Source organism: Paraburkholderia sp. BGA-UO-ETr-F21 (genome assembly GCF_059567925.1).
In genome coordinates this window covers 228,177-285,081 of record NZ_JCAQOY010000016.1, presented here as the reverse complement: position 1 = coordinate 285,081, position 56,905 = coordinate 228,177, and the positions used below count along the sequence as shown (strand labels likewise).

Sequence of the window (56,905 nt, the reverse complement as noted above, 5' to 3'; positions counted from 1 at the left end):
GTGTTCGCGCTCGTCAGGCCACCCGGCTGGCCGTTCACGCACGGCGCGTCATGGCCGTCGTCGCACAGGTTCGGCGTGATGAGGTTGAAGTTGGCGGTGGTCGAGACCGACTGCAGGTCGGTCGTGAGCTTGTTCAGATTGACGACGTTCTGCCCGCAGTCCGCCGAGTCGATGATCGAGTGGAAGTACATGAACGGGTTGTGACGCGTCGCGTACTGGTCACCCAGCGGCACGGCGGCGCTCGGCGCTTCGGCAGACTGCGTCAGGTCGGTCGTGTTGAGCGTCGGGTGGCCGCAGGTGGCGGCTTCACGCGTCGGATCGTTGCCCATGTCGCCTTCATAGCCCTTCCACGTGTAGCCCGCGGCCTTCAACTGGTCCGGCAACGTCTTGACGCTCGCCGGGTAGACGCAGCCCGAGCCGATCGCCTGGCCGTCCGATGTCATGCCCGTGAGCTTGTAGTCCTGATAGGTGATGCAGTCGTTATCCGTTTCCGGCGTCGCCGCCTGGCCGCTGATCATCGAGATGTAATTGTCGAGGCTCACATGCCCCGTGCCGTAGTACTGCTGCACCATCGCGCCCTGCGAAGCGAGCGTCTGCGAAAGATACGGCGCCTTGCTGTTCGCACCGAAGGTGGTCGCATAGTTTTCGTTCTCGAGCGTGATGACGAAAACGTGGCGGATCTGCTGCTGGCCGCTCAATTTGAGCGACGAGGACGACGATCCGCACGCGGCGACGATCAGGCCGATCAGGACCGCGCAAGCGACCATGAAGAATGCACGCAAGCCGCTGCGTTGTGACATGGAGTGCCCCTTTGTATTGGCGTTTTTAGTGGGGACAAACTTTATGCAGCGCGTATGACGCAGCCGTGAATCACGCTACATTCTTGCCATATAACGGTCATCTCGCGCGGCACATAAACGCGCCTGACGATACCGGCGACCGGCTTGATCGACGGCCGCTCGCCGGTTCGCTTGTGGACGCACCGGCCGAATCCGCCGGGATTTGAGACAATGAAACCCGCCGGCGAATGTTTTCCCGGTACAACCGGGTGTAGGCTTGGCGTTCTTGCCGCTGTCGGCCCATTGAACAAGCGATGTTTTCAGGTATGGCCAAGACCGCATTTATTCCCAGCGTCCCCGCGACGTCCGAGGACGATTTTGAAATTTCAGCAACGTCGAAGCTCGCCGGATACAAGCGTTTTTTCGGCGTGTTGAAAGTGGTTCGAACCACCGACGCACGCGTGCTCTTTCCGTTCGACGGCGCGCCAGAGCTCGGGCCGTATGCGACCAAGCTGGAAGCGATCGCGGCGGCGCAGGTGTATGGCGAACACATTGTCGCCAGCGACCTGGCGCGCCCGGAGTTGTAGGCGCGAGAGGTCGCCGTTTTTGCGTTGATCGCTGGGGTTTATCGATTGCGTTGCGCGCTTGCGTTAATCGATCGTGATGATCACTTCGGGAGCAGCGAATGACCTGTCCGCGCAGATTCGCTTCATCGGCCGCTGTCATGTGGCGGGCGGCCGCGCTGGTGAGCATTCTCACCGTTGCGCCCTGTCAATCCAGCTTCGCTCAGGACGCCGATGCCCACGCCGGGCAGCAGGCGCTCGCACGCGCCGAGCTCATTCACGCTCAAGTCCGTGTGGTCGCCATCGACACCACCACGAATAGCGTCACGCTGCGCGGCCCGCGCGGCAACCTGGCGGACGTGGACGTCAATCCCGCTCTCGCGGATGTCAGTCGGCTCAGAGTCGGCGACAAGCTCAACGTTGCGTACCAGCAGGCGCTGCTGCTTAGCATCGACAGATTGTCCACCAGGGGTGTGCGCGAACGCGTGGAGACGACGGCTGCGATACCGGCTTCGGCAGGCTATGCTTCGTCGGCGCATAGCGTGAAGGTGGTCGCGACCGTGATGAAGATCGATCGGAAGAACCGCATGGTGACGCTGCGTGGCCCGAAACATCAACAGGAACTCAGGGCCGCAAAGGGGATTCCGCTTGGACAGTTGAAAGTCGGCGATAGCGTGCGCGCGGAGTTTGTTTCGGCGGCAGCGGTGGAATTGGTACGGGAGTAAGGTTGTTTGCGGGCAACCATAGGCACGAAGAAAGACCTGGCGGGTGTTTTTTCCAGCATGCGATCCCAAACAGGATAGGGCATTGTGCGTTCAGCGGTCGTTTCTCCGGGATTTAAACGATGAGAAGATCCAATCTACGCAGCCAATCTCTCTGCGCGATATTGTTCGGCATGCTCGCAAGCAGTGCCATCGCACAAAGCTCAGCGGACGACGCGAACAAGAGCAATAACCCGCTCAACGCGGCGCCCTCGTTCAACATACAGAATTACTTCACGCCAAGCCTGTTCGGGGTCAGCGGTCACACCAACGATTTACTTTTGCGGCCGACAGTTCCGGTCGGCCCGATTGGGCCTATTGGCGTCCCACAGATTTTCCGGGCGACGGTGCCGATCAGCACTCGCCCGGACGCCTCGGGCGGCTACAACACGGGCCTTGGCGACATCAATCTGTTCGACATTTTTTTATTATCGCAGTCGGATATCCAGATAGGTGTCGGGCCGCTGATTACGGCGCCGACCGCCACGGACCCAAGCTTGGGAACAGGGAAATGGCAGGCGGGACTTGCCGCGGTCGCCGTCAGTGCCACGAAGGCGCGTCTGCTCGGCGCGCTTGTACAGTGGCAGCATTCCTTCGCTGGCCAGAGCGGGCGACCCACAACACAATCGCTCACGGCCCAGCCATTCGGTATCTTTAATCTGCCTGACGGATGGTATATCCGGTCAACCGGCATATGGACCTTCGACCTCCAGCGTGGTACGTATTACATTCCGGTCGGCCTCGGTGCGGGCAAAGCATGGAAGAGCGGCTCGACCATCTATAACGCATTTATCGAACCTCAGTATTCGGTGGCCCACTCTGGCGCCGGGGTACCTCAGTTCACCCTATTCGCCGGGCTGAACCTGACATTCGGAAAATAACGAAGCGACTCTGAGAGGTTAAATAGTGAAACTTTCCAAGCTCTTTATTTCCACCTCGACATGCTTATTGATTTCCATGGGAATGTGCTGTCTGACCTCCGCTCCAGCCAGTGCAACAACGGCAGCGACCTCGGTAACGGCAACTCCTGAGGAAGCCAGGACGATTGCAAAGGATGCGTTCATCTATGCATATCCGATGCTTTACAACTACAAGACGATGTACGAGCAGGCGATTGACCCTACTGCCAAGGCCTACGTGGGAGGATTTGGAAAATTCAGAAACTATTCGCAGCCCTATGGTCCTGAGAACAAGGAAATCGTCACTCCAAATAACGACACGCCTTATTCATGGGCATGGCTCGACCTCCGGCGAGAGCCTTGGGTGCTGACTGTTCCTCCGGTGCCTGAGAATCGATATTTTGTCTTTCAATGGATTGACCTGTTCACCTATAACTTCGCCTACGTCGGCTCGCGAACGACGGGCAACCAAGGCGGCCACTACCTGTTTGCGGGACCGAACTGGCACGGCGAGACGCCCAAAGGTATCGACAAGGTCTTCCGCTCGGAGACCGACTTTATTCTGACGCTGGGACGCACAGCATTAAATGGCCCCGGCGACGTGAGCGCCATGCAGGCTATCCAGAAGCAATACCGCCTCACGCCGCTTTCTTCGTTTGAGCATGCCGAGGCACCGCCCTCTGTTCCAAAGGTGGCCTTTCCGAAGTGGGACGAGCCGAAGGCGACATCCATCGACTTCATCTCATACGTGAATTTCCTGCTGCAATATACGCAGCCGCCTGCGCCGTCGGAAGTCGAACTGATGGAGCGGTTTTCAAAGATTGGTATCGCGCCCGGCAGACCCTTTGATGCTTCCGCGCTGCCAGTTGATATCCGGCAAGCTATCGAAGCAGGTGTGGCGGATGGCAAAGCCGCGCTAGCCGATGCGGAAAAGCATACGACGAGCTCCTACGACATCTTTGGCTCCCGGCAGGAGATGAACGGCGACTATATGAAGAGGGCTGTCGCCGCGGCCATGGGCATCTACGGCAACACCAAGGAAGAAGCCGTCTACGTAGGCACGCGCGTCAATGCAGACCGTGAACAGTTGCTAGGTTCCCAGCCGTATGTCATTCACTTTGACAAGAAGGACTTGCCGCCCGCGAAGTTCTTTTGGTCGATGACAATGTACGACCTGCCCGGACGTCATCTCGTGGCGAATTCCATCCATCGTTATTCGATTGGTGACCGCACGAAGGGCCTGAAATACGGTGCCGACGGTTCTCTCGATATCTACGTTCAGCACGACTCGCCCGGCAAGGAGAAGGAATCGAACTGGCTGCCCGCACCCACGGGCGCATACAACGTCATCGCCCGGATTTACGGCCCGGGACAGTCAGTATTTGACGGCACCTGGAAATTCCCCGTCCCACAGAAGCAGTAAGCCTGTGTGGAGGGATCGGAGTGAGACATGAATGGAAAGGCGGCGACGTGGGTCACAGCGGTTTTGCTTGCGTCGCTCGCGAGTCGTCGCGACGCAAGCACCCGCTCCCTCACTCCACCGTGACCGACTTCGCGAGATTTCGCGGCTTATCTACGTCCGTACCCCGCGCACATGCCGTGTGATACGCCAGCAACTGCAGCGGCACCACATGCAGGATCGGCGACAGCAGACCATAGTGTTCCGGCATCCGGATCACATGCAGGCCTTCGTCGTTGACGATCTTCGTATCCGCGTCGGCGAACACATACAACTGACCGCCGCGCGCTCGCACTTCCTGAATATTCGACTTCAGCTTTTCCAGCAGCGCGTCGTTCGGCGCCACCGTGACCACCGGCATGGCTTCGGTCACGAGTGCAAGCGGCCCATGCTTCAGTTCGCCGGCCGGATAAGCCTCGGCGTGAATATACGAGATCTCCTTGAGCTTCAGCGCGCCTTCCAGTGCGATCGGGTAGTGCAGACCGCGCCCGAGGAACAGCGCATGTTCCTTGCGCGAAAACTCTTCCGACCACGCGATGATCTGCGGCTCCAGCGCCAGCACGCTATTCAACGCAGCCGGCAAGTGGCGCAGCTGCTTCAGATATTCAGCTTCCTGCTCTTCGCTCACACGACCGCGCAGTTTGCCCAGCGTGGCCGCCAGCACGAACAGCGCGACCAGTTGCGTTGTAAACGCCTTGGTCGATGCCACGCCGATCTCGCGGCCCGCGTGCGTCAGGAATGACAACCCGGTCTGCCGCACCATGGCGCTCGTACCGACGTTGCAGATCGCCAGCGTGTGTTGATGACCGAGCTCCTGCGCATGCTTGAGCGCCGCCAGCGTGTCCGCCGTCTCACCCGATTGGGAGATCACCACGACCAGCGACTTCGGATTCGGCACCGACTCGCGGTAGCGATATTCGCTGGCAATTTCCACCTGAGTGGGAATCTTTGCGATCGATTCGAGCCAGTACTTCGCCGTCAGCCCCGAGTAGTAGCTCGTGCCGCACGCCAGAATCAGCAGGCTGTCGATTTCCGCGAATACCTTGCCCGCGCCCTCGCCGAATAGCGACGGATCGAACGAATCCGATTGCGGGATCGTGTCGGTGATCGCGCGCGGCTGCTCGAAGATTTCCTTCTGCATGAAGTGGCGATACGGGCCGAGTTCGACCGCGCCGCCATATGCCGCAACTTGACGCACTTCGCGCTGCGCTTCATAGCCGTCGCGATCGGCGATACGCACGCCCTCGAGCGACAGTTCGCAAACGTCGCCTTCTTCGAGGAAGATGAACCGTTCGGTGCTGCCCGCGAGCGCCAGCGCGTCCGAAGCGAGGAAGTTCTCGCCCTGGCCGAGCCCGACCACCAGCGGCGAGCCCTGCCGCGCGCCGACCACCGTATGCGGCTGGTCCTTATGCAACACGGCAATCGCATACGCGCCGTGCAATTGCCCGACTGCTTCACGCACAGCCGCGAACAGATCGCCGCGATACAGGCTGTGAATCAGATGCGCGATAACCTCTGTGTCGGTCTGCGAGACAAACGTGTAACCCTTGCCGCGCAGCATTTCGCGCAGCGTTTCGTAATTCTCGATGATGCCGTTGTGTACCAACGCGAGTGCATCTTTCGAGAAGATCGGGTGCGCGTTGTCCGTGACCGGCGCGCCGTGCGTCGCCCAGCGCGTATGCGCGATACCCGTGATGCCTTCGAGATGGCTCTCGTGCACCTGCTCGTCGAGATCGGCTACGCGCGCCACGCTGCGCGCACGGCGCGGACCGTCGGCGCCGAGCACGGCCACGCCGCACGAATCGTAGCCGCGATATTCGAGACGACGCAGTCCTTCGATCAGGACCGGAACGATATTACGTTGCGCTACCGCGCCGACAATGCCACACATGGCTCATTCCTTTTCAGTGCTAGTGCCGGGTTTCAAGGAGCGCGCCTTGTGCGCGCGTCACGCCGATCAACTCTTTTTCTTGGTCGGGCGCACGTAGCCCGTTTTGCTCGTTTGCGTCTTGTCGTTCAGGACCAGCGCGTCAGCTTCGACGTCCTTCCAGACCGTGGTGCCCGCCGCGATCGTCACGCCGCGCTTCACACGCACCGGGGCGACCAGTTGTGTATCCGACCCGACGAAAACGTCGTCTTCGATAATCGTGCGGAATTTGTTCGCGCCGTCGTAATTGCAGGTGATTGTGCCCGCGCCGATGTTCACACGCGCACCGATATCCGCGTCGCCGATATACGTGAGGTGATTCGCTTTCGAGCCGTGACCGAGCACCGCGTTCTTCACTTCGACGAAGTTGCCGACATGCGACTCGTCGTGCAGCGACGCGCCGGGGCGCAGGCGCGCGTACGGTCCGAGCACGACATTCGCGCCGACTTCGGCGCCTTCGATATGCGTGAACGCGTCGACGCGCGTGCCGGCGCCAATGTTCGCATTGCGGATCACGCAGTTCGGCCCGACGGTGACGTTGTCGGCCAGCGTAACGCGGCCTTCGAACACGCAGTTCACGTCGATCGAGACATCGCGGCCACATTCGAGCGTGCCGCGCACGTCCAGACGCGCCGGATCGGCAAGGGTCACACCCGCGACCAGCAACGCATCCGCCACGTTGTGCTGATGAATCCGCTCGAGTTCGGCAAGCTGCTGCTTGCTGTTCACGCCGAGCGTTTCCCATTCGTCGTCCGGTTGCGTGGTGACGACTTCGAGGCCGGCTTCGATCGCCATCTCGACCGCGTCGGTCAGATAGAACTCGCCTTGCGCATTGTCGTTCTTCAACGCGGCAAGCCAGCCGCCCAGACGCTCGGTCGGCGCGACGATGATGCCGGTGTTGATCTCGGCGATCTTAAGCTGCTCGGGCGTAGCGTCTTTCTGTTCGACGATGCGCGCCACCTTGCCTTGTGCATCACGCACGATGCGGCCGTAGCCGCTCGGGTCCGCGAGCGTGACGGTGAGCACGCCGTAGCCGCCCTGCCCCGCGCGCTCGGTCAATGCCTGCAGCGTGCTGGCGCGCGTGAGCGGCACGTCGCCATACAGCACCAGCGTGGGCGCGGACGGATCGAGCAGCGGCAACGCCTGCTGCACCGCGTGGCCCGTGCCGAGCTGCTGTTCCTGCGCGGCGAACTGCACGTCCGGCGCGGCGACGGCTTTGCGCACGGCTTCGGCGCCATGGCCGATCACCACCACGAGGTGCGTGGGCTTGAGCGTGCGAGCCGTTTCGATGACGTGAGCGAGGAGCGGCCGACCGGCCAGGGGATGCAGCACCTTGGGAAGCGCGGACCGCATGCGCTTGCCGGTGCCTGCCGCCAAAATCACAATGTTCATGGCACGGCAAATAGACGAGTTTGGAGCCGACGATTCTAACACGCACCCTCTAACGAAAAAGGCCGCTGTCGCGGCCTCGTTGCAAGCTGAAATGGGCGGAGACGCCCATTCCACGGGCGTTTTGGTCAAAGATCGTCAAACTGGACGATCGCAATCGATTGCGCTCCACCGAGCGTCGCGCTATTACCGGCATCGGTCGAACACGGCTCTTCGTCGAACGCGATATCGCCTTGCGGATCGGCCTCGCCGGTTGCCCGCAGGCCAGCGAACGGGAACAGCTTGTGGTCCATCAAATGCGAAGGCACGACGTTCGACAACGCATTGAACATATTTTCAATGCGGCCCGGGAAGCGCTTCTCCCAGTCGCGGACCAGCGCCTTCATTTCCGCGCGCTTGAGATTCGGCTGGCTGCCGCAGAGATTGCACGGAATGATCGGGAATTCGCGCAACTCGGCGTACTTCTCCAGATCGGTTTCTTTCACGTAGGCGAGCGGGCGGATCACGATATTCTTGCCGTCGTCCGATTGCAGCTTGGGCGGCATGCCCTTCAGCTTGCCGCCGTAGAACATGTTCAGCAGCAGCGTTTGCAGAATGTCGTCGCGATGATGGCCGAGCGCGATCTTGGTCGCGCCGAGTTCGCCCGCCACGCGGTACAGAATGCCGCGCCGCAGCCGCGAGCACAGCGAGCAGGTGGTCTTGCCTTCCGGCACCAGCCGCTTGACGATGCTGTACGTGTCCTGGTTCTCGATGTGAAACGGAATGTCGAGTTGCTTCAGGTACTCGGGCAGCACGTGCTCGGGGAAGCCCGGCTGCTTCTGGTCGAGATTCACCGCGACGATGTCGAAGTTGATCGGCGCGCGCTCGCGCAGCCGCATCAGGATTTCGAGCATCGCATAGCTGTCCTTGCCGCCGGACAGACACACCATGACCTTGTCGCCGTCCTCGATCATGTTGAAGTCGACGATCGCCTCGCCAACCTGGCGCGCAAGCCGCTTGAACAGCTTGTTGTTCTCGTACGCTTCTTTCTGTTCGCGGCGCGTGAGCGGCGACTTCGTACGCGCGGCGGCCGGCGTGGCGCCGGTTGCGTCAGCGGCTGCGGCGGCCGTGGCGCCGTTCCGGATTTCCGGAGCATTCATGGCTCAATCCTCTTTGATACGGAAGACTTCGACGCCTACCGCGTCGCAGTCGGGATACACATCCGGCTTTTCCGTCGACACGCGCGCGGCCCGCACTTGCGGATGTTCGAGCATGGTCTTCACGAGATCGTCGCAAAGCGTTTCCTGCAAGTGGATATGGCCTTGCTCGACGCGGCGCGAAATGGTGGAGCGCATGAAGTCGTAATCGACCACTTCGTCCAGCTTGTCCTGAACCGGCGTGGACAGCGCGAGCGGCACGTACAGTTCGACGTTGATCACGACGCGCTGTTCGCCGCGCTTTTCGAAGTCGTGCACGCCGATGTTGATGTGCACTTCGTAATTGCGCAGAAAGAGCCGGCGGCAATCGGCGAGCCGGGGATGCGAAAGAGCGGCAAACATGTTCGTTCCAGTCGAAAAAAGCGTGCGGAGCACGCAAAGGGGCGCTTCACAGCGCGGCGGCCGCCCATCTGGCGAATGGCCGCACGCGCTTCAGGCGCCCGTCAAAAACATTACGTCGCGCGGCAGCGGCACGAGGTGCTGCCCGCCGTCGACCACCAGCGTCGTTCCGGTCACGCCCGCTGCATCCGCGAGATACAGTGCGGCGGCGACAATATCCTCGGCCCGCGACGCGCGGCCCAAAGGCGTAGTACGGTGAGCGGCTTCAAAACCGTCCGGCGTCTGATCGCCGGATTGCATCGTCAGGCCGGGCGCGAGCCCGACCACGCGCACTTTCGGCGCCAACGCCTGAGCCAGCGCGACCGTGGCTGTCTGCAACGCCGCCTTGGTCAGCGTGTAGGACAGGTAGTCCGGATTCATGTTGTACAGCTTCTGATCCAGCACGTTGATGACGACGCTGCGCAGGCTTTCGTCCGTGCGCGCCGCCTCCGGCGTCAATTCGTACAACCCGCGCGCCAGCACAAGCGGCGCACCGACGTTCATTGCGGTCAGCTTCAGCAGCAGCTCGTAACCGACGGTTTGCGCCGTGTCTTCCTCGAAGCGCGACGCATTGTTGACGATACACGAGGGCCGGCCCAAGGCGTCGATACAAGCCGGCAAAAGCCGTTCGACTTGCGCCTCGTCGCCCAATTCGGCGTGCAACGCGACCGCCCGGCGGCCCAAGGCGGCGATTTCAGCGACCAGTTCTTCGGCTTGCGCCCGGGAGGCGCCGTAATGGACGGCCACGTCCCAGCCGCGCGCGGCGAAGCCCAGCGCGAGCGAGCGCCCGATACGGCGGGCGGCGCCGGTAATCAGCACGACGCGCGGCGTTTCAGGCGCGCGGGCGGAGACGGTGTCCAGAGAGGCGGTCATTTACAATGCGGGGATGAATCCGAAAGCTCACCAACCCGATAGTTTACCTGCTCCCGGCCCGAGCGCGCTTGCGCAGTCCGAAGCGCTGGTCGCGCAGATCCGTGCGGAGCTCGAAGCCGCCGGCGGCTGGCTGCCGTTCGACCGCTACATGGAACGCGCGCTATACGCGCCGGGACTGGGCTATTACAGCGGCGGCGCCCGCAAATTCGGTCTGCGCGGCGACGACGGCAGCGACTTCGTCACCGCACCGGAACTGTCGCCGCTGTTCGCCGCGACGCTGGCGCGCCCGGTCGCGGAAGCCTTGCAGGCGAGCGGCACGCGCGACGTGATGGAATTCGGCGCCGGCACGGGCAAGCTCGCCGCCGGCCTGCTCGACGCGCTCGACGCTTTGGGTGCGCAATTCGACAGCTACTCAATCGTGGATCTTTCGGGTGAGCTTCGCGAGCGCCAACGCGAGACGATCGAAGCCGCCGCGCCCGCGCTCGCCGCCAAAGTGCGCTGGCTGGACGCTTTGCCGGAGCGGTTCGACGGTGTGGTGATCGGCAACGAGGTGCTGGACGCGATGCCTGTGCGGCTATTCGCCTTTACCGGCGGCGCCTGGCACGAGCGCGGCGTGGCATGGCGCGGCGAAGCGTTCACCTTCGACGACCGGCCTGTGTCCGCCGCGGCGGACCTCGCGCTGCTGTCTGAGATCGACTCAGCCGGCGAAGACTACGTGACGGAAACGCACGAAGCCGCCAGCGCATTCACGCGCACCATCTGCACGATGCTCACGCGCGGCGCGGCCTTCTTCATCGACTACGGTTTTCCGCGTCACGAGTACTACCATGCGCAGCGCGCGCAAGGCACGTTGATGTGCCACTACCGGCACCGGGCGCACGGCGATCCTTTCCTCTATCCGGGGTTGCAGGACATCACGGCGCACGTGGAATTCACCGGTATCGCCGAAGCCGGCGTCGAAACCGGCGCGGACTTGCTGGGGTTTACGTCGCAGGCGCGGTTTCTGCTCAATGCGGGGATTACCGAGGCGTTATCGGAGATCGATCCTGCGGACACCAAACAATATTTGCCCGCGGCGAATGCGGTGCAGAAGCTGTTGTCCGAGGCGGAGATGGGCGAACTGTTCAAGGTGATCGCATTCTCGCGTGGGCTGGACGACACGCTGCAAGCGTTCTCCAGCGGCGACCGGTCGCACACGCTGTGAACGCCGCCTTCAGGAGCTGACCATGATCCGCTGGCTATTGACTACGTTTATCGCCGTGGCGGTGTTGTCGTCCTGCTGGCCCTGGCTCAGGAAAATTGGCATTGGACGCATGCCAGGCGACGTGACCTTGCGGCTCTTTGGGCGGGAGTACCCGTTTCCGTTTATGTCGACATTGGTGCTTTCTATGGTGTTGTCGATTGTTGCCAGGCTTTTGTAGGTGGGTTTTGTGCGTTTTGGCCACGGTGTTGGCCTTTCCTTGCTAACTTCGTGGTCTATTTGCGTTGCCCCTGTGCGGGGCGGCACCTACTTTCTTTGCCGCGGCAAAGAAAGTAGGCAAAGAAAGCCGCTTTGAACCGCTAATTTTTAAGCGGGTCCCTCGCACAGTCCCGGTAGTGGTTCATCTGGAATCTGTGTTCTCGCACATTCCGCGTCGGTGACAAGGCGCTCATTCTTCCGGCGGCGCTGTGCGCGCCGTGGCGGTCTTTCTTCAACCGATCGCTTCGTTCTTTCCTGACGTTTCTGCTGCCTCGTAGTATTTCGTGCGTGGGCGTGCTTGGGAAATTTCGGAAATCGTGCTGGTGCGCAGCTTTTAGCTCGCATGGGTGATCACTCGCGAAGCAAGACGTTTAAACTCAATTCGCCGTCAAGACAGCGACGGCCAGGCTTGGCGGCCTGCTACCAAACACGCGCCCGCTTTGGCGGGGGCGTGTGTCTATCTCAGCGCGTCTTATGGGCGGGCCTTGATGGGGAGGCCTTCGGGCCTGCCGGTTTGGTAACGGCCGCCAACCTTGTCACTGTGCCCGCTCACCACCTTGCAAGCGCGTGTCGGGCGATCCAAGTAAGTTTCAGGGAGATCGCGCCATGATTAAATCCGTCAAGAATTCACGCACTACGCCACGCCCACCCGTTGATGCACTTCAATACGAAAAACTTGCCTTATCTGCTTTCGGAATGATTGACCGGCAGCTAAGTCAACTGGACAAGCTGGCCACGTTTGTGGCTTCGATAGTTAGGAGTCCGGCGGTGACGCGAGAAGAAAGACATCGGCAGCGGAGGCTACTGGAACTGCTGTTGGACACCGTCGAGGACTACCGACGCGAAGTCGAGAATGATTGTGAGTTGTATCAGGTCATCGCACTTGACGCGAAGGGAATTCCGCGGAGCCGCATCACGGCGCGTCATGCAGCGGACCTACTGGCAAAGGCTACGCGGACGGCGGCGAATAGCCGTGCGCGAATCGGAGCAACGAGGGGGACGCATAACAGGCCAATGCAATTCAAAACGGTTTCACGTCGCACAGTGACTGCACACTGACGAAGATCCGCGGCACCGCACTGCGGCCATGAAGAAAGGCGCATGTGTCGTTCGCATTCCGAGGGTACTGCGGTGCGACGCGAAGCGCGCGCCGCGGCGACCGCGAATGTACTGGTCACCGCTAACGTTTCCCTGACGCAACCACGCTAAAAAACCAGAATTCTTGAACAGCACATCGCCGAGGCGGAGCCGACGGCTCCCCGAGCGCACAGAGAAACCAACGCATTTAAAGTAGCCCCTTCCGGCGAGCGCATTGCGCGAGGCGGGAAGAATGAGTGCTTTGTCACTGAGGCGTAATGTGCGAGAACACAGATTCCAGATGCACCACTACCGTCACTGCGCGAGGGACCCGCTTAAGAGTTAGCGGTGTGAAGCCGCTTTCTTTGCTTACTTTCTTTGCGGCATGCAAAGAAAGTAAGTGCCGCCCCGCACAGGGGCAACGCTAATAAACCACAGGCAAAACAAGGAAAGGCCAAAGCCCGAAGAACCCCCAAAAACCCGCCCGGCAGGCCAAAAACCCCTCACCCGACAGCCCCCTCCACAGCCCGAACCCTCTCCAGATGCACCGCATCCTTAATCCCAGCAGGCGCATCGACGAGCCGCTTAGCCACGGCACCAGCATCCACACCACGCGCAGCAATAAGCGCCACTCTCAACCTCTCGGCCTGCGGATAATCCCGCATCTCAAACCCAAGCCGCCCACGCGCATCGGCTTCACAAGCCTGCAAGGCTTCGGCAAATCGCGCGGGCTTGCGAATCGCATCGCACCGCTCGATCAACCTCACCAGCGCGGCCGCGCCCATCTCCATCACGCGATGAATATTGCCATGCTCGCGCGCAACCAGAATCGCCAGGTCGCGGCAATCATTCGGCACGCGCAGCCGCTCGCATAAAGGCTTCAGCAGATCCACGCTGCGCCCCTCGTGGCCGATATGCCGCGGCAGCACGTCTTCGGGCGTGGTCGCCTTGCCAAGGTCGTGCGCGAGAGCGGCGAATCGCACCGGCAGCGTATAGCCTTGCTGCGCCGCATGGTCGACCACCATCATCACATGCACGCCCGTATCCACTTCGGGGTGATAGTCGGCGCGCTGCGGCACGCCGAACAGCGCGTCGATTTCCGGCAGAATCCGCGCCAACGCCCCGCATTCGCGCAGCACCTGGAACATGCGCGACGGCTTCTTTTCCATCAAACCGCGCGACACTTCCTGCCACACGCGTTCGGCCACCAACGCGTCCACTTCGCCGTCGGCCACCATCTTGCGCATGAGCGCCAGTGTCTCCGGTGCGACCGTGAAATCGACAAAGCGCGCCGCAAACCGCGCGATCCGCAAAATTCGCACGGGGTCTTCGAGAAACGCGTCGCTGACGTGGCGAAACAGGCGCGCCTGCAAGTCACCCTGGCCGTTGAACGGGTCGATCACCGGGCCGGTCAACTCGCCGTCCGGGCGCACCTCGCGCGCCATCGCGTTAATGGTCAGGTCGCGGCGCGCCAGGTCCTCCTCGAGCGTGACGTCCGGCGCATAGAAGAACTGGAAGCCGTGATAGCCGGCCGCCGTCTTGCGCTCGGTGCGGGCGAGCGCGTACTCCTCATGTGTCTCGGGATGCAGGAACACAGGAAAATCCTTGCCCACCGGACGGTAGCCTTGCGCCACCATCTGCTCCGGCGTCGCGCCGACCACCACATAATCACGGTCCTGCACCGGTACGCCCAGCAACTCGTCGCGGATCGCGCCGCCTACTGCATAGATGTTCATGGGCATACGTCTTGATAAGCGATCGCATGCGTTTCGCTCAGCGCGGCGTCGATCCACGCTTTCACCGCCGGCAATTCGCTCACGCGCTGCACGTAAGCTTTGGACACTTCCGACAACGCCGGCTGCCAGGTCCTGAAGCGCATCACGACCGGCGCATACATCGCATCGGCAATGCCGAACTCGCCAAATAGAAACGGGCCGCCATAGGTGTCGAGGCAGTCGCGCCAGATCGCCTCGATTCGCGCGATATCGGCCAGCGCGCCCGGCGTGGCGTTCTTGCCGGGGAAGGACGCGCGAATGTTCATCCACATGTTCGAGCGCAATTCGCCGAAACCCGAGTGCATCTCCGCGCTCACGCTGCGCGCATGGCTGCGCGCGACCGCGTCGCGCGGCCATAGCGCATGCTGAGGAAAGCGTTCGGCGAGCGTTTCGGCGATCGCCAGCGAATCCCACGTGGCGGACCCGTCGTCGTTGACCAGGCACGGAATCTTGCCCGGACCCGACGGCGCGAGCGCAAGCACTTTCGCGTTAGTGTCGGGCTGATTCAGATGAATCAGCACTTCCTCGAACGCAATGCCGAAGTGTTTGAACAGCAGCCACGGACGCATCGACCATGACGAATAATTCTTGTCACCAATAATCAGCTTCATGCTTTGTATCTGGAATGAGTGAAGGTAATTCAGCGTCCCGCGCTGGCGCGAAACGCGTCGAAGCGCGAGCGCGTCGACGCGCCGGTCAGATAGATCGGCGCGATCGTTTCGATACTGGCCGGCTCGATGCCAAGTTCAGGCGCGAGCGGTCCGCTCAACACGTTGTCGACTTTCATCGAATCGAGATTGTCGCGCGAGATCACCGGCTCGCCGGGTGCCATTTCGAAAGTCAGCGCCTGCAGGCGCGCGAACGCTTCCGGCAAGCGGATGATGCGTGCATGCTTGCCGAGCACGTCGCCGCAATATTTGACGAGATCTTCGAGCGTATAGACGGTCGGGCCGCCGAGTTCGTAAGTGCGGCCGCTGGCGGCATCCAGATCGAGCACGTTGACGATCGCCTTTGCCACATCGCCGACATACACCGGCTGGAATTTGGCGTCCGGCATCGCGAGCGGAATCACTGGAAACATGCGCTGCAGGAACGCGAATTTGTTGAGGAATTGATCTTCGGGGCCGAATACCACCGACGGCCGGAAAATCGTCCACGCCAGATTGGCTGCATGCACGGCCTTCTCACCGTCGCCCTTCGAACGCGCGTACATACTCGGGCCATTCGAGTCGGCGCCGAGCGCGCTGATATGAATCAGGCGGTGCACGCCCTTGCCTTCGCATGCCGCCACGATCTTGGTCGGCAAGTCCACGTGCATGCGTGCGAATTCCGGGCCGTACGGCGTGCCGCGTTTGCCGTGCAGCGTGGCTACGAGGTTGATCACGCAATCGGCGCCCTCGACAAAGCGCGCGAGTTGAACCGGATCGAACACGTCCGCTTCGATCACGTCGATGGGCAACAGGGTGAGATGGCGGGCGTTGTAGCGCCGCCGGGTGGCGATCCGCACGTCTTTGCCCGCTTCGACGAGGGCGTTGACGAGATGGCTGCCGATAAAACCGGAACCGCCGATGATCGCAATGGCTTTGTGTCGCATTTTCGACTCCCTGGTGGAAGCCGCGGCAACGGCTGGCGTGGCGCGCCGCCGCTCGAAACGAGGCGGCGGCGGCACGGCGCTTACGGTGCGATATAACCCAGACGCGCCTTCAGCGATTGCGGACGGCCTTCGAACAATGCCGCGTAATAGACCGTGTTGGACAACACATTCTTAACGTAGTCGCGCGTTTCCTGGAACGGAATCGCCTCGGCGAAGATCGCGCCTTCCACCGGATGCTGCAAGGATTGCCGCCAGCTGCGCGGACGGCCCGGGCCTGCGTTATAGCCCGCGGTGGCCAGCACGGCGGACCCGTCGAACTGATTGTAGATCATCGACAGATAGTTCGTGCCGAGCAGGATGTTGGTGTTGATGTCGTTCATCTGCTCACGCGAGATCGGACCCAGGCCGATTTTCTTCGCGACCAGCTGCGCGGTGCCCGGCATCAACTGCATCAACCCGCTCGCGCCGACTTCCGAGCGCGCGTTCATGATGAAGCGCGACTCCTGGCGAATCAGGCCGTAGGCCCATTCCACGTCCAGTCCGTTCGACTGCGAATCACGCTCGACGATATCCTTGAACGGCGACAGATAGCGCAGCGAGAAATCGTGCTCGCTCTTCGTGCGGTCCGCCGTGTTGACGGTGCGGTCATACAGCTGGATACGGCGTGCGTATTCGGCGGTGGCGAGCAGTTGCCGGTCGCTCATGGTGCGCAGCGGCCAGTTCCATTCGCGATTGCCTTCGAGCCGCAGATTCAGTGCATAGAATCGTTGCGCCAGATCGAAGCCGGGCGTGTTGCCGGCTTGCTGGACCTCGGCGTCGCTCACCGCGGTTTTTGGCGGGACCGTGATCTTCTGGCCCAGTTCTTCCGCCGCCAGTTGGCCGTAGAAGTTGTAGCCCTGCGAAATCGACTCGAACTCCTGATTGGCCGTGGTCGTGTCGCCCGCCTGCTTGAGCGCTCGCGCATGCCAATACACCCACGACGGCTGGTTGCGCAGCGCCGCCGGCATCTGTTCGATCGACCAGCGCACCATCGTCCAGTCGCCTGCGAGCAAGGCGGTGCGGGTGCGCCATTCATACGCGGGGTTCGAGAGCGGCGCATTCACCGACAGGCGATACCAGTCCACCGCGCCCGGCATCTGCTTGGCGGCAGCCTGATAAGCAATCGTGCCCCAGCCGATCGCGCGTTCGGGCGAACTCAGCGACGGCGCCACCGAGGCGAACGTGGCCGCGGCCATGGCCGGATCATTGCGCGCCATGCGTGTGATAGCCAGCAACGCCAGTTGATGCGACTGCGTATCCGGCCCGACGCCGCGCGCCAGCAGCAACGGCGGCGTGTTGGCGGCCTGATTGAACAGCACCGGGTCAGGCGGCTGGTTGCTGAGCGCGTCGACGAGCTTCGCGCCGGTGTTGGTGTAGTTCTGTTCGTAGGCGAGGCGGATCTGTTGCCACACGTCGGCGGAACTGAACTGCTGGTTGATGGCCAGCGCGTTGATCAGATCCACGCAGCCGTCGCCGTACCATTTCGGATCGACCAGCAGCGCGCGGGCCGCATCGGCGACATTTTCGCCGCGCGAGGCGCGCGATTCGAGCGCGTAGCACTTCACCTGGGTATCGTCGTTCAGGACGAAGCGGGCGTATTGCTGATCGAAGTTGCGCCAGTCGTGACGCGCGCCGAGCACCGTGAGGTAGTCGTTGCGCAGGCGGTCTGCGATCGCCTGGCCGTCGTACTTCTGCAGGAAGCTCAGCACCGGCGCGTCAGGCGCGTCGATGCGCGCGTGCCCACTCGAATCGAACAACTGCGGCTTGATCTGGAAGTACTCCAGATACGCAGGCGCCGGATAGTCCGGAATCATGCTGGCAAGCTGCGCTGCACGCGCCGCGTCGTTACTACGGGCGGCCTCGCGTAGCTGAACGAAGATCTGGTCGTCGTTCGTGAGTTGCGAAAGGGGAAGGGGCTTGACGGCGGAGGCCGTGCTGCACGCGACGAGTGCCGCAGCGGCAAGCGCCAGACCGGCCGCGCGATATACTCGGTAAAGGCGTTTTGACATCGTTGTTTCTGGAGCGCGAATTGAACTCAAGCATAGCATGCAACCCTGCCGCCGAATCGAAAAAGGCGCTGCGTAAAATGCTATTGGAAGCAAGGCTGCAAGCGGCTTCCGAGCCGGCGCGCAATACCGCGCTCGCACGGCGCCTGCTCGATGCGTTGAAGCAGTATGGCGTGAATAGCGTGGGATTCTACTGGCCGCTCGCCGGCGAGTTCGACGCGCGCGCGGCGATCTCGATCTGGCTTGCGGCAGGCGCGCAACGCGAAGCCAGTTTGCCGGTGATCAAGGCGCGCGGCGAGCCGCTGGAATTTCACGCATGGACGCCCGACATGCCGATGAAGATCGGCCATCACAAGATCGCCGAGCCGTCATCGGGGCGTATCGTGACACCCGAACTGCTGTTCGTGCCGTGCGTGGGTTTCGACGCCCACGGCTACCGGCTCGGTTATGGCGGCGGCTATTACGATCGCACGCTGGCTACGTGGCCCGGCGCGAAAAAGCCGATCACCGTGGGCATCGCCTACGAAGCATGCCGCACGCCCGCATTGCAGCGCGAAACCCACGACATTCCGCTCGATCTGATCGTCACCGAGGCAGCGCTCTACCCGCACCCGGCGGGTTAGGCGCTCGGCGGGTGCCGCGCCGGGCGGCTACGCCACCCGGACGCACACCGGGCCGCGTTATAAAGACGCGGCCGCCCGCGCTGCCGTGTCGTAGAGACCGGACGCGTTGCGCATCAGTTGCGCCGCCTCGCCGATCTGCTCGTTGGTCAGGCCGCTCTCCTTCAGCGTGGAGATCAGGCAACTCTCACGCACCTCGCGATATTTCAGACAGAGCTCACGGCCGGCTTCGGTTGCCGAGAAGAACACTTCCTTGCCGGTCTTTTCGCTTTTTACATACCCTCTAGCTACGAGCTTCTTCAATGCGTAAGTGGCGACGTGCGTGTCTTCGATGTTCAGCACGAAGCAGATGTCCGCCAGCTTCTTGCGGCGCTCGCGATGGCTGACGTGATGCAGCAGCGAGACCTCGATAGCGGTCATGTCCTTGTCTCCCGCCGCCGACATGCAGCGCACCATCCATCGATTGAAGGCGTTGCCTGCCATGATGAGCGCGTACTCGAGTTCCGACAGCTCCGCGCTGGTCTCAGACACGAGATGTTCCGAGGAAACGATCTTGGTGGGATGGCGCGACATGGCAAAGATTCTCGAGAGGCAGATTGGGAAGGTGTCGGGAGTGTACGACGAGCGCTCGATCCCAGGGAGCCTGGCAAAAACGCTTATTGAGAAATTGTTGATATTTTATTGATAATGTACGCTTCAATCGTCGCCTGCCCGATGCCGATAACCGGTCAAAGGGTGTGCTGTGCCCGAATCCTCCGACTCGACCTGGGCCGTTAACTCATGAGCCAACCAAGAATCTTTCCGCTCGGCGATACCGCGCTAGTCTGCGAGGCGCCGCCGCCTGCCACGCTGGAATGCCAGCGTCGCGTGTGGGCGGCGGCCGCTGCCGCACGCGAATGGCCGCATGTGCTGGAGGTGGTGCCCGGCATGAATAACCTCACGCTGGTTTTCGATCCACTCGAGGCCGACCGCGACGCGCTGGTAAGCCACCTGCAGACGGCCTGGAATGCGGTGAGCGACGCGCCCGCGGCGGGCCGTGAAGTCGAGATTCCGGTGCAGTACGGCGGCGAGTTCGGTCCTGATCTGAAAACGGTCGCCGATCACACGGGTTTGAGCGTGCGCGAGGTCGTCGAACGTCATTCGAATGGCGACTACGTGGTGTTCTTCCTCGGCTTCCAGCCGGGCTTCGCCTATATGGGTGGGCTCGAAGCCGCGCTGCACACGCCGCGCCGCGCGTCGCCGCGGCTCGAAGTACCGGCTGGGTCGGTTGGTATCGGCGGCGAACAGACCGGCATCTATCCGGCCACGTCGCCCGGCGGCTGGCAGTTGATCGGCCGCACCGAGCTGCCGCTGTTCGACCCGGCGCGCCGGCCGCCCACGCTGCTGCAACCGGGCGACCGGGTGCGCTTCACCATCGCGGGGATACAGGCATGATCGATGTGATTCGCGCGGGTCTGTTGACCACGATTCAGGATCTCGGCCGTCATGGCTACCGGCATCTGGGCGTCGCGATGGGCGGAGCGCTCGACCGTCTGTCGCTCGAAGTCGGCAACCGGCTGGTCGGCAACCGGCCCGATGCGGCCGGTCTGGAAATCACCTTCGGGCCGACCGTGCTGCGCTTTCTGCGCGCCACGCGGGTGGCGATCACCGGCACCGAGTTCGGCGCGACGCTCGACGGCAAACCGGTCTACTCGTGGTGGAGCCTGCCGGTGCAGGCCGGCCAGGAACTGGTGTTGAACGCGGCGAAGCGCGGCATGCGCGGCTATGTGTGCGTGGCGGGCGGCGTCGACGTGTTGCCCATGCTCGGCTCGCGCAGCACCGATCTCGCGGGCCATTTCGGCGGACTCGGCGGCCGGGCGTTACGCGACGGCGATCGCCTGCCGGTGGGTGCGCCGCCTCAGCGCGGCCATCTCGGCTTTACGCCCGAGGCGCCGGAGTTCGGCGTGAAGGCGCCCGCGTGGTGCAAGTTCGTGCTGGTTCACGAACCCCTGCGGCGTGGGCGTCACCCGTCCGGCGTGCCGTGGGCCGTGCCGATCCGCGTGCTGCGCGGACCGGAGTACGAGCACTTCACCGAGGAAGCCCACGAATCCTTCTGGTCCGATGAATGGCTCGTCACGCCGAACAGCAACCGCATGGGCTACCGCCTTGCCGGCGCCGAGCTCAAACGCACGCAGAAAACCGATCTGCTTTCGCACGCCGTGCTGCCGGGCACGATTCAGGTGCCGCCGAACGGCCAGCCGATCGTGCTGTTGAGCGATGCACAAACCACGGGCGGCTATCCGAAGATCGGCGCCGTGATTCAGGCCGACCTCTGGAAGCTCGCGCAGGTTCGCCTGAACGCATCCGTACGCTTCATTCCGACGACGCCTTACGAGGCGCGCCAGGCTTTGCTGGAAGAGCGCACGTACTTGCGGCAGATCGACGCAGCGATCGCCATGCATGAAGAACGCTGCGCGCGCCAGTCGGCCGTTGCGGCGCTGTAATACTGAGTAGGGGAACTCCATGGAAATCGATTTGAACGCCGACCTCGGCGAAGGCAGCGGGTCCGACGAGGCGCTGCTGGACCTCGTCAGCTCGGCGAATATCGCGTGCGGCTGGCACGCGGGCGGCGCCAATGCGATGCACGACTGCGTGCGCTGGGCGGTGCAGAAAGGCGTGTCGATCGGCGCGCATCCAAGCTTCAACGATCCGGAAAATTTCGGTCGCAAGGAAATGGATCTGCCGGCCAACGAGATTTACGCGGGCGTGTTGTACCAGCTCGGCGCACTCTCGGCGATCGCCCAGGCGGAGGGCGGGCGCATTGCGCACGTCAAGCCGCACGGCGCGCTGTACAACCAGGCCGCGCGCGATGACAGGATCGCCGACGCGATCGTCTCGGCGGTGCACGATTTCGATCCGTCGGTGGCGGTGTTCGCGCTGGCCAACAGCGGACTCGTGACGGCCGCGCGCAACGCGGGCCTCACCGCGATCGAGGAAGTCTTCGCCGATCGCGGCTATCGCGCGGACGGTTCGCTGGTGCCGCGCAAAGAACCCGGCGCGCTGCTCGACGACGAAGACGAAGTGCTGGCGCGCACGCTCACCATGATTCGCGAGCAACGCGTGCAGGCCGTGGACGGCCAATGGGTGCCGCTGAACGCGCAGACCATTTGCCTGCACGGGGACGGTCCGCATGCGCTGGCGTTCGCGCGGCGCATTCGTGGCGCGCTGCGGGACGCCGGCATCGAAGTCCATGCGGCAGTCGCCGCCCGCGCCTGAGCGTCGGCCGAAACGCGAGCCGGACAGCGCGATTCAAACCTTCTGCACCTTTCCCACGCCCCGCTTCATGCGGGGCGTTTGCCAGGTACAGGACGCATAGCAGTACCCGTAGTCAGCAGGTGTAGTTCGAAGCAGAGGCGGCCATCAAGAGCCGTCGCAACAAGACGGCGCCCGGACCACCGGACGCCGGCCCACGTTAGCCGTCACAAGCGGCAAGGTTGAAACCCTGTTTGGAGATCCAGATGCAGACAACAGTCAGTCTATGGCCGCTCATTGGCGTGGCCGTCATCATCGTCGGCTTTTTATTGCGGTTCAATCCGATGCTGATCGTGGCGGTCGCCGCGATTATCACGGGCCTCGCCGCGCACTTCCCGCCTGAAAAGATTCTTGCCGAGATCGGCACCGGTTTTATCAAGACCCGCAATATCCCGTTGATCATTCTGCTGCCGCTGGCCGTGATCGGTCTGCTCGAACGGCACGGACTGCGTGAACGCGCGCAAGCGTGGATCGGCGGCATCAAGGCCGCGACCGCCGGGCGTCTTCTGATCGTTTATCTGCTGGTGCGCGAGCTGACCGCGGCGGTCGGCCTGACCGGACTCGGCGGCCATCCGCAAATGGTGCGTCCGCTGATCGCGCCGATGGCCGAAGGCGCGACCGAAACCCGCTTCGGCAAGATCAGCGACGCCGTGCGCTTCAAATTGCGCGCGTTCTCCGCGGCGACCGACAACGTGGGGCTCTTCTTCGGCGAGGACATTTTCGTGGCGTTCGGCGCGATCGTGCTGATGACTACCTTCCTGAAGGAAGCGGGAATCATCGTCGAGCCGATTCACGTGGCCGTGTGGGGCATTCCGACCGCTATCTGCGCATTCATCATTCACGGCTTCCGCCTGTATCTGCTCGACCGCAAACTCGAACGCGAACTGCGCGGCAACGCCACGGCCAGCCAGGCTGCCGTTTCGCCGAAACAATCCGCCGCAGGAGACCAGGCATGACACTCTCGATCACCTATCTGTTCTGGCTGTTGGGCGTGGTGCTGCTTGTCGTCGGCGGCATGATCGTCACGGACAAGGATCACCCACGCCGTTTCACGGCCGGCGGTTTCTGGATTCTCTACGCGCTGATCTTCCTGATCGGCGACAAGCTGCCGCCGGCCGTGGTCGGTGTGCTCGTCATCGTGATGGCGCTGATTGCCGGGTTCGGCGGCGTGACCGCGGCCAAGCCGAAAGTGCTGTCGCTCGAAGCGCGTATGGCCAGCGCCGCGCGTCTTCGCAACAAGCTGTTCGTGCCCGCGCTGACGATTCCGGTCGTCACCGTGATCATCACGCTCTCGGCGAGCCATCTGGTGTTCGGCGGCTTGCCGCTGATCGAGAAGGCCAACGTCACGCTGATCGGTTTCGGGATCGGCTGCGTGATCGCGCTCGCGATTGCCTGCGTAATGACGCGCGACACCGTCGGCCAGTCGATGAAGGAAACGCGCCGGCTGGTCGATGCGTTGTCGTGGGCCGCGGTGCTGCCGCAGATGCTCGGCATGCTCGGCCTCGTGTTCTCGGACGCCGGGGTCGGCAAGGCCGTCGCACACGTGACCACGGCCTACATCAGCCTCGACTATCGCTTCATTGCGGTGGCCGTGTACTGCATCGGCATGGCGCTCTTCACCATGGTGATGGGCAACGGCTTCGCCGCATTCCCGGTGATGACGGGCGGCGTCGGCGTGCCGATTCTGGTGGGCGTGTTCCACGGCAATCCGGCGGTGATGGTCGCGATCGGCATGTTCTCGGGCTACTGCGGCACGCTGATGACGCCGATGGCCGCGAACTTCAACATGGTGCCGGCCGCACTGCTGGAATTGCCCGATAAGAACGCAGTGATCAAAGTGCAGATCCCGACCGCGCTGACCTTGCTCATCGTGAATATCTTCCTGCTGAATTTCCTGATGTTCTTGTAGGACTTTTTCTTCAGCAATCAATAAACACTGACGCATCGCAGGATTTTTCTGCGATGTGTCAGTGAAATGGTCACACTGCACGACATGGATGCAACCGAATTAGGAAGCGTCCGATCGTCGGGAAACGAGCGGCAACTCTACGATGCTGGATGGTCTCCCATCCACATGCGCCGGCTCACGCAGCACGCACTGCCGTCGCTCTCCCGCAGGTTTCCATGGAACATCAATCGCAGCCTGAGCGCACGCACGCCGCTCTGCCACCCACCGCCTATCTCACCGCATTGATCGACGCCGCGCTCGAAGCGCACCAGGCCGGCAGGCTCGAAACGGCCGAATCGTTTTATCGCGAGGCGCTCACGCTCGATGGCGCCCATACGGGAGCCTTGCACTACTTCGGCGTGCTGCACTATCAACGCGGCAACCACGACACCGCCGCCGGCCTGATGAGCCGCGCGCTCAAACTCGACCGGCACGATGCCGCCTGCTGGAGCAACCGCGGACTCGTGGCCGCCGCGCTCGGCCATCTCGACGAAGCGATGATCTGCTACGACCAGGCACTGCAACTCCAGCCAGATTTCGCCGACGCGCACAACAACTTCGGCGTCGCGCTGCAAGCGCAAGGCGCCTTCCTCGAAGCGATCGAGCACTACCGGTTGGCGCTGGCCTCGAACCCCGCGCTGCTCGACGCGCATCTGAACCTCGGCACGGCGCTGAACAAGCTCGCCCGTTTCGACGAAGCGCTCGCGTGCTATCGGCACGTCCTGTCGCTCGAACCGACCTCCGCGGAGGCGCACTTCAGCGCGGGAAACACGTACCAGGCGCAAGGCGACCACGGCGCGGCGATCGCCAGCTTCGAGCAAGCCTTGGCGCTGCGTACGAATTACGCGGAGGCGCACGTGAATCTGGGCAGCCTGATCGGCAAGCTCGGCGACTATGCCGGCGCCGAATCGCATTACCGGCGCGCGGTCGCACTCAAACCGATTCCGACTCACCTGGTGTGTCTGGGCGGCTCGATCGGCGCTCAAGGGCGCCTCGACGAAGAGGAAGGTTTCTATCGGCGAGCACTCGCCCAGGATCCGCATTACGCTGACGCGCATCAGAATCTCGCGTGGCTGTTGCTCAAGCGCGGCGACTACAAGGAAGGCTGGGCTGAATTCGCGCTGCGCTGGCGCAAGAACGACTACGACGCGATCGCGGTGCCGGGCGTGACCGAATGGCGGGGCGAGCCGCTCGAAGGGCGTCGCCTGCTGCTGGTCGGCGAGCAAGGTTTCGGCGACCACTTCCAGTTCCTGCGCTTTGCAAGCGTGCTCGCGCAGCGCGGCGCATTCGTCGACCTCTGCGTGCGCGAGGCTCTGCTGCCTTTGGTCGGGCGTATGGCGGGCATACACCGCGCGTACAGCGGCAAGCCCGACGGTGAGTACGATTTCTGGGTGCCGATGATGAGCGTGCCGTCCTGTCTTGACCTGGATCTCTCAACCCTTCCCGCGGACGTGCCCTACCTGTTCGCCGACAAGGCGAAGACGAAAGCGTGGCGCAAACGGCTCGGTACGGCTAATGAATCGAAGCGAAAGGTGGGCCTTGTCTGGGCCGGCAGTCCCACATTCGGCAACGACCGCTATCGGTCGACGACGCTCGCCGACCTGAGCCCGTTCAGCGAGGCGGAGAACGTCGCCTGGTACGCGCTGCAAAAGGGCCCGGCGCATGCGCAGTTGGCCGACGCACCGCCGGCTTTCCGTGCCAACGATTTCACCGCCGCGCTGAACAGCTTCGAAGACACGGCCGCGCTGATCATGAATCTCGATCTGGTGATTGCCGTGGACACCGGCGTCGCGCATCTGGCCGGCGCGTTGGGCAAACCGGTGTGGTTACTGCTGCCCGCCAATTCCGATTGGCGCTGGTTGGAAGCGCGCAGCGACTCGCCCTGGTATCCGGGGATGAGGTTGTTCCGGCAAGCGGTATTGGGGGATTGGATGCCGGTGGTTGAAGAAGTGACGCAAGCTCTAAAGAAGGAGGCTCAGTGAGCAAATTTCAAAGTTGGACAGATTTTGGCGCGGTGACGCCCGGTCCGGTAAGCCACGAAAATGTGCCACATTTGCTGCACATCAACAACTCATCGCCGACAGGAAACGAGACCATGGCTGTCATATCGAAAATTCGCCGCCAGGGGGGGCGCCCTGGCGATGACGATTCCACCTGCGCTTCTCAAGCTTCTTCACGTCGGTGCGGGCGACCAGATGACTCTCGACGTCGCAGACGGACAATTAATTGCGCGGCCGCTTGCTTCAGCGCATAGGCGCTACTCGCTAGCCGAAATACTCGAGGGCTCTGAAAGCATTGCCGAATTGAATGCGGACACAGCGTGGGCGCGCGATGGCGGGTCGGTCGGACGCGTGCTTGGCTAATGGCAAAACGCGATGCACCACGACGCGGCGACGTGTACTGGATCGATCCCAATCCTGTAGCAGGCCGCGAAAGGAAAGACAGGCACCGTTTCGTCGTTATCACACCTGGCGAGATCAATGCTTGGGCGTGTGCATGACCGTGCCCATCACAAGCGCGGGGAGTTTCACCCGCAACGTCGGACTTGCGGTTCCGATCTCCGGGCACGACACGAGCGGCGTCGCAGTCTGCAATCAGGTTCGACATCGACGCGCGTGTGAGCGCGGGCTCAGCTCGCTACATCGAGACGCTCGACAAGGTCACCGCAGACGAAATCGTCGCGCGGGTCATTAGCGCCATCGACCCCGCTCCATAACAACGTCCGGCGACGCCTCACCCCGCCTCCACCACGAACCCGCGCTGCCGCAAAAGCTCCAGCACGCCTTTGCGGCCACCCAGATGCAGCGCGCCGATCGCCACGAACACTGGCTTGTTCGGCGCGGCGATCAGCAGCATTCGCGACACGAAGCGCCGGTTGCGGTCGTAGACGATCTTGTTGTCGATCGAATCGGAGATGCGCTTGTCGCGCGCCAGCTTTTCGGATTTCGCTGCCTGCCAGGCGGCGATTGCATCCGCATCGCCCACACGCCATAGGCGATGCAAGGTCCGCACGTCCTCGACGTTTTCCGCCGGTGTCTGCACCAGATCCTGCGCCAGCATCTCGCGCTGCTGCGCGAGCGTCAGCCCCGTGAATGCGCGCATCTGCTGCGGCAACGTCTCGAGACCGACGATCTTGCCGCGCGTGCGGATATACACGTTCTGTAACTGCGCTTCCGAACCGTACTCGGTCTGCAGACCGGCGCTCAAAGAATCGTAGGTTTCGACCAGCAACGAAGCGAGCCAGGGCCGCATTTTCTTGATGGCATCCAGTGCCGCCGGGTTAGCGCGCAGCCGAAGCGCCAGCTTGTGCCACAAAGGCTCGGGCAGCAGACCGGGCAGACAGTCGCGCCGGCAGACGCCGTACTTCGCGACGTCATCTTGCGAAACAAGCAGTTCGTCGGGTGAGAGTTCGAGCGCCAGCGTCGGCGAGGCAGCCAGTGCGCCGAGGATCGGTGCCCGGAAGGGCTGATTGGCGGGGTAGTCAGCCGGATCGCCGACGTGCAGCGTGCCCAGCACATACAGGGTGATCGTGCCGCGAGTCGCGACATAGAACGGCATGCGCGCCGGCTGCGCGCGCACCGGGCCGCTCGCCGTAGTGCCCGGCGAGGCGGGCGGCGGATTGAAACCCGGCAAGCTGGCGCGTGGCGGCGCCGGCATGTTGGGCACCGGCAGTGCCGGGCGCCCCGCCTGCGCCGGCGTATTGGCGGCGGCACCGGCGGCATGCGCGACGCCGATCGCTGTCGTGCCCGGATGAAAGACAGAACAAACGCCGATGAGCGCGGCACCGGTCAGTGCACGCGCCCTCCAGCGCCGCGAGAAAGCAGCACCAAGGTCGCCATCACGCAAGCGGCGCGTAAGACGACGCGCCGCCACCCCATCAGGCATCCATGTCCCCCACCTCCTCGGCGCGGTGACACGACACCTGGCGGCCATCCACTTCACGCAGCTTCGGTTCTTCACTGCGGCAGCGGTCGATCGCGTACGGGCAGCGCTGATGGAACGTGCAACCCGACGGCGGATTCAGCGGCGACGGCATTTCGCCTTGCAGCTTGATCTTGATCGAGCGATCCGCTTCGAAGATCGAAGGCGTGGCCGACATCAATGCACGCGTGTACGGATGACGCGGCTTCGAGAAAATGCGCTTCTTGTCGCCGAGCTCCGCCACGCCGCCGAAGTACATCACCATCACATCGTCGGCGATATGCTCCACCACCGAGAGGTTGTGCGAGATGAACACGTAGCTGGTCTTGAACTGCTGCTGCAGGTCCATGAACAGATTCAGAATCTGCGCCTGGATCGACACGTCGAGCGCCGACACGGGTTCGTCGGCAACGACGATCTGCGGGTCGAGAATCATCGCACGCGCAATCGCCACACGCTGCCGCTGGCCGCCGGAGAACATATGCGGATAGCGCTTCGCATGTTCCGGACGCAGGCCGACGGTGCGCATCATCTGCGCGATGCGTTCGGCGCGCTCGGTCGGGCTCAGTTGCGTGTTGATCGCGAGCGGCTCGCCCAACGTCTGCTCGACGGTCTTGCGCGGATTCAACGAGGCAAACGGGTTCTGGAACACCATCTGCACGCGCCGCCGCAGCGCGGCGATCTTCGCGTGATCGGCGCCGGCCACGTCTTCACCGTCGATCAGCAAGCGGCCCGCGCTGGGCGCTTCGATCATGGTGAGTTGACGCGCGAGCGTCGATTTGCCGCAGCCGGATTCACCGACCACGGCCAGGGTCTTGCCGCGCTCCAGCGCAAACGAGACGCCGTTGAGCGCCTTCACCGTGCCGGTGGCGAACAGACCGCGCTTAACCGAGTAGTAACGCGCCAATTGCTCCGCGACCAGTACGTGGTCGCCCGCATGGTCCGACTGGCGCCGCGTTTCGAGTACTGCGTTCATCGTGCGCCTCCATGGGTGTGAACATTGGCGTCGCCGCTCAGGTTCAGGGGTTTGATGCAGCGCACGCGCGCCACCTCAGCGTGACCTTCCATCGGCGCGAGCGCGGGCCGCGCCTTGGTGCAGTCGTCGACCACGTACTTGCAGCGTGGTGCGAACAGACAGCCCTTCGGACGGTCGTCGCGACCCGGCACCATGCCCGGCAGGGCCGCCAGCCGCACCGCGCCGACATTGTGCTCGGGAATCGCCGCCAGCAACGCTTCCGTATATGGATGATGCGGCGCGGCGAAGATGTCCGGCACCCGGTTGGTCTCGATCACTTCGCCAGCGTACATGACCGCGACGCGTTGCGCGACCTCGGACACCACCGCCAGATCGTGCGAAATCAGCACGAGCGCCATGCCGCGTTCCTTCTGCAGCTTGATCAGCAGTTCCATGATCTGCGCCTGGATCGTCACGTCGAGCGCGGTGGTCGGCTCGTCGGCGATCAGCAGCTTCGGGTTGCAGGCAATCGCCATCGCGATCATCACGCGCTGGTTCATGCCGCCCGACATCTGGTGCGGAAACGAACTGATACGGCTTTTCGCATCCGGAATGCCGACCTGGTCGAGCAGTTCCAAAGCGCGCTTGTCCAGCGCGCTGCCGCGCAAGCCTTCGTGCAGCTTCAGCACTTCCTTGATCTGATAGCCGACCGTGTAGCTCGGATTCAGGCTGGTCAGCGCGTCCTGGAACACCATCGCGATATCTTTGCCGATGATCTTGCGGCGTTCCTTCGCCGAGGCCTTCAGCAGGTTCTTGCCGTTGAAGGTGATTTCGTCGGCCGTCACTTTGCCGGGCGCGTCGATCAGGCCCATCAGCGCCATCATCGTCACGCTCTTGCCCGAGCCCGATTCGCCGACCACGCCGACCACTTCGCCCGGCGCGACATCGAGGTTGATCCGGTCGACGGCGGGCAGTCCGTTGAAGTCCACCGCCAGATTGCGGATGGTCAATAGGCTAGACATGTCAGCGCGCGCACGGCCGCCCGAAGCGTGCTGACTTGCCCCCTCGGGGGGCAGCGAATGAAGTGAGTGTGGGGGCTGTTTCATTACGCCATCCTTTTCAGTTTGGGATCGAGTGCGTCGCGCAGCCCGTCGCCGAGCAGATTGATCGCGAGCACCGAGATCAGGATGGACAGACCCGGCATCGTAACGATCCACCATGCGCTGTCGATGTAGTCACGCGCCGAGGCCAGCATCGCGCCCCACTCCGCCGAAGGCGGTTGCACGCCGAGGCCGAGAAAGCCGAGCGCCGCGGCGTCGAGAATCGCCGACGAAAAGCCCAACGTAGCCTGCACGATCAGCGGTGCGGTGCAGTTCGGCAGCACTTGCGAGAACATCAGACGCAAGGTGCTGGCGCCCGCCACGCGCGAAGCCGTCACGTACTCTTTCTGCAACTCGCCCTGCGCCGACGCGCGCGTCAAACGCACGTAGCCGGGCAACGCGACGATCGCGATGGCGAGCATGGTATTGACGAGGCCCGGGCCGATGATTGCGACCACCGCAACAGCGAGCAGCAGCGACGGCAGCGCGAGCAGCACGTCCATGATGCGCATGATCGGCGTGTCGGCCCACTTTTCGAAGAATGCCGCGATCAAACCGAGCACGACGCCCGGAATCAGCGCGAGCACGACCGAAACGAAGCCGATCCAGAACGACAGCCGCGCGCCGTACATCAGACGCGAAAGGATGTCGCGGCCCGCTTCGTCGGTGCCGAGAATGAACTTCCAGTTGCCGCCTTCGAGCCATGCGGGCGGAATCTTCACGAAGTCGCGGTATTGCTCGATCGGGCTGTGCGGCGCGATCAACGGCGCGAAGATCGCGACGAAGATCAACAGCAGCACGATGACACCGGCGCCGACCGCGCCACGGTTACGCGAGAAATTCGCCCAGAATTCACGGGCGGCGATAGCGCGGCCACTCGGGGGAGTGACCGCTTGGGGGACTGTGTTTTGAATGTCTGCCATGATCGTGATTACCTCGTATGGCGGATGCGCGGATTCAACACGCCGTACAACAGATCGACGACGAGGTTCACGACAATGACCAGCGTGGCGATCATCAGAATACCGCCCTGCACCACCGGATAGTCGCGCCGGCCGATCGCGTCGATCAGCCACTTGCCGATACCCGGCCACGAAAACAGCGTCTCGGTGAGCACCGCGCCCGCGAGCAGCGTGCCGACCTGCAGACCGATCACGGTCACGACCGGAATCAGCGCATTGCGCAACGCATGCACCACGATCACGCGCCCAGGCGACAAGCCCTTCGCGCGCGCGGTGCGGATGTAGTCCTCGCGCAGCACTTCGAGCATCGACGAACGCGTCATACGCGCGACCACCGCCAGCGGAATCGTGCCGAGCACGATGGCCGGCAGGATCAGATGGCTCAGTGCGGATTTGAACGCGCCTTCGTCGGTGGACATCATGGCGTCGATCAGCATGAAGCCGGTCACGTGCGGAATGTCGTATTCGACCGCGATGCGGCCGGACACCGGCGTCCAGCCGAGCTTGACGGAGAACACCATGATGAGGATCAAGCCCCACCAGAAGATCGGCATCGAGTAGCCGGTGAGCGCCGTGCCCATCACGCCGTGATCGACCACCGTGCCGCGCCGCAAGGCCGCGAACACGCCCGCCGGCAAGCCGACGATCAAGGCGAACAGCATCGCGCAGATCGACAGTTCGACGGTAGCGGGAAAGCGTGCGAGGAATTCGCCCATCACGCTGGTGTTGGTGATGATCGAGGTGCCGAGGTCGCCGTGCAGCGCGCGTCCGATGTAGTGGACGTACTGCATGGGCAAGGATTCGTCGAGCCCGAGCCGGTGCATCGCCGCGGCGTGCATGGCGGGATCGACGCCGCGCTCGCCCATCATCACTTCGATGGGGTCGCCCGGTATCAGGTGAATCAGCGCGAACGCGAGGATCGTGATGCCGATGAAAGTCGGAATCACCATGCCGATGCGGCGCAAAACAAAGCGGAACATGGTTTTGTCCCTATGGTCTTGATGAAGAAAAAACGCAACCGGCGACGAGGGCTTGTGACCCCGGTCGCCGGACCATTTCGACCAGTTTTCTAACCGTGCGAAAAGCGTACTGCGTGAATTTTACGACTTGCCTGATGTATTACTTGACGCTGACGCCATCGAAACGCGCGTAGCCGAGCGGTTCGATACGCATGTCCACGACCTTCTTGCTGACAGGCTGGTACACCGTGGAGTGAGCGATCGGCGAGAACGGCAGTTGCTGCGCGAAGATCTGCTGCGCCTGCATATAAGCCGTGGTGCGCGCGCCCTGATCGGACGTGACGCGGCCCTTCTGGATCAGGTCGTCAAACGGCTTGTAGCACCACTTCGAGAAGTTGTTGCCGTTCACCGCTTCGCAGCCGAGCAGCGTGCCGAGCCAGTTGTCCGGATCGCCGTTGTCGCCGGTCCAGCCGATCAGCATCGTGTCGTCTTCACCTGCGTGAGCGCGCTTGATGTACTCGCCCCACTCATACGTGACGATCTTGGCCTTCACGCCGATCTTGGCCCAGTCGGCCTGGATCATTTCCGCCATCAGGCGGGCGTTCGGGTTGTACGCGCGCTGCACCGGCATCGCCCACAGGGTGATGTCGAAGCCGTTCGGGTAGCCGGCCTTCGCCAGCAAGGCCTTGGCCTTGTCCGCGTCGTAGGCTGCGCCCTTCAGGTTCTTGTCGTACGACCATTGGGTCGGCGGCATCGGGTTCGTGGCAGCCTGGCCCGCGCCCTGGTACACCGACTCGATGATCGCCTTCTTGTTGATCGCCATGTCGAGCGCCTGACGCACTTCGACCTTGTCGACCGGCTTGTGCGACACGTTGTACGCGAGGTAGCCGAGGTTGAAGCCCGGTTGCGACGGCATCGCGATGTTCGCTTCAGCCTTCAGCGGTGCGATGTCGGCCGGACGCGGATAGCTCATCACCTGGCATTCGTCGCGCTTGATCTTCTGCACGCGCACGCCGGCGTCCGGCGTGATCGAGAAGATCAGCTTCGAGATTTTCACCGTGTTCGGCTTCCAGTAATCCGGATTGCCGTCGAAACGGATCGTCGCGTCTTTCGTGTAGCTGCGGAAAATGAACGGACCCGTGCCGACCGGGAACTGGTTGATGTCGGCGGCCTTGCCGGCCTTCAACAACTGGTCGCCGTACTCACCCGACAGGATCGACGCGTATTCCATCGCCAGATTCTGGATGAACGGTGCGTTGACTTCCTTCAGCGTGAACTTGACCGTGTACGGATCGACCTTTTCGACGCCGGTGATCAGCTTGTCGAGGCCCATGTCCGTGAAATACGGGAACTGAACCGGGTAAGCCTTATGGAAGGCCGAGTTCGGGTCCAGCATGCGCTGGAACGTGAACACGACGTCGTCCGCATTGAATTCGCGCGTCGGCTTGAAGAACGACGTGGTCTGGAACTTCACGCCATGACGCAGGTGGAACGTGTACGTCTTGCCGTCCGCCGACACTTCCCACTTTTCGGCGAGGCCCGGTTCGACCTTGGTGCCGCCGCGTTCGAATTCGACGAGACGGTTGTAAACGGTGAATGTATTAGCCGTGAAATCGGTGCCCGTGGTGTATTGGGCCGGATCGAAACCCGCAGGACTGCCTTCTGAGCAGTAAACCAGGGTTTTATTCGGAATCTCGGCGCGCGCGACACTTGCGCCCACCATCGATGCCGCTGCAGCTGCGACGAGCGTCGTAACACGCGCGGCGCGCAACAGATTGTTTTGCTTCATGTTTCCTCCAGGTTCGTGGCCGGCTCCCGCCGGCGTAGCGCGATATTACTTGAGCTTGGCTCACAGCAACAAGCGGAGGCAATTCCCTCTGTTGACGATCGGAAACCAATCGGGCATAAGCATGGCCGCACGCCGGCATTACCGGGAACGTGCGGCCGCAGAGGGGTGCCGAAGCAAAAAAACGGCCCGCCGGCGTTATTTCAGACCGACATTCATGAATTGCGTCGGGCCGAACGGGTCTATCTTGAAGCCGGTGACGTTCTTGCTGATCGGCTGATAGACCGTGGAGTGGGCGATCGGCGTAAATGGGACCTGATCTTTGAATATCTCCTGCGCTTCCGTATAAGCTTTGGTGCGCTCAGGCAGGTCGGTGGTGCCGCGGCCTTTCTTGATCAGATCGTCGTAAGGCTTGTAGCACCATTTGGAGAAGTTACTGCCGTTCACCGCGTCGCAACCCAGCAATACGCCGAGCCAGTTATCCGGGTCGCCATAATCGCCGGTCCAGCCGATCAGCATCGCTTCATGTTCGCCGGCATGGCCACGGCGAATGTATTCGCCCCATTCATAAGTGGCGATCTTCACCTTGACGCCGATCTTCGCCCAATCGGATTGCAGCATTTCCGCCATGAGCCGCGCGTTCGGGTTATACGGCCGTTGAACCGGCATGGCCCATAACGTCAGGTCGAAGCCGTCTGGATAACCCGCCTGTTTCAACAGCGCTTTGGCTTTTTCCGTGTCGAACGGGGCGTCCTTCAGATTCTTGTCGTAGCCCCACTGGGTCGGCGGCATGGGGTTCGTCGCCGCCTGGCCCGCGCCCTGATAGACCGATTCGATAATCGCTTTCTTATTGATCGACATATCGAGCGCACGGCGCACCAGCACATTGTCGAGCGGTTTCTTGGTGGTGTTGTAGGCGATATAACCGAGGTTGAAACCCACCTGGTTCGGCATGGCCAGCGACGCATCGGCTTTTACCGCCGGAATATCAGCGGGACGCGGATACGCCATGACCTGGCATTCCCCGCGCTTGAGTTTTTGCAGACGCACGGCCGGATCGACGGTAATCGCGAATATCAGTTTGCTGACTTTGACGATACCCGGCTTCCAGTAATCGGGATTACCGTCGAAGCGAATCGTATCGTCTTTCGTATAGCTGCGGAAAATGAATGGGCCGGTGCCGACCGGATATTGATTGATATCCGACGCTTTACCCGCTTTCAATAACTGATCGCCGTATTCCGCCGAGAGGATCGATGCGAACGGCATCGCGATCTGTTGTAAAAACGGCGCATCGACTTCTTTCAGCGTGAACTTGACCGTGTACGGATCGACCTTTTCGATCTTCGCAATGTTCTTGGCGAGGCCGAGATCGGTGAAATACGGAAACGGCACCGAATACGCCTTGCGGAACGGCTGCTCCGGATCGAGCATCCGCTGATAAGTGAAGACGACGTCGTCCGCGTTGAATTCGCGCGTCGGCTTGAAAAACGAGGTGGTCTGGAATTTCACACCGTGGCGCAAATGAAACGTATACGTCAGTCCGTCGGGCGACACATCCCACTTTTCGGCCAGACTCGGTTCGATATCCGTGCTGCCGTGCGCGAACTCGATCAGCCGGTTGTAGACCGTGTACGAGCCCGCGCTGAATTCGACGCTGGTGGTGTACTGCGCACTGTCGAAGCCCGCCGGACTGCCTTCGGAGCAGAACACGAGGGTCTTGTCGGGCAGCGTGGCCGCATTGGCTGCGGCGGGGGACAGGCCCGCAGTCAGCACCGCGCAGGCGCTCAGCGCTGGAAGACAGGTTTGGCGAACTGCAAACAGCAACTTAGATACCGTCATTACGTTCTCCGCACAGCAGCCACGTCAGCTGCGCATTGATCATAGACAGCACAAAATTCGGGTTCAATGCGGGCTTACGCGCCGCAAGGTTGGCGCGGGTGCCTACGTTTGTTGCACGGCAGCAACTGTCGCAACCGGTGTACGAGCGTCGGTTTCGTCATGACGACTGCGCTCGCACGGCGGAGCCTCAAATTCGCATGAACGCCCGGGCCGCCATTCGCAGCGCAAAAAAAAACCGCGCGGCTAAAAACAGCCGCGCGGTTTCGTCTTAACGACGCGATGCGAATCTTACGCGTTCAACCGTTCGCAGATCGCTTTGGTCGCAGCTGCGCCATTCAACGTGTAGAAGTGCAGGCCCGGCACCTTGGCATCGATCAGACGCCCGCACAGGTCCGTCACCACATCCAGCCCGAATGCGCGAATCGACTCGCGGTCGTCGCCGAAGCTTTCCAGCCGGCGCGCGATCCAGCGCGGCACTTCTGCGCCGCACATCTCCGAGAAACGCATCAGCTGCGAGAAGTTCGTGATCGGCATGATGCCCGGCACGATAGGCACGTCCACGCCGAGCTTGCGCGCGTCGTCGACGAAACGGAAGTAGGCGTCCGCGTTGAAGAAATACTGCGTGATCGCCGAATTGGCGCCGGCCTTCACCTTGCGGGCGAAGTTTTCCAGATCCTGACGCGGCGAGCGCGACTGCGGGTGGTATTCCGGGTAGCCGGCCACTTCGATCCAGAACCAGTCGCCAAACTCGGCGCGGATAAAGCTCACCAGTTCCGACGCGTAACGCAACTCGCCGACTTCGCCCATGCCGGACGGCAGATCGCCGCGCAGCGCGACGATATGGCGGATGCCATGCGCGCGGTACTCGTTGAGAATAGCGCGCAGGCTCTCTTTCGACGAGCCGATGCACGACACGTGCGGCGCCGCTTCGAGCCCTTCCTTCGCCATATCGACGACGGTATCGAGCGTGCCCTGTTGCGTCGAGCCGCCGGCGCCGAACGTGACGGACACGAACTTCGGCTTGAGCGTGGCGAGTTGGGCGCGCGTGGCGCGCAGCTTGTCGACGCCTTCCTGCGTTTTCGGCGGGAAGAATTCGAATGAAAGTTCGATCGGGTTCATGATTCAGTGGGTCAACCGAGACTGCGGTTGCCGAAAATGAGCGCGGACAGCAGCCACGAAACGATGCTGTACAGAATCGAGCCGAAGAACGCCGACCAGAATCCCGACACTTCAAAGCCCTTCAGCAGCGAAGCGCACAGCCAGAAGCACAGCGCGTTGACCACCAGAATGAAGAGTCCGAGCGTGAGAATCGTCACGGGCAGCGTCAGCAGGATCAGCACCGGCCGCAAAATCGTATTGATCAACCCGAGCACCACCGCGACGATCAGTGCGGTGCCGAAACTGCGGATATGAATCGACGGAACGAGGTAGGTGATGATCAGGAGCGCAAGCGCGTTGATCAGCCAGGTCAGCAGCAAGGTCATGTAGAGCTCCTTTGGCAGGATGTCCAATAACGGGGAAAACGCGCGAAAAAGGCGGCTTGGCGAACAAAGCGGCGCATGATGCGCCGCCCTGTCTTCCAACTGTCATGCTGTCAAACCGCCTGCGGCGTTCTTAATAGCGATAGTGGTTCGGCTTGAACGGACCGTTCTTGTCGACGCCGATGTAGCCGGCCTGCTCGTCCGACAGCACGGTCAGGTTCGCGCCGATGCGCGCCAGATGCAGGCGTGCGACCTTCTCGTCCAGATGCTTCGGCAACACGTACACCTTGTTTTCGTACTTCTTGCCTTGCGTGAACAACTCGATCTGCGCGAGCGTCTGGTTCGTGAACGAGTTCGACATCACGAACGACGGGTGGCCCGTCGCGCAACCCAGGTTCACGAGGCGGCCTTCAGCCAGCAGAATGACGCGCTTGCCGTCCGGGAAAATGATGTGGTCGACTTGCGGCTTGATGTTGTCCCACTGGTACTGACGGGTCGACGCAACGTCGATTTCCGAGTCGAAGTGACCAATGTTGCAGACGATCGCGTTGTGACGCATCGCCTTCATGTGGTCGTGGCCGATCACGTGGTAGTTGCCGGTCGCCGTCACGAAGATGTCGGCCTTGTCGGCCGCGTATTCCATCGTCACGACGCGGTAGCCTTCCATCGCGGCCTGCAGCGCGCAGATCGGATCGATTTCGGTGACCCACACGGTCGCGCCCAGACCACGCAGCGATTGCGCGCAGCCCTTGCCCACGTCGCCATAACCGGCCACCACGGCGATCTTGCCCGCGATCATCACGTCGGTCGCGCGCTTGATGCCGTCGACCAGCGACTCACGGCAGCCGTACAGGTTGTCGAACTTCGACTTGGTGACCGAGTCGTTGACGTTGATCGCCGGGAACGGCAGGCGGCCTTCTTTTTCCATCTGATACAGACGGTGCACGCCGGTCGTGGTTTCTTCGGTCACGCCCTGAATGTGCGCGAGGCGCGTGGAGTACCACGTCGGGTCGGCGTCCAGATGACGTTCGATCGACTTGTACAGCGCGACTTCTTCCTCGTTGGTCGGCTTCGAGATCACCGAGCGGTCTTTCTCGGCCTTCGAGCCGAGGATCAGCAGCAACGTGGCGTCGCCGCCGTCGTCGAGGATCATGTTGGCGAATTCGCCGTTCGGCCATTCGAAAATGCGGTGCGAGAATTCCCAGTATTCGTCGAGCGATTCGCCCTTGAATGCGAACACCGGCGTGCCGGCCTTGGCGATTGCCGCGGCGGCGTGGTCCTGCGTCGAGAAGATGTTGCACGAGGCCCAGCGCACGTCCGCGCCGAGCGCCGTCAGCGTCTCGATCAGCACGCCGGTCTGGATCGTCATGTGCAGCGAACCTGCGACGCGCGCGCCCTTCAGCGGCTGCTGCGCCTTGTACTCTTCACGCGTCTGCACGAGGCCGGGCATTTCCGTCTCGGCAATGTTCAGTTCCTTGCGGCCCCAGTCGGCAAGCGACATGTCGGCAACAACGAAATCCTGGGAAGTTTGGGAATCGATAACTGCGGCGTTCATCACGCCCTCCTTTCTAAGAAATTGACTAGAAATTTGACGTGAGCGCGGTTCGATGCGGTGGACCGGAAAGCGCTGTGCGCAACCGACCTCCGATTGAAGCCTTCGAGCCTGGCGGGCGGCCGGCGAATATGCTGATTCGCGGTACCCGTCGCAACGCTCCTCGAAGACGAACGGCGATTGTAGCAAATCGAGATGGCTTCGGGGCGCGGATCGGGTTTCGACTTTGCCGCCGCGCGCGCGGGGAGAACGGGCGCGGCGCGCTCGGGTTCGGCCGCCACCACGGCTTATGAAGCGCTCCCCGGCGCGATCGGTTCCGCCTGTGCGGGAGCGTGAAGCATCACTTTTGCCGCGCGCAATTGCGCGATGCCGGCACGCGCCGTGTCGAGAAACTGCCGGGAGAGATGAAAGGCATCGGCGGTATCGTCGGGATTGGCGGTTTGCAGACCCAGCGCAATGCGAAAGTAGCGCTCCGCGTGAATGCCGGCGTGGTAATGCATGCGCACGCGCTTGGCATCATCCAGACGCGGGTTGCCGAAAATATCGCGCAGCGCCCAGGAAAACGCGCCATCTTCGCCACCAATGCGGCGAAACCCTTCGTCCATCGGAAAGCCGCCGAGCGCGAGGTACGCCGAGCGGCGAATGAACAGGCTGCTCGGCACCGTATTGCTGAGCGTTGCCGCATGTGCGGCGAAGTCGGGGTGAGCGGTAAGCACACGCGGAAAATCCGTGTACTCCACGTCGAGACGCACGGACATTTCGTTGGGGTGTTGCGCGAGGAACGTGCTCGCGGCGCCGACCGCGCCGGGCAGGTATTCGTCGTCGGCGTCGAGGAAAGCGAGCAGATCGTGCGACGCATGCATCGCGCCCCAGTTGCGCGCTCGTGCCGCGCCGCCGTTGTAGGGCATCTGCAGCAGGCACACGCGCGCGTCGAGGCTGCCGCATTGGGCGACGAGGTCCGCGGATGCATCGGTCGAGCCGTCGTCCACCACGATGATCTGTGCGGCCTCGGGCTGAATCCGGCAACTGTGCAAAGCGCGAACAAGCGTCGCCGCGCCGTTGTAGCAGGGAATGATGATCGAAACGGGAGTCATGAATGAACGGGCGCGATGAGCGTGTCTACGGTCAAGAACCGTCGATGTTATTCCGCTTGCCACCGAGCGCATCTTGAAATGGCTGAGGTGCCTTGCGCCCCGTCAGAAGCGCAACTCCAGCACCGGCTATGTCATGAGCGCGCGGCCAGGAAAGTCGGTGATGACTGCGCTAAGGCTTGCCGCGACATAAATACGATGACTTACAATCACTCCGATCATTCCAATTTGGAATTCTGGAGTTTGAGATCGTGGAACTACGAGCGCTGCGGTATTTCGTCGAAGTGGTTCGCCAGCAGAGTTTCACCGTCGCCGCCGAGCAGATGTTCGTCACGCAGCCGACCATCAGCAAAATGGTCAAGTCGCTGGAGGACGAAATCGGCTCCCCGCTGTTGTTGCGCGACGGGCGGCAGATGGTGCTGACCGATGCCGGCCGGATCGTCTACCAGCGCGGTCAGGACGTGCTGGCGGCGCACGCGCAGTTGCAGGCTGAACTGAACGACCTCGACACGCTCGGCCGCGGCCAACTCACCATCGGCATTCCGCCGATGGGCGGCTCCCTCTTCACGCCGGCCATCGCCGCATTCCGCCAGCGTTATCCGAAAATCGAGCTCAAGCTGTTCGAGCAAGGTTCGCGCGCCATTGAAGCGGCGCTCATCAACGGCGAACTGGAGTTGGGCGGCGTGCTGCAACCCGTCGACCCGGAAAATATCGACGTGCTGCCGGTGACGCGCCAGCTCCTGTGGCTTGTCGCGCGCGCGGGTTCACGCTGGGACGACCTGCACGAGGTGCCGCTCGCCCAACTCGCCGGCGAGCCGTTCGTGTTCTACGGCGAAAGTCTCGCGCTCAATGACGTGGTGTTGAACGCGTGCCGTTCGGCTGGTTTTGCGCCGACCATTGTCGGGCGCAGCGGACATTGGGATTTCATGGCGGCGCTCGTGCTGGCCGGTGTCGGCATCGCCCTGTTGCCAGCGCCGTATTGCCGGCGGCTCGACCCTGCGAAGTTCACCTGCCGGCCGGTGGTCGAGCCTGAGATTCCGTGGGAAATGGCGATCGGCTGGCGACGCAATGGCTACCTGTCGCACGCCGCGCGCGCATGGCTCGAAGTCGCCCGCGAGGCGTTGCCCGGCCAGGCAGGCGACGATTTCATGCTGGCACCGGGCATTGGCGTGGCCGGCATCACGACGCCGTTTCCCGTACCGCCCGCCGAATGAAGACATACCGCCGCCGCGCAGAGCCGGTGGCATGTCTTGCATCACTCGCCGCAATCGCGACTACTGCTGCGCGACAAACTCGATGCGGCGGTTGGCAAAGCGACCGCTCGCCGTGGCCTTGCTCGCGACCGGATGCGTCTCGCCGTGGCCTTGCGCGATCAGCGAATCAACCGGCCATGACCGTTGGTTTGCCGCAGCGTCGACGGTGAAGCTGAGCTGGCTCTCTTTGGTCGGCGCGGGCGACTAAACTCACGCGGCATTCGTCGCCATTCGAATTCCGTCCGCGGACGTCATCTTCAGCTCCGCCCAGGACTCGCGGCGGGCCGCCGCGATCAGCTCGGCCGCGCGCTCGCCGATCATCACCGTCGGCGAATTGGTGTTGCCGCCGATCAGCGTCGGCATCACCGAAGCATCGACGATCCGCAGCCCCGTCACGCCCCGCACCCGCAATTGCGGATCGACCACCGACCGGGCGTCGCCGCCCATCCGGCACGTCGCCACCGGGTGGTAGATCGTGTCGGCATGCTCGGCGATGACGCGGCGCAATTCCGCTTCCGACTGGCCAGGACGCGTATACAACTCAGTGCCGCCGTGCAGCGCGAGCGAGGGCGCATCGAGGATGCGCCGCGCCATCTGCGCGCCTTCCACCAGCAGGTCCAGGTCGCGCGAATCGCTGAAAAAGCGCGGATCGATCACGGGCGCAGTGCGCGCATCGGCACTCCCCAGCGTCACGCTGCCGCGGCTATGCGGCCGCAAGACGCACACGTGCAGCGAATAACCATGGCCCCAATGCATATGGCGGTTGTGGTCGTCGACAATGGCCGCGCAGAAATGCAACTGCAGGTCAGGCCGGTCGAGCGTCGGGCTGCTCTTCAGAAAACCGCCCGCCTCGGCGACATTGCTCGACAGCATGCCGCGCCCGTGGCGCATGAAGGTCACGAACTGCGGCAGCATCCGCGCAATGCCGCGAATCGAAAAACCGGTCGGCTCGATCGACGCAACCCGTTTGTTGATCGTGAAATCGACGTGGTCGATCAGGTTCTGCCCAACCTCCGGCGCGTCGTGCAGCACGGCAATGCCGAGCGACTGCAAGTGCGCCGCCGGCCCGATGCCCGAGCACATCAGCAGTTGCGGCGAATTGAACGCGCCCGCCGCGAGCACCACCTCCGCGCGCGCCGCAAGCGTTTCGGTGCGGCCACCGCGCACGATCTCGACACCGCTCGCGCGCTTGCCGTCGAAGACCACGCGCAGCACCGTCGCGTCGGCGATCGTGTGCAGATTGGGGCGCGCGCGATCGTAGACGTAGGCTCGCGCCACGCTGCAACGGCGCCCGTCGCGCTGCGTCACCTGGTAGAAGCCAATGCCTTCCTGCTCGGCACCGTTGAAGTCGCTATTCGGCTTGTAGCCGGCTTCCATCGCCGCCTGCACGAAGCGCCGCGAAAACGGATTCTGGTAGCGCAAATCGGAGACGGTGAGCGGGCCGCTATCGCCGTGCCACGCATCGGCGCCGCGCTCATTGCCTTCGGCGCGGCGGAAATACGGCAGCACCTCTGCCCACGACCAGCCCTCGCAACCCAGCTTCGCCCATTCGTCGTAATCGAGCGGATGGCCGCGCGTGTAGATCATCGCGTTGATCGCACTCGATCCGCCGAAACCGCGCCCACGCGGCTGATACCCTTGCCGTCCGCCGAGCCCCGGCTGCGGCGTGGTCAGATAGCCGTAGTTGGTCTTGAGCTTGTGAGGCACCACGGCCGCTACGCCGACCGGCATATTGACGAACAGATTGCGGTCCGTGTGCGGGCCGGCTTCGATCAGGGCGATCGTCGCGTCCGGGCAGCTATCCGCGAGACGGCTCGCCAGCGAGCAACCGCCCGAGCCTGCACCGACGATGATGTAGTCGTATTGCATCCGCTCCTCCATGTGGGCCGCGTTGCTCGCGAACCCTGTCTCCGTCGATCGGAGTAAGCGCTGAACGGCCGACCCGATTTCACGCTTTTAGCGCGCTACACTGGTCCCAATCAAAGCGCTTTCTCCGATTGCCTGCAGGCGACTGCAGAACACTTGTCTACCTGTGTTTTACCGGCATTGTAGGGAGCGTTCGGATGCCGCGGCGGGTTCACGCCAGAGCGATTCCTCTAAACGGAAGGGCCGCCGCGACCCTATGATGAAAGACGCGCAGGCGCCCGCCAGGCGGCCGCGCGGGGCATTCAAACACGGCGCTGCACGCGCCGTCCTCGCAGTGCGCGGCACGACGCGCAACGATTAAACAGCGCACCGTCGATCGACGCCGGCGAGCATGCGTTGAACGGAGACAGCAGATGCAACCGCACAGCTTCGGCCAGACCCACGAGGTGACCAATCAGGCTCCGCCGCTGGCGGACTACAACCTCTTTTCCAGCGACGCCGCGTTATCCGCCGCCCTCGAACGCGACGGCGCCGCGTGGCATCGCGGCGCGTTGCTGCGGCACGGCGCGGCGCTCACCACGCCCGACACGCTGGCGCTCGCCGACCTCGCCAACCGCCATACGCCCGAATTGCTCACGCATAGCCCGCGCGGCGAGCGCATCGACGCGCTGGAGTTTCATCCGTCGTGGCATGCGCTTCTTGGGCTTCTGCGCCGCGAGGGTTTGCATGCCCTGCCCTTTTCCGATCCGCAACGCGGCGCGATGGTGGCGCGCTGCGCCGGCTACTTCCTGCACGCGCAAATCGAATCCGGCTCGCTCTGCCCGCTGACCATGACCTTCGCGAGCATCCCCGTGTTGCAACGCGAACCCGCGTTATTCGCCACGCTGCGCGACAAGCTCTATGCGCGCGAGCACGATCCGCGCGACGTGCCGCTCAAACACAAGAGTTCCGCGATGATCGGCATGGGCATGACCGAGAAGCAAGGCGGCTCGGACGTGCGCAGCAATCAGACGCGCGCCTATGCCACGGCCGGCAGCGGCCGCGGCGCCGCCTACCGGCTGGTCGGCCACAAGTGGTTTTTTTCCGCGCCGCAGTGCGACGCTCATCTCGTGCTCGCCCGCACCGACGATCACGAAGGCATCTCGTGCTTCTTCGTGCCGCGCTTCGCGCCGGACGGCAGAAAAAACGGCGTGCAGATCCAGCGCCTGAAAGACAAGCTCGGCAATCGCTCGAACGCGAGCAGCGAAGTCGAATTTCTCGACGCGTTCGGCATCATGATCGGCGATGAAGGGCGCGGCGTGCCGACCATCATCGAAATGGCGAATTACACGCGGCTCGACTGCGTGATCGGCAGCGCGGCCCTGATGCGCGCGGCGCTCGTGCAGGCCATCCACCATGCGCGTCATCGCAGCGCGTTCGGCCGGCATCTCGCGGACCAGCCGTTGATGCGCAACGTGCTGGCCGATCTGGCCTTGGAATCGGAAGCGGCGACGCTGCTGTTCATGCGCCTCGCGCGCGCTTTCGAAGACTCCACCGACGCCGCCTCCACCTCGCTCGCCGAGCGCGCGTGGCGGCGCATCGTCACGCCCGCCGCGAAGTACTGGGTCTGCAAGCGCGCGCTGGAATTCACCGGCGAAGCGATGGAAGTCTGGGGCGGCAACGGCTACGTCGAAACCGGTCCGATGGCGCGCTTCTATCGTGAAGCGCCCGTGAATTCGATCTGGGAAGGCTCCGGCAACGTGATGTGCCTCGACGTGCTGCGCGCCATGGAGCGCGAACCGGAAGCGGCGCAGGCCTTGTTCGCCGCCTGGCAGGCACAAGCTCAGGCGCACCCGGCCTTGAGCGCCGCGCTCGGCAAGCTCGCCGCCGCGCTCAACGGACCGGCCGAACATCGCGAGGCGTCGGCGCGGCGGATCGCGCAGCAGGTCGTGCTGATCGCGCAGGCTACGTTGCTGCTCGAGCATGCGCCCGGCGAAGTCGCCGAGGCGTTCATTGCCACACGTCTTGCCGACGGCTGCGGCGAGAGCGGCCGTGTGTACGGCACGCTGCCGGCCACGTTCGATCACGCGGCGATCGTCGAACGCGCTTTTCCTGTCTGACATTCAGCACGCTTGAGTGACACCGCGCAGCAGCGCAAACGCATCCAATAAAAGCGCGACTCCACGCGCAACGCAATCCATCAGGGAGTGGACACACATGAAGAACGATCTGCCGGAAGTCGCCGCGCTCGAAGCGCTGCTTCGCGATCAGCGCCATGCTTATTTGCACGCGCCGTACCCGTCGTGGGAAACCCGTGCGGCGCATCTGAAAGCGCTGCGCAAAGTCATGCTCGACCATCGCGATGCGCTCGCCGACGCCATGAAACTCGACTTCGGCAATCGCGCGAAGCAGGAAGTGCTGCTCGCCGAATTCCTGCTGGTCAAAGAGGAAATCGACGCCGCCCTGCGGCATGGCAAGCGCTGGATGAAATCGCAGCGCCGCAGCACCAACAAATGGCTGCTGCCGGCGCGCGCGAAAGTGGTGCCGCAGCCGCTCGGCGTGGTCGGCATCATCGTGCCGTGGAACTACCCTGTGCTGCTCGCCGTCGGGCCGCTGATCAGCGCGTTGACCGCGGGCAATCGCGCGATCATCAAAATGTCCGAACTGACGCCGCGCACCTCGGCGCTGTTCGAGCAGTTGATCGGCCAGACATTCGCACGCGATCACGTCGCGGTGGTGAACGGCGACGCCGCGCTCGCCGCCGCGTTCAGCGCGCAGCCTTTCGACCATTTGCTGTTCACCGGCTCGACCAAGGTAGGCCACGAGGTGATGCGCGCCGCCGCCGAGCATCTGACGCCGGTCACGCTCGAACTGGGCGGCAAGTCGCCGGCCATCATCGGTGCGCATGCGCGCTTCGACAACGCGGTGGACAACCTGATCGCCGGCAAGACGCTCAACGCGGGGCAAACCTGCGTCGCGCCGGACTACGTGCTGGTGCCGCGCGGCAAGGAGCAGGCCTTCGTCGAACGGGCGCGCGCGCGGATGGCCCGCATGTACCCTAACTTCGCCAGCAACCTGGATTACACGACGATCATTTCGGTGCGTCACTTCGCGCGCCTCGAGCGTCTCGCCGACGAAGCCCAGGCTGCCGGCGCGCAACTGCATGCGCTCACCGACAGCTCGCCCGATGCGGCGAGCCGCCGCTATCCGCTGATCGCTGTCACGAATGCGCCGGACGCGTGCGCGCTGATGCAGGAGGAAATCTTCGGGCCGCTGTTGCCGATCGTCCCTTATGACACGCTCGACGACGCGATCGCATGGATCAACGCCCGTCCCCGTCCGCTCGCGCTGTATCTCTACGCCGACGACGCCGCCACAATCGACCGCGTGACGCACGAAACGATCGCCGGGGGCATGGCGATCAACGAGACGCTGATGCATCTGGCGTGCGAAAGCCTGCCGTTCGGCGGCGTCGGAGCGAGCGGGATGGGTGCGTATCACGGCTACGAGGGCTTCGTGACGTTCTCGAAGATGAAGCCGGTGCTGACGCAGGCGCGCCTGAACGCGCGCGGGTGGATTTCGCCGCCGTACGGCAAACGGGTGAATGCGCTGCTGAAACTGATGATGCGCTTCTGACGCTCAACGGCTCAACGCGCCGCGGTGCCGCCGTCCACTTCGGTGGCCACCACGTCGATGACATCGCGTGCATCGGCATTCGCGGCGTGCGCCGGTTCGTTCTCCGCACCGCTTTCCAGCCGATGCAGCCACGCGAGCAACTCCGCCACGGCCTGATAGAGCTGCGGCGGAATCCGCGCGTCGAGGTCCACCTGCATCAGCAGGGACACCATTTCGGGCGCCTCGTGCACATACAGGCCGGCTTCCTTGGCCCGCTGCACGATCATCTCGGCCAGCATCCCGTAGCCTTTGGCGATCACCCGCGGCGCGGGATCGCCCCCTTGCGAGTCGTAGACAAGTGCGGCCGCACTGCGGCGGTGTTTGCGGCTCATGCCATGTCCCAATCGAAATCGTCGGGCGACGCGGCTTCGGTGCGGGCGGAGCGTGCTGCGCGGCGTACAGTCGTGGCTCGGTCGGCGCTCGCCGCAGCCGGACTCGCCGCCGAAGCCGACTTCACATAGGCCGACGCCGCCGCCTGAGCGGCCGCTGCCGCACCGGCCGCGTTGGCGCCGGTGACCGGCGCACCGCCGCCGATCTCGCGGATCGTCAAGCCATTCAATTCGATGCCCGCCGCCGCGAGCCGCTGGCGGAAACTCTCGCCCTGCGTGGCGAGACGCGCCGCCCCGCCGGGGCTGGCCTGCACCCGCGCGATGAGCCGCGTGCCGGTCAGCGTCAGCTCCGCATCGACGGTGCCGAGCGTCGGCAGCGACAGCGTCAGGCGCGTGCGCCACGGCTGGTCGTCCTCACTCGCGGCGCCGCCGCCGCTGCGATCCCATTCGTCGCCGTCCTGTTCGATGGTCCAGTCGAGCCGCGCGCCCGGCCATGCTTCGCCGGTCCAGCGAAACTGGCCGGTCGCGAGCAGATCGAGTTGCTGACGCACCAGGGGCACGGTCGCGGGATGAACCGCGACCGCCATCGACTGCGAATTCTGCGACGAGCTGCCGTCGGCCGGTTGCGCCGCCGCGCTATGCAGGCCGGCGCGCGCGGGCTGGCCGTTCAGGTCGGACAGGGAACTGGCCAGCACCTCGCCAGCCATGAATCGTGCGGCCTGCGCGGTCTGGATCGACGGCATCGCGCGGCCGGCGGCGCCGGCGTCCGGCGCGCCGTTCGGTGGGCCGTTTGGCGAGCCGTTCGGTGAGACATTCGGCGCCGCGCCCATGCCCTGCCGCGCGGAAGGATTGGCGGCGGACGCCTCGCCGGCGTCATTCGCCCAGTCGAGCGGCAATTGCGCGGCGGCGGCCACCAGCTTGTTTTGCGCCTCCCCGGCCAGCGAAGTCGGCGGACGCTGGCCAGCCAGCCATTGCGCGAGATGGGCTTCGTAGAAGAGACCGCTATCGCCGACCGTCTGTTCGAGCGCGGCTGCGAGCGCCGCGACAGGCACCTGGGTTGCCGCCACACTCGCGGTCGCCGCGGTGGCCGCGTTTGCAGCGCCATTCGGATTGGCGGTGGTCCCGGCGGAAGCCGTTGCCGCAGCGGGCGAGTTGAACAGCGGTAACGCGCCGACTTCGACATCGAGTGCAGGTGCAGCCGGCCAGATCGGCGCTTGCCCGAGCACGGCGGGCGTCGCCTCGCCGCCCGAGCGCAGGATCGCGTTGAGCGTCAGCGCGACGGCGGACAGCGCGGTTTGCGCCGAAGCCTGCGGGGCCGGCGTGGCAATAGGCGTCGAGGTGGTGGGCGTGGTATCGACGCCCGCCGCGCCGGTCTGCGACGCGGCCGCGCTGCCCGGAGCAATGTTGAGCAGGCTGTCGACGCGGTTCGCGAGCAGCGAAGCGACGGCCGTGTCGATTCCGTTCATGCCGATTCCTTGGTCACATTGGCGGCGGCGCGCTCAAATAGAGTCAGTCAGCCAGATGAGTAGAGACGGAGGCGGCGCGCGCGGCGAAACTCAGCGCGCCCCGTACAACTCCTTGAGCACGTGAGTCGGCCGTCCGGCGAACAGCGCCGACAGACTGGCCATGCGCGGATTCGCCAGATCGCGGATCGCAGCGTCGTCGGCGAGAATCTGGCGGATCAGCGCGTATTTACGCAGGCGCTCCCCCTCGTCGAGCTTCACGCCGGTTTCGGCGTCCCGCAACGACTCCACCAGATGGCGGTATTCCTCCTGCAAGTGGACCAGATCGTTCCACAGTGCGCGCCGGGCAGCCATCAACATGCGGCAGGAAATCGCTGCAATCGCCTCGTATCGGGCGAAGTATTCTGCGTTCGATGTCATCTCATGCTTTCCGCGGCCGGCTGAGCTGCCATCCGCGCGATCTCCGGGGCAATCCCGATCCATGCCTCTTCGAGTGTCGCCAGAAGGCCATCCACCTCGACCAGCATCGCCTCGCTTTGTTTTATGTTGGCTTCGAGCAGCCGGCGCGACATATAGCTATATAGCGCATTCAACCGCTCCGCAATCTCGCCGCCCGCCTCAAGGTTGAGCGACTGCTGCAGCCCGCTTTCGACGATCTGGATCGCCTTGCCGATCGCCTCTCCACGACCCGGCACATTGCCTTGCTGCAGATGCATGCGCGCCTGCGCGATGGCCTGCCGCGCGCCCTGATACAACATCACGATCAGACGATGCGGACTCGCGCCCATCACCCCTGTCTCGACGCCGACGCGTGCGTACGCATTGGCTCCAGAGTGTCCTGGGGAAAACATCGGCGCTCCTCCTGTCTTGCACTGCGGTTGGGTCGTGGCTCCCTATCCGGGCACGTTGCCGCACCCCGATCGCTGCCTGTATCTGGTTATCGGATAGGCAGCCGGAAAGCTTTAGGCCGGTGTAAGGAGGATTAAGGGGCCGAATGGCGCGGCCCGCGAGGGCCACACGGCATGCACGCATTCGGGCGGGCGGACGAACCTTGCCGCCCGAGGCGCGCTCATACCGACATCTGCATGATGTCGTTATAGGCGGACACCAGCTTGTTGCGCACCTGCAGGCCGAACTGGAAGCCCACGTTGGCCTTTTGCATATCGACCATCACGTCGTTGAGCGACACGTTGGACGCGCCGAGTTCGAACGCCTTCGATTCGCCGATCGCCTTGGTCTGATCGCCGCTGATCTTGTCCAGCGAGGCTTTCAGCGCCGAGGCAAAACCGGTGGGCGTCGCCGCGCCGGAGGTGTCGGCGACGGCATTGCTGCCGCCGGCCGCTTGCGCCGCCATCGACTGCATCTGTTGCAGCGCCGACGAGAGCGCGTTCACGGGGAAAGTCATGTTTTCTCCAGGGAATGACGACCGGCATGCCAGAACCGTACCGATCTGGACGAAAGCATAGCGCCGCAGCCATACGGGAAAGCCCCGAAACTAGGGGGGAAACCCGGCTCTATTCAAGCAATCGGGTTGAGCCGCGCCACGGATAATTTCAATGGTGAAAGTCTCTGTCCGCACGCCCGCCGACCCTCGGCGCGGTAAGCGGCAGAACGCAAAAGGCATCCCGGAGAAACCCGACGCATGGATTCGTCAGCCAACTCTTTGATCAACCCCGACGCCCGCATGGGCCTCGCCGGCGCGCAGCCTGGCGCCGGTGCGGCCGGCGCCGGCCAGGCCGGCGGCGCCGCGGACCTGGGCGGCCTTTCGGGCAACCTCGGCGGCAACTTTGGTCAACGTCTGTCAGGCCTCGCGCAAATGCGCGGCAACCCGCGCGCGCCGTTGATTTTCGCCGTCGCGCTGCTGGTCGCCGTGGTGGCGGGCCTGTTCCTGTGGTCGCGGGCACCGGACTACAAGGTGCTCTACAGCAATCTGTCGGACCGCGACGGCGGCGCGATCATCACGGCGCTGCAAGCGGCCAACATTCCCTATAAGTTCTCCGACGCCGGCGGCGCGATCCTCGTGCCGGCCGAACAGGTGCATGAGATGCGTCTGCGGCTCGCGTCGCAAGGTCTGCCCAAGAGCGGTTCGGTCGGCTTCGAGCTGATGGACAACCAGAAATTCGGCATCAGCCAGTTTGCCGAGCAGATCAACTATCAGCGCGCCCTGGAAGGCGAGCTGGAGCGCACGATCGAATCGATTTCGTCGGTGAAGTCGGCTCGTGTGCATCTGGCGATCCCGAAACCCTCCGTCTTCGTGCGCGACAAGGAAGCGCCGTCCGCCTCCGTGCTGGTCAACCTCTACCCGGGCCGCGCGCTCGACGACGGCCAGGTGCTGGCGATCACCCATATGGTGTCCTCGGCGGTGCCGGATATGCCGGTCAAGGGCGTGACGATTCTCGACCAGGACGGCAACCTGTTGACGCAGCCTTCCACCGGCAGCGGACTCGACGCCTCGCAACTGAAGTACCGCCAGCAGATCGAGCGCAGCACCCAGCAGCGTATCGACGCGATCCTCTCGCCGTTGTTCGGCTCGGGCAACGCGCATTCGCAGGTCAGCGCCGACATCGACTTCTCGCATAGCGAGCAGACCTCGGAAAACTACGGCCCGAACGGCAACCCGCAGCAGGCGGCGATCCGCAGCCAGCAGTCGAGCAGCGCCACCGAAATGTCGCAAGGCGCCGCCTCGGGCGTGCCGGGCGCGCTGTCGAACCAGCCGCCGCAGCCGGCGTCCGCGCCGATCAACGCGCCGAACGGCGCGAGCGGCGTGACGACCACGCCGGTCAGCGACCGCAAGGACTCGACCACCAACTACGAACTCGACAAGACAGTGCGGCACCTCGAGCGGCCGATGGGCGGCATCAAGCGTCTCTCGGTGGCGGTCGTGGTGAACTACATGCGGGTGGTCGACGCCAAGGGTCACGCCACGATGCAGCCGGTCACCGCCGACAAGCTCGCGCAGGTCAACCAGCTGGTCAAGGACGCAATGGGTTTCGACTCGGCGCGCGGTGACTCGGTGAACGTGGTCAACAGCCCGTTCAGCACCGACATCGACCCGAATGCCGACCTGCCGTGGTGGCGCACGCCGGACATGATCGCGCTCGCCAAGCAGATCGCCACCTACCTCGGCATCGGCGCGGTCGCCCTGTTCCTCTACTTCGTGATGGTCAAGCCGGCGCTGCGCCGCGCTTTCCCGCCGCCGGAACCGGTCGTCGCCGGGGCGCTGCCGTCGCCGGACGAGCCGGTCCTGCTAGATGGCATCCCCGCCGCCGAGCGCGCGGGCGCAAACGGAAGCTCGGTCGCCGAACTGGAAACCGACAGCGAACTGCTCGCGCTCGAAAGCTCCAAGCACAAATATGAGCGGAACCTGGAATTCGCGCGCAGCATCGCCCGCCAGGATCCGAAGATCGTTGCAACCGTCGTGAAAAATTGGGTGTCCGATGAGCGCTGAAGGCGTAATGAAGAGCGCGCTCCTGCTGATGTCGATCGGCGAGGAAGAAGCCGCGCAGGTGTTCAAGTTCCTCGGGCCGCGCGAAGTCCAGAAGATCGGCGTCGCGATGGCCGCACTGAAGAGCGTGACCCGCGAGCAGGTCGACGAAGTCCTGCAGGAGTTCGTACGCGAGGCCGAGCAGCACACCGGCATGTCGCTGGATTCGAACGAGTACATCCGTTCGGTGCTGACCAAGGCGCTCGGCGACGACAAGGCCGGCGCGATCATCGACCGGATTTTGCAGGGCAGCGATACCAGCGGTATCGAAGGCCTGAAGTGGATGGATTCCGCGGCGGTCGCCGAACTCATCAAGAACGAGCATCCGCAGATCATCGCGACCATCCTCGTTCACCTGGATCGCGATCAGGCGTCGGAAATCGTCGCCTGCTTCACGGAGCGGCTGCGCAACGACGTGCTGCTGCGGATCGCGACGCTCGACGGCATCCAGCCGGCCGCGCTGCGCGAACTCGACGACGTGCTGACGGGCCTGCTGTCCGGCAGCGACAACCTCAAGCGCAGCCCGATGGGCGGGATCCGCACGGCGGCCGAGATTCTCAACTTCATGTCGAGCAACCATGAAGAAGGCGTCATCGAGAACGTTCGCCAGTACGACGCGGAACTTGCGCAGAAGATCATTGATCAGATGTTTGTGTTCGAGAACCTGCTCGATCTGGAAGACCGCGCAATTCAGCTGCTGCTGAAGGAAGTCGAGTCCGAGGCGTTGATCATCTCGCTGAAGGGCGCGCCGCCCGCGCTGCGCCAGAAGTTCCTGTCGAACATGTCGCAGCGTGCTGCCGAACTGCACGCCGAAGACCTCGACGCGCGCGGTCCGGTGCGCGTCTCCGAAGTCGAGACGCAGCAGCGCCGCATCCTGCAGATCGTGCGCAACCTGGCCGAAGGCGGCCAGATCGTTCTAGGCGGCAAGGCCGAAGATGCATATGTCTGATCAGAACTCCTCGGCGAAGGAAAGCCTCTCGGCCTACCAGCGCTGGGAGATGGCCTCGTTCGATCCGGTGCCGCCGGCACCGCCCGAACCCGAAGTCGACGACGGCGCGTTCGAGGCCGAACTCGAACGTCTGCGCGACGCCGCGCATGCACAGGGCATCGCCTCCGGCCACGTGGCCGGTCAGGCGCTCGGCTACCAGGCCGGCTACGAGCAAGGTCATGCGCAGGGCTTCGAGCAGGGCCAGAGCGAAGCGCGCGAAGAAGCGGCGCGGCTCGCCGCGCTGGCTGAAACTTTCAAGTCGGCGTTAGACGGCGCCCAGGGCGCGATCTCCGAAACGCTGGTCGCACTGGCGCTCGACATCGCGCAGCAGGTGGTGCGTCAGCACGTGCAGCACGACCCGACCGCGCTGATCGCCGCCGCGCGTGAGGTGCTGGCGAGCGAGCCCACGCTGGTCGGCGCGCCGGCCCTGATCGTGAGTCCCGCCGATCTGCCGGTGGTCGAAGCCTATCTGATGGAAGAACTGCAAACGCGCGGCTGGACCGTGCGCACCGATCCGGCCGTGGAGCGCGGCGGCTGCCGCGCGCAGGCCGGAACCGGCGAAGTGGACGCCGGCATCGATACGCGCTGGGAGCGCGTGGCCGCCGCACTCGGCAAGGTGAGCACATGGTGAAGCCGACGCTCGAAGAGATTCGCGCCAGCGATCTGACGCCGCTCGAACGCGAACTGGCGCTAGCGTCGTTCGGCGCCGAGGCGCTGGCAGATGTGCCGGCCGCGGTCACACCCGCCGCGGCGGCGGTCGCCGCCATTGAAGCCGCCCTGCGCGATCCGGCGCATGCCCATCCGGCGACGGGCGCCGCCGCGAGCCACGACGCCGCCCCATCGAGCCCCGCTCCCGCCGCTGTCCCCTTCCCCCCGTACGACCCCGCGCTCGACAGCAATCCGCACATGCAGGTCTGGCGCGGCCGCCTCGACGCGCTGCGCGCACGCAATGCGATCGCGAAGCCGATGCGCGCCTGCGGACGTCTCACGCGCGCCGCCGGCCTGGTGCTGGAAGCCGTCGGCCTGCGCCTCTCGGTGGGCGCGGAAGTGATGATCGAACTGCCGCAAGGCAGTTCACTGCCGATGGCCGAAGCCGAAGTGGTCGGCTTCTCCGGCGACAAACTGTTTCTGATGCCGACCACCGAAGTGATCGGCCTGCTGCCCGGCGCGCGCGTCTATCCGCTGGAAAGCGCGCCGATCGCCGATCCGATGGCGGGCGCGAAACGTCTGCCCGTCGGCTGGGAATTGCTCGGCCGCGTGCTGGATGCGTCCGGCCGTCCGCTCGACGGACTCGGCCCGCTTGGCGCGCATGCCGACGCGCCGTTGTCCGCACCGGTCATCAATCCGCTGAATCGCGAACCGATCCACAAGGTGCTCGACGTCGGCGTGCGCGCGATCAACGCGCTGTTGACCGTCGGGCGTGGCCAGCGCATGGGCCTGTTCGCCGGTTCGGGCGTCGGTAAATCGGTGCTGCTCGGCACGATGGCGCGCTACACCAGCGCCGAAGTGATCGTGATCGGCCTGATCGGCGAACGCGGCCGCGAAGTGAAGGAATTCATCGAGCAGATTCTCGGCGAGGAAGGTTTGGCGCGCTCCGTGGTGATCGCCGCGCCCGCCGACGTCTCGCCGCTTCTGCGGATGCAGGCCGCGTCGTATTCGACCTCGCTCGCCGAGTATTTCCGCGACCAGGGCAAGCATGTGCTGCTGCTCATGGATTCGCTGACCCGCTACGCAATGGCGCAGCGCGAGATCGCGCTGGCCGTGGGCGAGCCGCCCGCCACCAAGGGCTATCCGCCTTCGGTGTTCGCCAAGCTGCCGGCGCTCGTCGAGCGCACGGGCAACGGCCCGGCGGGCGGCGGTTCGATCACCGCGTTCTACACCGTGCTGACCGAGGGCGACGACCAGCAGGACCCGATCGCCGACTCCGCGCGAGCGATTCTGGACGGCCACATCGTGCTGTCGCGCTCGCTGGCTGAAGCCGGCCACTATCCGGCCATCGACATCGAAGCGTCGATTAGCCGGGCAATGACCGCGCTGATCGACGATAACCATCTGGACAAGACGCGTATGTTCAAGCAGATGCTGTCGCGCTATCAGCGCAACCGCGATCTGATCAACGTTGGTGCGTATTCGAGCGGGCGCGACGCGCTGCTCGACCGCGCCATCGCGCTGTATCCGCGGATGGAAGCATTTTTGCAGCAAGGTTTTCGCGAGTGCGCGAACTTTGAACCGAGTCTCGAGATGCTGGACGCGCTGTTTGCCCAAGGAGGCTGACGATGGCGAAACACTTTCCGATCAAGACCCTCATCGGCCTGGCCCAGGACGATGTCGACGCCGCCGCGCAACGTCTGGGCCGCGCGCAGCGCGAGCGCAACGATGTGCAGGCGCAACTCGACGCCCTTGTGCAGTATCGCGACGAATATCACGCGCGCTTCACGGCGACCGCCCAGACAGGCATGCCCGCGGGCAACATGCGCAACTTCCAGGCGTTCATCGACACGCTCGACGCCGCCATCGAACAGCAGCGCAATCTGCTGGCGACGGCCACCGCGCGTGTCGAGGCCGCGAAGCCCGACTGGCAGCGCCAGAAGCAGAAGCTCGGCTCATATGAAGTGCTGCAGGCGCGCGGCGAAGCAGCCGAAGCCAGAACCACGGCGCGGCGCGACCAGCGCGACGCCGACGAACACGCCGCCCGGATTCTGCGGATGCGCGCCGAAGGTGCATGAGCGCCGCCTTGACTGACTGAACACCCCGTTTGACGGATTGACAGGATTCCCTATGTCGCTTCTTTCACAGATCGGCTCGCTGCTCGGCTCCGCCAGCAGCACGTCCACCAGCGCGGCCATTGCCGCTGCGGCGAACGCCAAACCGTTCTCGCAAACCCTGCAGCAGAGCATCGACCAGCAAAACAGTGCTGCCGCGCAGAGCGCGAGCCAGCAGCAACAGCAGCAGGCTGCGGCTGCGGCGTCTTCTGGATCGTCGTCTTCGTCGAGCGTGCACGATGCTCCGCCGCCGGCTGATTCGAGCGCGCAGAGCACGGACGATACGAGCAGCAGCAAGGACGCCGGCAAGCCGGCGAACTCCGCGTCGTCGTCGGCATCGGCGGGCAACACGCAACAGGCTTCGAGCGACAAGCCCGCCGCCACGCCGCCGAAGGCCGGCAACACGGCGACCCAGACCGACGCGGGCACCGCCGCGGCAGCCGCCGCAGCACAGGCGCAGGCGCAGGCACAAGCTAACGCGGACAACGCCGCCACGCCGGCCACCGCCGACCCCGCCACGGCCTTGGCCGACGCCGCGACCGCGTTGCCCGGCACGACCACGGACGCCACGACGGGCGGCACCTCAGGCAAGAAAACTACCGCTACGGATCCAAAGTCGTTGCAAGACGCATTGCAGGCGGCGCTGGCGGCTTTGGCGAATGGCCAGGGCGTTCCCGCGCAAGCTTTGGCGAGCGGCGCCGCCGCCAATGCCGCGACGTCGGCGAACGGCCTCGCGGCTGGCACGAACGCGGGACTTAACGGAACCTCGAACGGAGCCTCGGACGGCAAGACCTTGGCCAGTGGCCTGTTCGGCGACGGCAAGGGATCGAGCGCGTCGAAGGCCGCTTTGACAACGGCGGCGACGACCGTGGCGGACCCGTCCGCAGCGGCAAAGGCGGCGAGCGACGCATTGACGGCAACGGCCGGCGGCACGCAGGGCGACGGTCCCGCATCCTTCAAGAGCGCGGCGGACGCAGCGACAGCTGCGCTGGCCGCCACGCAGGCGGCGGCCAGCGCGGCAAGCGCGACCGCTGCCGTCCAGACCACCGGCAATGCCGGCGCGGCGCAAGCGGCAAACGCACTATCACCTCAGGTCGGCACGACCGACTGGGAGGACGCATTGAGTCAGAAGGTGGTGTTCCTGTCGAACGCGCATTCACAGAGTGCCGAACTGACGCTGAACCCGAAGGACCTTGGTCCGTTGCAGGTTGTCTTGCAGGTTGCCGACAACCACGCTCATGCGTTGTTTGTTTCGCAGCATCAATCCGTGCGCGAAGCGGTCGAAGCGGCGTTGCCGAAACTACGCGAGGCGATGGAATCGAACGGGATCGGCTTGGGTAGCGCGAGCGTCAGCGACGGCTTTGCGCGCCAGAGCGGCCAACAGCAGAGCGCCGACTCTGGCCGCTCTGGCGGCCGCTCGGGCG

The 56,905-nt window shown here is 63.7% G+C and carries 52 protein-coding genes and 1 riboswitch (2 of these 53 only partly in view); of the genes, 24 read left to right on the top strand and 28 right to left on the bottom strand.

Features of this window, described 5'->3' with window-relative positions; translation table 11 throughout:
- Positions 1–800: the 5' portion of an alkaline phosphatase family protein gene (locus tag AC57B1_RS12285; RefSeq protein ID WP_286162015.1), read on the bottom strand. Its footprint begins 430 nt before the window's first position; the window shows 800 of its 1,230 coding nt (coding positions 1–800); the start codon lies at positions 798–800; the stop codon falls past the left edge of the window.
- A 305-nt stretch (positions 801–1,105) separates the two neighbouring features.
- On the opposite strand from AC57B1_RS12285, the gene AC57B1_RS12280 reads away from it, so the two are divergent.
- The 4 genes from AC57B1_RS12280 (at position 1,106) to AC57B1_RS12265 (ending at position 4,425) form a co-directional block, all read left to right on the top strand.
- Positions 1,106–1,366 (top strand): DUF6723 family protein, encoded by a 261-nt coding sequence (locus AC57B1_RS12280; protein WP_091798249.1) that lies wholly within the window; start codon positions 1,106–1,108, stop codon positions 1,364–1,366.
- A gap of 98 nt (positions 1,367–1,464) precedes the next feature.
- On the top strand, positions 1,465–2,067 hold the full coding sequence (locus AC57B1_RS12275; protein ID WP_408344249.1) for a hypothetical protein: 603 nt from the start codon (positions 1,465–1,467) through the stop codon (positions 2,065–2,067).
- A 119-nt stretch (positions 2,068–2,186) separates the two neighbouring features.
- Positions 2,187–2,984, top strand: a complete 798-nt coding sequence (locus tag AC57B1_RS12270) for a hypothetical protein (RefSeq protein ID WP_496417618.1) — start codon at positions 2,187–2,189, stop codon at positions 2,982–2,984.
- Between the two features lie 25 nt (positions 2,985–3,009).
- On the top strand, positions 3,010–4,425 hold the full coding sequence (locus AC57B1_RS12265) for a DUF1254 domain-containing protein (RefSeq protein ID WP_496417617.1): 1,416 nt from the start codon (positions 3,010–3,012) through the stop codon (positions 4,423–4,425).
- A gap of 109 nt (positions 4,426–4,534) precedes the next feature.
- On the opposite strand, the gene glmS is transcribed toward AC57B1_RS12265, so the two are convergent.
- From glmS to AC57B1_RS12240, 5 genes are all read right to left on the bottom strand, one after another.
- Complete coding sequence (gene glmS / locus AC57B1_RS12260; protein WP_408299906.1) at positions 4,535–6,352, bottom strand: glutamine--fructose-6-phosphate transaminase (isomerizing); 1,818 nt, start codon at positions 6,350–6,352, stop codon at positions 4,535–4,537.
- Positions 6,353–6,418: 66 nt separating this feature from the next.
- On the bottom strand, positions 6,419–7,780 hold the full coding sequence (gene glmU, locus AC57B1_RS12255) for a bifunctional UDP-N-acetylglucosamine diphosphorylase/glucosamine-1-phosphate N-acetyltransferase GlmU (protein WP_496417616.1): 1,362 nt from the start codon (positions 7,778–7,780) through the stop codon (positions 6,419–6,421).
- A 125-nt stretch (positions 7,781–7,905) separates the two neighbouring features.
- Positions 7,906–8,916 (bottom strand): tRNA 2-thiocytidine(32) synthetase TtcA, encoded by a 1,011-nt coding sequence (gene ttcA / locus AC57B1_RS12250; protein ID WP_496417615.1) that lies wholly within the window; start codon positions 8,914–8,916, stop codon positions 7,906–7,908.
- A 3-nt stretch (positions 8,917–8,919) separates the two neighbouring features.
- Positions 8,920–9,315 (bottom strand): dihydroneopterin aldolase, encoded by a 396-nt coding sequence (locus AC57B1_RS12245; RefSeq protein WP_091798215.1) that lies wholly within the window; start codon positions 9,313–9,315, stop codon positions 8,920–8,922.
- A gap of 90 nt (positions 9,316–9,405) precedes the next feature.
- Positions 9,406–10,224, bottom strand: coding sequence for an SDR family oxidoreductase (locus AC57B1_RS12240; RefSeq protein WP_408344233.1), 819 nt, complete (start codon positions 10,222–10,224; stop codon positions 9,406–9,408).
- Positions 10,225–10,237: 13 nt separating this feature from the next.
- Between AC57B1_RS12240 and AC57B1_RS12235 the strand changes: the two genes are divergently transcribed.
- The 3 genes from AC57B1_RS12235 to AC57B1_RS12225 all read left to right on the top strand — a co-directional run bounded on the left by AC57B1_RS12235 (position 10,238) and on the right by AC57B1_RS12225 (position 12,742).
- On the top strand, positions 10,238–11,428 hold the full coding sequence (locus tag AC57B1_RS12235) for a class I SAM-dependent methyltransferase (protein WP_496417614.1): 1,191 nt from the start codon (positions 10,238–10,240) through the stop codon (positions 11,426–11,428).
- 22 nt (positions 11,429–11,450) lie between these two features.
- Positions 11,451–11,645, top strand: a complete 195-nt coding sequence (locus tag AC57B1_RS12230) for a DUF2905 domain-containing protein (RefSeq protein WP_091798205.1) — start codon at positions 11,451–11,453, stop codon at positions 11,643–11,645.
- Positions 11,646–12,289: 644 nt separating this feature from the next.
- On the top strand, positions 12,290–12,742 hold the full coding sequence (locus AC57B1_RS12225) for a hypothetical protein (RefSeq protein ID WP_496417613.1): 453 nt from the start codon (positions 12,290–12,292) through the stop codon (positions 12,740–12,742).
- A 521-nt stretch (positions 12,743–13,263) separates the two neighbouring features.
- Here AC57B1_RS12225 and AC57B1_RS12220 read toward each other — a convergent pair.
- The 4 genes from AC57B1_RS12220 to AC57B1_RS12205 all read right to left on the bottom strand — a co-directional run bounded on the left by AC57B1_RS12220 (position 13,264) and on the right by AC57B1_RS12205 (position 18,177).
- A complete protein-coding gene (locus AC57B1_RS12220; RefSeq protein WP_496417612.1) occupies positions 13,264–14,496 on the bottom strand; it encodes a multifunctional CCA addition/repair protein in 1,233 nt (410 codons plus the stop codon).
- Positions 14,493–15,146: a glutathione S-transferase family protein gene (locus AC57B1_RS12215; RefSeq protein WP_408344221.1), complete on the bottom strand. Its 654-nt coding sequence runs from the start codon at positions 15,144–15,146 to the stop codon at positions 14,493–14,495. The genes AC57B1_RS12220 and AC57B1_RS12215 overlap by 4 nt, the downstream gene beginning before the upstream one ends.
- Before the next feature lie 29 nt (positions 15,147–15,175).
- A complete protein-coding gene (locus tag AC57B1_RS12210) occupies positions 15,176–16,129 on the bottom strand; it encodes a complex I NDUFA9 subunit family protein (RefSeq protein WP_408344218.1) in 954 nt (317 codons plus the stop codon).
- 80 nt (positions 16,130–16,209) lie between these two features.
- Complete coding sequence (locus tag AC57B1_RS12205) at positions 16,210–18,177, bottom strand: lytic transglycosylase domain-containing protein (protein ID WP_496417611.1); 1,968 nt, start codon at positions 18,175–18,177, stop codon at positions 16,210–16,212.
- 77 nt (positions 18,178–18,254) lie between these two features.
- Between AC57B1_RS12205 and AC57B1_RS12200 the strand changes: the two genes are divergently transcribed.
- On the top strand, positions 18,255–18,797 hold the full coding sequence (locus AC57B1_RS12200) for a 5-formyltetrahydrofolate cyclo-ligase (RefSeq protein ID WP_408181513.1): 543 nt from the start codon (positions 18,255–18,257) through the stop codon (positions 18,795–18,797).
- 57 nt (positions 18,798–18,854) lie between these two features.
- Here AC57B1_RS12200 and AC57B1_RS12195 read toward each other — a convergent pair whose 3' ends face one another.
- Positions 18,855–19,367 carry a winged helix DNA-binding protein gene (locus AC57B1_RS12195; protein WP_007179899.1) on the bottom strand — a complete coding sequence of 171 codons (513 nt, stop codon included), beginning with the start codon at positions 19,365–19,367 and terminating at the stop codon, positions 18,855–18,857.
- A gap of 207 nt (positions 19,368–19,574) precedes the next feature.
- Between AC57B1_RS12195 and pxpB the strand changes: the two genes are divergently transcribed.
- From pxpB to AC57B1_RS12160, 7 genes are all read left to right on the top strand, one after another.
- Entirely contained in the window at positions 19,575–20,228 is a 654-nt protein-coding gene (gene pxpB, locus AC57B1_RS12190; RefSeq protein ID WP_091798187.1) for a 5-oxoprolinase subunit PxpB, read from the top strand.
- Complete coding sequence (locus AC57B1_RS12185) at positions 20,225–21,277, top strand: 5-oxoprolinase subunit C family protein (protein ID WP_408181518.1); 1,053 nt, start codon at positions 20,225–20,227, stop codon at positions 21,275–21,277. The genes pxpB and AC57B1_RS12185 overlap by 4 nt, the downstream gene beginning before the upstream one ends.
- A gap of 19 nt (positions 21,278–21,296) precedes the next feature.
- Positions 21,297–22,049, top strand: coding sequence for a 5-oxoprolinase subunit PxpA (pxpA, locus tag AC57B1_RS12180; protein WP_091798181.1), 753 nt, complete (start codon positions 21,297–21,299; stop codon positions 22,047–22,049).
- A 242-nt stretch (positions 22,050–22,291) separates the two neighbouring features.
- A complete protein-coding gene (locus AC57B1_RS12175; protein WP_408181522.1) occupies positions 22,292–23,041 on the top strand; it encodes a DUF969 domain-containing protein in 750 nt (249 codons plus the stop codon).
- Positions 23,038–23,994, top strand: a complete 957-nt coding sequence (locus tag AC57B1_RS12170) for a DUF979 domain-containing protein (protein WP_408299890.1) — start codon at positions 23,038–23,040, stop codon at positions 23,992–23,994. Before AC57B1_RS12175 ends, AC57B1_RS12170 begins: the two co-directional genes overlap by 4 nt.
- 215 nt (positions 23,995–24,209) lie before the next feature.
- Entirely contained in the window at positions 24,210–26,015 is a 1,806-nt protein-coding gene (locus tag AC57B1_RS12165) for a tetratricopeptide repeat protein (protein WP_496417610.1), read from the top strand.
- Between the two features lie 380 nt (positions 26,016–26,395).
- A complete protein-coding gene (locus AC57B1_RS12160; RefSeq protein WP_408344204.1) occupies positions 26,396–26,533 on the top strand; it encodes a type II toxin-antitoxin system PemK/MazF family toxin in 138 nt (45 codons plus the stop codon).
- Positions 26,534–26,766: 233 nt separating this feature from the next.
- On the opposite strand, the gene AC57B1_RS12155 is transcribed toward AC57B1_RS12160, so the two are convergent.
- From AC57B1_RS12155 to AC57B1_RS12105, 11 genes are all read right to left on the bottom strand, one after another.
- A complete protein-coding gene (locus tag AC57B1_RS12155) occupies positions 26,767–27,918 on the bottom strand; it encodes a TraB/GumN family protein (RefSeq protein ID WP_408299882.1) in 1,152 nt (383 codons plus the stop codon).
- Entirely contained in the window at positions 27,911–28,930 is a 1,020-nt protein-coding gene (locus AC57B1_RS12150; RefSeq protein WP_408181534.1) for a peptide ABC transporter ATP-binding protein, read from the bottom strand. Before AC57B1_RS12150 ends, AC57B1_RS12155 begins: the two co-directional genes overlap by 8 nt.
- A complete protein-coding gene (locus AC57B1_RS12145) occupies positions 28,927–29,931 on the bottom strand; it encodes an ABC transporter ATP-binding protein (protein WP_091798159.1) in 1,005 nt (334 codons plus the stop codon). Before AC57B1_RS12145 ends, AC57B1_RS12150 begins: the two co-directional genes overlap by 4 nt.
- 83 nt (positions 29,932–30,014) lie before the next feature.
- Positions 30,015–30,932, bottom strand: a complete 918-nt coding sequence (locus AC57B1_RS12140) for an ABC transporter permease subunit (protein WP_496417609.1) — start codon at positions 30,930–30,932, stop codon at positions 30,015–30,017.
- Positions 30,933–30,940: 8 nt separating this feature from the next.
- On the bottom strand, positions 30,941–31,951 hold the full coding sequence (locus AC57B1_RS12135; RefSeq protein WP_091798153.1) for an ABC transporter permease subunit: 1,011 nt from the start codon (positions 31,949–31,951) through the stop codon (positions 30,941–30,943).
- Positions 31,952–32,090: 139 nt separating this feature from the next.
- Positions 32,091–33,719: an ABC transporter substrate-binding protein gene (locus AC57B1_RS12130; protein ID WP_496417608.1), complete on the bottom strand. Its 1,629-nt coding sequence runs from the start codon at positions 33,717–33,719 to the stop codon at positions 32,091–32,093.
- Positions 33,720–33,914: 195 nt separating this feature from the next.
- On the bottom strand, positions 33,915–35,558 hold the full coding sequence (locus AC57B1_RS12125; protein ID WP_091798147.1) for an ABC transporter substrate-binding protein: 1,644 nt from the start codon (positions 35,556–35,558) through the stop codon (positions 33,915–33,917).
- Positions 35,559–35,846: 288 nt separating this feature from the next.
- A complete protein-coding gene (gene metF / locus AC57B1_RS12120) occupies positions 35,847–36,677 on the bottom strand; it encodes a methylenetetrahydrofolate reductase [NAD(P)H] (protein ID WP_496417607.1) in 831 nt (276 codons plus the stop codon).
- Positions 36,678–36,688: 11 nt separating this feature from the next.
- Complete coding sequence (locus tag AC57B1_RS12115; protein ID WP_091798141.1) at positions 36,689–37,042, bottom strand: phage holin family protein; 354 nt, start codon at positions 37,040–37,042, stop codon at positions 36,689–36,691.
- Positions 37,043–37,172: 130 nt separating this feature from the next.
- Positions 37,173–38,594 (bottom strand): adenosylhomocysteinase, encoded by a 1,422-nt coding sequence (gene ahcY / locus AC57B1_RS12110; protein ID WP_091798138.1) that lies wholly within the window; start codon positions 38,592–38,594, stop codon positions 37,173–37,175.
- A gap of 77 nt (positions 38,595–38,671) precedes the next feature.
- Positions 38,672–38,762, bottom strand: a riboswitch (S-adenosyl-L-homocysteine riboswitch).
- A gap of 116 nt (positions 38,763–38,878) precedes the next feature.
- A complete protein-coding gene (locus AC57B1_RS12105; protein ID WP_408344190.1) occupies positions 38,879–39,685 on the bottom strand; it encodes a glycosyltransferase family 2 protein in 807 nt (268 codons plus the stop codon).
- Positions 39,686–39,933: 248 nt separating this feature from the next.
- On the opposite strand from AC57B1_RS12105, the gene AC57B1_RS12100 reads away from it, so the two are divergent.
- Complete coding sequence (locus tag AC57B1_RS12100) at positions 39,934–40,896, top strand: LysR family transcriptional regulator (protein ID WP_496417606.1); 963 nt, start codon at positions 39,934–39,936, stop codon at positions 40,894–40,896.
- A 249-nt stretch (positions 40,897–41,145) separates the two neighbouring features.
- On the opposite strand, the gene AC57B1_RS12095 is transcribed toward AC57B1_RS12100, so the two are convergent.
- Positions 41,146–42,804 (bottom strand): GMC family oxidoreductase, encoded by a 1,659-nt coding sequence (locus AC57B1_RS12095; RefSeq protein ID WP_496417605.1) that lies wholly within the window; start codon positions 42,802–42,804, stop codon positions 41,146–41,148.
- Between the two features lie 410 nt (positions 42,805–43,214).
- On the opposite strand from AC57B1_RS12095, the gene AC57B1_RS12090 reads away from it, so the two are divergent.
- Both AC57B1_RS12090 and AC57B1_RS12085 read left to right on the top strand, forming a co-directional pair.
- Positions 43,215–44,900: an isovaleryl-CoA dehydrogenase gene (locus AC57B1_RS12090; RefSeq protein ID WP_496417604.1), complete on the top strand. Its 1,686-nt coding sequence runs from the start codon at positions 43,215–43,217 to the stop codon at positions 44,898–44,900.
- Between the two features lie 97 nt (positions 44,901–44,997).
- Positions 44,998–46,416, top strand: coding sequence for a coniferyl aldehyde dehydrogenase (locus AC57B1_RS12085; protein ID WP_496417603.1), 1,419 nt, complete (start codon positions 44,998–45,000; stop codon positions 46,414–46,416).
- Between the two features lie 11 nt (positions 46,417–46,427).
- Here AC57B1_RS12085 and AC57B1_RS12080 read toward each other — a convergent pair whose 3' ends face one another.
- The 5 genes from AC57B1_RS12080 to fliE all read right to left on the bottom strand — a co-directional run bounded on the left by AC57B1_RS12080 (position 46,428) and on the right by fliE (position 49,652).
- Entirely contained in the window at positions 46,428–46,787 is a 360-nt protein-coding gene (locus AC57B1_RS12080) for an EscU/YscU/HrcU family type III secretion system export apparatus switch protein (RefSeq protein ID WP_091798117.1), read from the bottom strand.
- The gene (fliK, locus tag AC57B1_RS12075) at positions 46,784–48,250 is read right to left on the bottom strand and encodes a flagellar hook-length control protein FliK (RefSeq protein WP_496417602.1); all 1,467 of its coding nucleotides are present in this window, start codon (positions 48,248–48,250) and stop codon (positions 46,784–46,786) included. Before fliK ends, AC57B1_RS12080 begins: the two co-directional genes overlap by 4 nt.
- A 90-nt stretch (positions 48,251–48,340) precedes the next feature.
- Positions 48,341–48,667: a flagellar protein FliT gene (locus AC57B1_RS12070; protein ID WP_091798111.1), complete on the bottom strand. Its 327-nt coding sequence runs from the start codon at positions 48,665–48,667 to the stop codon at positions 48,341–48,343.
- A complete protein-coding gene (gene fliS / locus AC57B1_RS12065) occupies positions 48,664–49,098 on the bottom strand; it encodes a flagellar export chaperone FliS (RefSeq protein ID WP_091798108.1) in 435 nt (144 codons plus the stop codon). The genes AC57B1_RS12070 and fliS overlap by 4 nt, the downstream gene beginning before the upstream one ends.
- A gap of 218 nt (positions 49,099–49,316) precedes the next feature.
- Complete coding sequence (gene fliE, locus AC57B1_RS12060) at positions 49,317–49,652, bottom strand: flagellar hook-basal body complex protein FliE (protein WP_091798105.1); 336 nt, start codon at positions 49,650–49,652, stop codon at positions 49,317–49,319.
- A 237-nt stretch (positions 49,653–49,889) separates the two neighbouring features.
- Here fliE and fliF point away from each other — a divergent pair, with 237 nt between their 5' ends.
- The 6 genes in view from fliF to AC57B1_RS12030 are tightly spaced (at most 52 nt apart) and all read left to right on the top strand, a layout consistent with a single transcriptional unit that may run on beyond the window.
- Complete coding sequence (fliF, locus tag AC57B1_RS12055) at positions 49,890–51,695, top strand: flagellar basal-body MS-ring/collar protein FliF (RefSeq protein ID WP_408344174.1); 1,806 nt, start codon at positions 49,890–49,892, stop codon at positions 51,693–51,695.
- Positions 51,685–52,680: a flagellar motor switch protein FliG gene (fliG, locus tag AC57B1_RS12050; protein ID WP_496417601.1), complete on the top strand. Its 996-nt coding sequence runs from the start codon at positions 51,685–51,687 to the stop codon at positions 52,678–52,680. Before fliF ends, fliG begins: the two co-directional genes overlap by 11 nt.
- Positions 52,667–53,350 carry a flagellar assembly protein FliH gene (gene fliH / locus AC57B1_RS12045; RefSeq protein WP_177205053.1) on the top strand — a complete coding sequence of 228 codons (684 nt, stop codon included), beginning with the start codon at positions 52,667–52,669 and terminating at the stop codon, positions 53,348–53,350. The genes fliG and fliH overlap by 14 nt, the downstream gene beginning before the upstream one ends.
- Entirely contained in the window at positions 53,344–54,993 is a 1,650-nt protein-coding gene (fliI, locus tag AC57B1_RS12040) for a flagellar protein export ATPase FliI (protein WP_496417600.1), read from the top strand. Before fliH ends, fliI begins: the two co-directional genes overlap by 7 nt.
- A 2-nt stretch (positions 54,994–54,995) precedes the next feature.
- Positions 54,996–55,445, top strand: a complete 450-nt coding sequence (fliJ, locus tag AC57B1_RS12035; protein WP_091798096.1) for a flagellar export protein FliJ — start codon at positions 54,996–54,998, stop codon at positions 55,443–55,445.
- 52 nt (positions 55,446–55,497) lie between these two features.
- Positions 55,498–56,905, top strand: partial view of a flagellar hook-length control protein FliK gene (locus AC57B1_RS12030; RefSeq protein WP_496417599.1) — the 5' portion only. The gene runs 104 nt beyond the window's last position; 1,408 of the gene's 1,512 nt are visible here — the first part of the coding sequence; its start codon is at positions 55,498–55,500; its stop codon lies beyond the right edge, outside the window.

Bases quoted from the DNA above. Each gene is read 5' to 3' on its own strand.
- AC57B1_RS12230 (WP_091798205.1), top strand. From the start codon at position 11,451: ATGATCCGCTGGCTATTGACTACGTTTATCGCCGTGGCGGTGTTGTCG.
- fliS (WP_091798108.1), bottom strand. From the start codon at position 49,098: ATGTTTTCCCCAGGACACTCTGGAGCCAATGCGTACGCACGCGTCGGC.
- AC57B1_RS12140 (WP_496417609.1), bottom strand. From the start codon at position 30,932: ATGGCAGACATTCAAAACACAGTCCCCCAAGCGGTCACTCCCCCGAGT.
- glmS (WP_408299906.1), bottom strand. From the start codon at position 6,352: ATGTGTGGCATTGTCGGCGCGGTAGCGCAACGTAATATCGTTCCGGTC.
- AC57B1_RS12080 (WP_091798117.1), bottom strand. From the start codon at position 46,787: ATGAGCCGCAAACACCGCCGCAGTGCGGCCGCACTTGTCTACGACTCG.
- AC57B1_RS12125 (WP_091798147.1), bottom strand. From the start codon at position 35,558: ATGACGGTATCTAAGTTGCTGTTTGCAGTTCGCCAAACCTGTCTTCCA.
- pxpA (WP_091798181.1), top strand. From the start codon at position 21,297: ATGGAAATCGATTTGAACGCCGACCTCGGCGAAGGCAGCGGGTCCGAC.
- AC57B1_RS12240 (WP_408344233.1), bottom strand. From the start codon at position 10,224: ATGACCGCCTCTCTGGACACCGTCTCCGCCCGCGCGCCTGAAACGCCG.
- AC57B1_RS12210 (WP_408344218.1), bottom strand. From the start codon at position 16,129: ATGCGACACAAAGCCATTGCGATCATCGGCGGTTCCGGTTTTATCGGC.
- AC57B1_RS12195 (WP_007179899.1), bottom strand. From the start codon at position 19,367: ATGTCGCGCCATCCCACCAAGATCGTTTCCTCGGAACATCTCGTGTCT.
- AC57B1_RS12135 (WP_091798153.1), bottom strand. From the start codon at position 31,951: ATGTTCCGCTTTGTTTTGCGCCGCATCGGCATGGTGATTCCGACTTTC.
- fliI (WP_496417600.1), top strand. From the start codon at position 53,344: ATGGTGAAGCCGACGCTCGAAGAGATTCGCGCCAGCGATCTGACGCCG.
- fliJ (WP_091798096.1), top strand. From the start codon at position 54,996: ATGGCGAAACACTTTCCGATCAAGACCCTCATCGGCCTGGCCCAGGAC.
- AC57B1_RS12160 (WP_408344204.1), top strand. From the start codon at position 26,396: ATGGCAAAACGCGATGCACCACGACGCGGCGACGTGTACTGGATCGAT.
- fliH (WP_177205053.1), top strand. From the start codon at position 52,667: ATGCATATGTCTGATCAGAACTCCTCGGCGAAGGAAAGCCTCTCGGCC.
- AC57B1_RS12280 (WP_091798249.1), top strand. From the start codon at position 1,106: ATGGCCAAGACCGCATTTATTCCCAGCGTCCCCGCGACGTCCGAGGAC.
- fliK (WP_496417602.1), bottom strand. From the start codon at position 48,250: ATGAACGGAATCGACACGGCCGTCGCTTCGCTGCTCGCGAACCGCGTC.
- metF (WP_496417607.1), bottom strand. From the start codon at position 36,677: ATGAACCCGATCGAACTTTCATTCGAATTCTTCCCGCCGAAAACGCAG.
- AC57B1_RS12070 (WP_091798111.1), bottom strand. From the start codon at position 48,667: ATGACATCGAACGCAGAATACTTCGCCCGATACGAGGCGATTGCAGCG.
- AC57B1_RS12185 (WP_408181518.1), top strand. From the start codon at position 20,225: ATGATCGATGTGATTCGCGCGGGTCTGTTGACCACGATTCAGGATCTC.
- AC57B1_RS12270 (WP_496417618.1), top strand. From the start codon at position 2,187: ATGAGAAGATCCAATCTACGCAGCCAATCTCTCTGCGCGATATTGTTC.
- AC57B1_RS12205 (WP_496417611.1), bottom strand. From the start codon at position 18,177: ATGTCAAAACGCCTTTACCGAGTATATCGCGCGGCCGGTCTGGCGCTT.
- AC57B1_RS12090 (WP_496417604.1), top strand. From the start codon at position 43,215: ATGCAACCGCACAGCTTCGGCCAGACCCACGAGGTGACCAATCAGGCT.
- AC57B1_RS12275 (WP_408344249.1), top strand. From the start codon at position 1,465: ATGACCTGTCCGCGCAGATTCGCTTCATCGGCCGCTGTCATGTGGCGG.
- AC57B1_RS12200 (WP_408181513.1), top strand. From the start codon at position 18,255: ATGCTATTGGAAGCAAGGCTGCAAGCGGCTTCCGAGCCGGCGCGCAAT.
- AC57B1_RS12095 (WP_496417605.1), bottom strand. From the start codon at position 42,804: ATGCAATACGACTACATCATCGTCGGTGCAGGCTCGGGCGGTTGCTCG.
- glmU (WP_496417616.1), bottom strand. From the start codon at position 7,780: ATGAACATTGTGATTTTGGCGGCAGGCACCGGCAAGCGCATGCGGTCC.
- AC57B1_RS12145 (WP_091798159.1), bottom strand. From the start codon at position 29,931: ATGTCTAGCCTATTGACCATCCGCAATCTGGCGGTGGACTTCAACGGA.
- AC57B1_RS12245 (WP_091798215.1), bottom strand. From the start codon at position 9,315: ATGTTTGCCGCTCTTTCGCATCCCCGGCTCGCCGATTGCCGCCGGCTC.
- AC57B1_RS12235 (WP_496417614.1), top strand. From the start codon at position 10,238: ATGAATCCGAAAGCTCACCAACCCGATAGTTTACCTGCTCCCGGCCCG.
- fliG (WP_496417601.1), top strand. From the start codon at position 51,685: ATGAGCGCTGAAGGCGTAATGAAGAGCGCGCTCCTGCTGATGTCGATC.
- ahcY (WP_091798138.1), bottom strand. From the start codon at position 38,594: ATGAACGCCGCAGTTATCGATTCCCAAACTTCCCAGGATTTCGTTGTT.
- AC57B1_RS12220 (WP_496417612.1), bottom strand. From the start codon at position 14,496: ATGAACATCTATGCAGTAGGCGGCGCGATCCGCGACGAGTTGCTGGGC.
- AC57B1_RS12175 (WP_408181522.1), top strand. From the start codon at position 22,292: ATGCAGACAACAGTCAGTCTATGGCCGCTCATTGGCGTGGCCGTCATC.
- AC57B1_RS12150 (WP_408181534.1), bottom strand. From the start codon at position 28,930: ATGAACGCAGTACTCGAAACGCGGCGCCAGTCGGACCATGCGGGCGAC.
- AC57B1_RS12215 (WP_408344221.1), bottom strand. From the start codon at position 15,146: ATGAAGCTGATTATTGGTGACAAGAATTATTCGTCATGGTCGATGCGT.
- AC57B1_RS12155 (WP_408299882.1), bottom strand. From the start codon at position 27,918: ATGCCTGATGGGGTGGCGGCGCGTCGTCTTACGCGCCGCTTGCGTGAT.
- AC57B1_RS12115 (WP_091798141.1), bottom strand. From the start codon at position 37,042: ATGACCTTGCTGCTGACCTGGCTGATCAACGCGCTTGCGCTCCTGATC.
- pxpB (WP_091798187.1), top strand. From the start codon at position 19,575: ATGAGCCAACCAAGAATCTTTCCGCTCGGCGATACCGCGCTAGTCTGC.
- AC57B1_RS12165 (WP_496417610.1), top strand. From the start codon at position 24,210: ATGGAACATCAATCGCAGCCTGAGCGCACGCACGCCGCTCTGCCACCC.
- AC57B1_RS12170 (WP_408299890.1), top strand. From the start codon at position 23,038: ATGACACTCTCGATCACCTATCTGTTCTGGCTGTTGGGCGTGGTGCTG.
- fliF (WP_408344174.1), top strand. From the start codon at position 49,890: ATGGATTCGTCAGCCAACTCTTTGATCAACCCCGACGCCCGCATGGGC.
- AC57B1_RS12105 (WP_408344190.1), bottom strand. From the start codon at position 39,685: ATGACTCCCGTTTCGATCATCATTCCCTGCTACAACGGCGCGGCGACG.
- ttcA (WP_496417615.1), bottom strand. From the start codon at position 8,916: ATGAATGCTCCGGAAATCCGGAACGGCGCCACGGCCGCCGCAGCCGCT.
- fliE (WP_091798105.1), bottom strand. From the start codon at position 49,652: ATGACTTTCCCCGTGAACGCGCTCTCGTCGGCGCTGCAACAGATGCAG.
- AC57B1_RS12225 (WP_496417613.1), top strand. From the start codon at position 12,290: ATGATTAAATCCGTCAAGAATTCACGCACTACGCCACGCCCACCCGTT.
- AC57B1_RS12085 (WP_496417603.1), top strand. From the start codon at position 44,998: ATGAAGAACGATCTGCCGGAAGTCGCCGCGCTCGAAGCGCTGCTTCGC.
- AC57B1_RS12130 (WP_496417608.1), bottom strand. From the start codon at position 33,719: ATGAAGCAAAACAATCTGTTGCGCGCCGCGCGTGTTACGACGCTCGTC.